At 74.7% G+C, this 54,502-nt stretch carries 55 protein-coding genes (1 of these 55 running past the window's edge); 32 read left to right on the top strand and 23 right to left on the bottom strand.

Translation table 11 applies throughout. The features are described from left to right. Positions 1-127 precede the first annotated feature (127 nt). From P3T27_RS07970 to P3T27_RS07955, 4 genes are all read left to right on the top strand, one after another. A complete protein-coding gene (locus P3T27_RS07970) occupies positions 128-394 on the top strand; it encodes a UBP-type zinc finger domain-containing protein (protein ID WP_280675703.1) in 267 nt (88 codons plus the stop codon). A gap of 148 nt (positions 395-542) precedes the next feature. Further along, positions 543-815: a hypothetical protein gene (locus P3T27_RS07965; RefSeq protein WP_280675701.1), complete on the top strand. Its 273-nt coding sequence runs from the start codon at positions 543-545 to the stop codon at positions 813-815. Between the two features lie 188 nt (positions 816-1,003). Continuing rightward, positions 1,004-2,233 carry a serine hydrolase domain-containing protein gene (locus P3T27_RS07960; RefSeq protein ID WP_280675699.1) on the top strand — a complete coding sequence of 410 codons (1,230 nt, stop codon included), beginning with the start codon at positions 1,004-1,006 and terminating at the stop codon, positions 2,231-2,233. A 70-nt stretch (positions 2,234-2,303) separates the two neighbouring features. Next, entirely contained in the window at positions 2,304-3,281 is a 978-nt protein-coding gene (locus P3T27_RS07955; protein ID WP_280675697.1) for a sigma-70 family RNA polymerase sigma factor, read from the top strand. Here the strand turns inward: P3T27_RS07955 and P3T27_RS07950 are convergent. Further along, positions 3,189-3,515 (bottom strand): STAS domain-containing protein, encoded by a 327-nt coding sequence (locus tag P3T27_RS07950; protein ID WP_280675695.1) that lies wholly within the window; start codon positions 3,513-3,515, stop codon positions 3,189-3,191. The two genes, P3T27_RS07955 and P3T27_RS07950, sit on opposite strands and share 93 nt — an antisense overlap. 225 nt (positions 3,516-3,740) lie before the next feature. On the opposite strand from P3T27_RS07950, the gene P3T27_RS07945 reads away from it, so the two are divergent. Together P3T27_RS07945 and P3T27_RS07940 are read left to right on the top strand one after the other, a co-directional pair. Beyond that, on the top strand, positions 3,741-4,178 hold the full coding sequence (locus P3T27_RS07945; RefSeq protein ID WP_280675693.1) for an SRPBCC domain-containing protein: 438 nt from the start codon (positions 3,741-3,743) through the stop codon (positions 4,176-4,178). Positions 4,179-4,258: 80 nt separating this feature from the next. Then, entirely contained in the window at positions 4,259-4,750 is a 492-nt protein-coding gene (locus P3T27_RS07940; protein WP_280675691.1) for an NUDIX hydrolase, read from the top strand. Between the two features lie 67 nt (positions 4,751-4,817). Here the strand turns inward: P3T27_RS07940 and P3T27_RS07935 are convergent, their stop codons facing one another. From P3T27_RS07935 to P3T27_RS07920, 4 genes are all read right to left on the bottom strand, one after another. Beyond that, positions 4,818-5,579: a Clp protease N-terminal domain-containing protein gene (locus P3T27_RS07935; protein ID WP_280675689.1), complete on the bottom strand. Its 762-nt coding sequence runs from the start codon at positions 5,577-5,579 to the stop codon at positions 4,818-4,820. Positions 5,580-5,694: 115 nt separating this feature from the next. After that, positions 5,695-6,435 (bottom strand): tyrosine-protein phosphatase, encoded by a 741-nt coding sequence (locus P3T27_RS07930; RefSeq protein WP_280675687.1) that lies wholly within the window; start codon positions 6,433-6,435, stop codon positions 5,695-5,697. Positions 6,436-6,562: 127 nt separating this feature from the next. Next, positions 6,563-7,285, bottom strand: a complete 723-nt coding sequence (locus P3T27_RS07925) for a VC0807 family protein (RefSeq protein WP_280675685.1) — start codon at positions 7,283-7,285, stop codon at positions 6,563-6,565. A gap of 75 nt (positions 7,286-7,360) precedes the next feature. Next, entirely contained in the window at positions 7,361-7,552 is a 192-nt protein-coding gene (locus P3T27_RS07920; protein ID WP_280675683.1) for a hypothetical protein, read from the bottom strand. Between the two features lie 118 nt (positions 7,553-7,670). On the opposite strand from P3T27_RS07920, the gene P3T27_RS07915 reads away from it, so the two are divergent. The 3 genes from P3T27_RS07915 to P3T27_RS07905 all read left to right on the top strand — a co-directional run bounded on the left by P3T27_RS07915 (position 7,671) and on the right by P3T27_RS07905 (position 11,558). Continuing rightward, positions 7,671-8,477, top strand: coding sequence for an RNA polymerase sigma factor (locus tag P3T27_RS07915; protein WP_280675812.1), 807 nt, complete (start codon positions 7,671-7,673; stop codon positions 8,475-8,477). After that, positions 8,474-9,565 (top strand): hypothetical protein, encoded by a 1,092-nt coding sequence (locus tag P3T27_RS07910; RefSeq protein ID WP_280675681.1) that lies wholly within the window; start codon positions 8,474-8,476, stop codon positions 9,563-9,565. Before P3T27_RS07915 ends, P3T27_RS07910 begins: the two co-directional genes overlap by 4 nt. 442 nt (positions 9,566-10,007) lie before the next feature. Then, positions 10,008-11,558 (top strand): protein kinase, encoded by a 1,551-nt coding sequence (locus tag P3T27_RS07905; RefSeq protein ID WP_280675679.1) that lies wholly within the window; start codon positions 10,008-10,010, stop codon positions 11,556-11,558. A 301-nt stretch (positions 11,559-11,859) separates the two neighbouring features. Here the strand turns inward: P3T27_RS07905 and P3T27_RS07900 are convergent, their stop codons facing one another. The 8 genes from P3T27_RS07900 to P3T27_RS07865 all read right to left on the bottom strand — a co-directional run bounded on the left by P3T27_RS07900 (position 11,860) and on the right by P3T27_RS07865 (position 18,472). Further along, complete coding sequence (locus tag P3T27_RS07900; RefSeq protein WP_280675677.1) at positions 11,860-12,486, bottom strand: glyoxalase; 627 nt, start codon at positions 12,484-12,486, stop codon at positions 11,860-11,862. 5 nt (positions 12,487-12,491) lie between these two features. Continuing rightward, the gene (locus tag P3T27_RS07895) at positions 12,492-12,920 is read right to left on the bottom strand and encodes an AraC family transcriptional regulator (protein ID WP_280675675.1); all 429 of its coding nucleotides are present in this window, start codon (positions 12,918-12,920) and stop codon (positions 12,492-12,494) included. 87 nt (positions 12,921-13,007) lie between these two features. Next, complete coding sequence (locus tag P3T27_RS07890; RefSeq protein ID WP_280675673.1) at positions 13,008-13,418, bottom strand: VOC family protein; 411 nt, start codon at positions 13,416-13,418, stop codon at positions 13,008-13,010. Between the two features lie 90 nt (positions 13,419-13,508). Next, positions 13,509-14,069, bottom strand: coding sequence for a potassium channel family protein (locus P3T27_RS07885; protein WP_280675671.1), 561 nt, complete (start codon positions 14,067-14,069; stop codon positions 13,509-13,511). A 103-nt stretch (positions 14,070-14,172) separates the two neighbouring features. Then, on the bottom strand, positions 14,173-15,549 hold the full coding sequence (locus P3T27_RS07880) for a hypothetical protein (RefSeq protein ID WP_280675669.1): 1,377 nt from the start codon (positions 15,547-15,549) through the stop codon (positions 14,173-14,175). 158 nt (positions 15,550-15,707) lie between these two features. Then, complete coding sequence (tatA, locus tag P3T27_RS07875) at positions 15,708-16,019, bottom strand: Sec-independent protein translocase subunit TatA (protein WP_280675667.1); 312 nt, start codon at positions 16,017-16,019, stop codon at positions 15,708-15,710. A 229-nt stretch (positions 16,020-16,248) separates the two neighbouring features. Further along, positions 16,249-16,659 carry an isoprenylcysteine carboxylmethyltransferase family protein gene (locus P3T27_RS07870; protein ID WP_280675665.1) on the bottom strand — a complete coding sequence of 137 codons (411 nt, stop codon included), beginning with the start codon at positions 16,657-16,659 and terminating at the stop codon, positions 16,249-16,251. A gap of 262 nt (positions 16,660-16,921) precedes the next feature. Then, positions 16,922-18,472: an MFS transporter gene (locus tag P3T27_RS07865; protein ID WP_280675663.1), complete on the bottom strand. Its 1,551-nt coding sequence runs from the start codon at positions 18,470-18,472 to the stop codon at positions 16,922-16,924. A gap of 109 nt (positions 18,473-18,581) precedes the next feature. Here P3T27_RS07865 and P3T27_RS07860 point away from each other — a divergent pair, with 109 nt between their 5' ends. Further along, positions 18,582-19,172 (top strand): TetR/AcrR family transcriptional regulator, encoded by a 591-nt coding sequence (locus P3T27_RS07860; RefSeq protein WP_280675661.1) that lies wholly within the window; start codon positions 18,582-18,584, stop codon positions 19,170-19,172. Positions 19,173-19,209: 37 nt separating this feature from the next. On the opposite strand, the gene P3T27_RS07855 is transcribed toward P3T27_RS07860, so the two are convergent. Next, on the bottom strand, positions 19,210-19,527 hold the full coding sequence (locus P3T27_RS07855; RefSeq protein ID WP_280675659.1) for a cupin: 318 nt from the start codon (positions 19,525-19,527) through the stop codon (positions 19,210-19,212). 192 nt (positions 19,528-19,719) lie between these two features. Between P3T27_RS07855 and P3T27_RS07850 the strand changes: the two genes are divergently transcribed. Further along, positions 19,720-19,986, top strand: coding sequence for a hypothetical protein (locus tag P3T27_RS07850; RefSeq protein WP_280675657.1), 267 nt, complete (start codon positions 19,720-19,722; stop codon positions 19,984-19,986). A gap of 94 nt (positions 19,987-20,080) precedes the next feature. Here the strand turns inward: P3T27_RS07850 and P3T27_RS07845 are convergent, their stop codons facing one another. Continuing rightward, complete coding sequence (locus tag P3T27_RS07845) at positions 20,081-21,238, bottom strand: acyl-CoA dehydrogenase family protein (RefSeq protein ID WP_280675655.1); 1,158 nt, start codon at positions 21,236-21,238, stop codon at positions 20,081-20,083. A gap of 289 nt (positions 21,239-21,527) precedes the next feature. Between P3T27_RS07845 and P3T27_RS07840 the strand changes: the two genes are divergently transcribed. Continuing rightward, positions 21,528-22,685, top strand: coding sequence for a helix-turn-helix domain-containing protein (locus P3T27_RS07840; RefSeq protein ID WP_280675653.1), 1,158 nt, complete (start codon positions 21,528-21,530; stop codon positions 22,683-22,685). A 77-nt stretch (positions 22,686-22,762) separates the two neighbouring features. Here the strand turns inward: P3T27_RS07840 and P3T27_RS07835 are convergent, their stop codons facing one another. Beyond that, entirely contained in the window at positions 22,763-23,077 is a 315-nt protein-coding gene (locus P3T27_RS07835) for a hypothetical protein (protein ID WP_280675651.1), read from the bottom strand. A 339-nt stretch (positions 23,078-23,416) separates the two neighbouring features. Between P3T27_RS07835 and P3T27_RS07830 the strand changes: the two genes are divergently transcribed. From P3T27_RS07830 to P3T27_RS07795, 8 genes are all read left to right on the top strand, one after another. Beyond that, positions 23,417-25,348, top strand: coding sequence for an ATP-binding protein (locus tag P3T27_RS07830; RefSeq protein WP_280675649.1), 1,932 nt, complete (start codon positions 23,417-23,419; stop codon positions 25,346-25,348). Between the two features lie 148 nt (positions 25,349-25,496). Continuing rightward, on the top strand, positions 25,497-27,854 hold the full coding sequence (locus P3T27_RS07825) for a hypothetical protein (protein ID WP_280675647.1): 2,358 nt from the start codon (positions 25,497-25,499) through the stop codon (positions 27,852-27,854). A gap of 193 nt (positions 27,855-28,047) precedes the next feature. Next, entirely contained in the window at positions 28,048-28,701 is a 654-nt protein-coding gene (locus P3T27_RS07820; protein WP_280675644.1) for a VTT domain-containing protein, read from the top strand. A 209-nt stretch (positions 28,702-28,910) separates the two neighbouring features. Next, positions 28,911-30,626, top strand: a complete 1,716-nt coding sequence (locus tag P3T27_RS07815; RefSeq protein WP_280675642.1) for a threonine/serine exporter family protein — start codon at positions 28,911-28,913, stop codon at positions 30,624-30,626. 78 nt (positions 30,627-30,704) lie between these two features. Continuing rightward, positions 30,705-31,769, top strand: a complete 1,065-nt coding sequence (locus P3T27_RS07810; RefSeq protein ID WP_280675640.1) for a hypothetical protein — start codon at positions 30,705-30,707, stop codon at positions 31,767-31,769. Between the two features lie 239 nt (positions 31,770-32,008). After that, entirely contained in the window at positions 32,009-33,247 is a 1,239-nt protein-coding gene (locus P3T27_RS07805) for a C40 family peptidase (protein ID WP_280675638.1), read from the top strand. 228 nt (positions 33,248-33,475) lie between these two features. Beyond that, complete coding sequence (locus tag P3T27_RS07800) at positions 33,476-33,997, top strand: GNAT family N-acetyltransferase (protein ID WP_280675636.1); 522 nt, start codon at positions 33,476-33,478, stop codon at positions 33,995-33,997. 40 nt (positions 33,998-34,037) lie between these two features. Further along, positions 34,038-35,318, top strand: coding sequence for a GNAT family N-acetyltransferase (locus P3T27_RS07795; protein WP_280675634.1), 1,281 nt, complete (start codon positions 34,038-34,040; stop codon positions 35,316-35,318). Between the two features lie 82 nt (positions 35,319-35,400). On the opposite strand, the gene P3T27_RS07790 is transcribed toward P3T27_RS07795, so the two are convergent. Continuing rightward, positions 35,401-36,201 carry a TetR family transcriptional regulator gene (locus tag P3T27_RS07790; RefSeq protein WP_280675631.1) on the bottom strand — a complete coding sequence of 267 codons (801 nt, stop codon included), beginning with the start codon at positions 36,199-36,201 and terminating at the stop codon, positions 35,401-35,403. Positions 36,202-36,384: 183 nt separating this feature from the next. Between P3T27_RS07790 and P3T27_RS07785 the strand changes: the two genes are divergently transcribed. Then, entirely contained in the window at positions 36,385-36,960 is a 576-nt protein-coding gene (locus tag P3T27_RS07785; protein ID WP_280675629.1) for a GNAT family N-acetyltransferase, read from the top strand. Between the two features lie 34 nt (positions 36,961-36,994). On the opposite strand, the gene P3T27_RS07780 is transcribed toward P3T27_RS07785, so the two are convergent. After that, entirely contained in the window at positions 36,995-37,474 is a 480-nt protein-coding gene (locus P3T27_RS07780) for a macro domain-containing protein (RefSeq protein ID WP_280675627.1), read from the bottom strand. A 9-nt stretch (positions 37,475-37,483) separates the two neighbouring features. Continuing rightward, positions 37,484-38,743, bottom strand: coding sequence for an MFS transporter (locus P3T27_RS07775; RefSeq protein WP_280675625.1), 1,260 nt, complete (start codon positions 38,741-38,743; stop codon positions 37,484-37,486). 128 nt (positions 38,744-38,871) lie between these two features. Here P3T27_RS07775 and P3T27_RS07770 point away from each other — a divergent pair, with 128 nt between their 5' ends. Continuing rightward, the gene (locus tag P3T27_RS07770; RefSeq protein ID WP_280675623.1) at positions 38,872-39,831 is read left to right on the top strand and encodes a LysR family transcriptional regulator; all 960 of its coding nucleotides are present in this window, start codon (positions 38,872-38,874) and stop codon (positions 39,829-39,831) included. Positions 39,832-40,026: 195 nt separating this feature from the next. Here P3T27_RS07770 and P3T27_RS07765 read toward each other — a convergent pair whose 3' ends face one another. Then, positions 40,027-40,635: a YceI family protein gene (locus P3T27_RS07765; protein ID WP_280675621.1), complete on the bottom strand. Its 609-nt coding sequence runs from the start codon at positions 40,633-40,635 to the stop codon at positions 40,027-40,029. Between the two features lie 219 nt (positions 40,636-40,854). On the opposite strand from P3T27_RS07765, the gene P3T27_RS07760 reads away from it, so the two are divergent. From P3T27_RS07760 to P3T27_RS07730, 7 genes are all read left to right on the top strand, one after another. Further along, positions 40,855-44,067 (top strand): DEAD/DEAH box helicase, encoded by a 3,213-nt coding sequence (locus P3T27_RS07760; RefSeq protein WP_280675619.1) that lies wholly within the window; start codon positions 40,855-40,857, stop codon positions 44,065-44,067. Further along, positions 44,064-44,381: a hypothetical protein gene (locus P3T27_RS07755; RefSeq protein WP_280675617.1), complete on the top strand. Its 318-nt coding sequence runs from the start codon at positions 44,064-44,066 to the stop codon at positions 44,379-44,381. Before P3T27_RS07760 ends, P3T27_RS07755 begins: the two co-directional genes overlap by 4 nt. A gap of 71 nt (positions 44,382-44,452) precedes the next feature. Further along, a complete protein-coding gene (locus tag P3T27_RS07750; protein ID WP_280675615.1) occupies positions 44,453-45,346 on the top strand; it encodes an RNA polymerase sigma-70 factor in 894 nt (297 codons plus the stop codon). Between the two features lie 34 nt (positions 45,347-45,380). After that, complete coding sequence (locus P3T27_RS07745; RefSeq protein WP_280675612.1) at positions 45,381-46,493, top strand: MerR family transcriptional regulator; 1,113 nt, start codon at positions 45,381-45,383, stop codon at positions 46,491-46,493. An 88-nt stretch (positions 46,494-46,581) separates the two neighbouring features. Then, positions 46,582-47,046 carry a helix-turn-helix transcriptional regulator gene (locus tag P3T27_RS07740; RefSeq protein ID WP_280675610.1) on the top strand — a complete coding sequence of 155 codons (465 nt, stop codon included), beginning with the start codon at positions 46,582-46,584 and terminating at the stop codon, positions 47,044-47,046. Positions 47,047-47,048: 2 nt separating this feature from the next. Beyond that, positions 47,049-47,594 (top strand): hypothetical protein, encoded by a 546-nt coding sequence (locus P3T27_RS07735; protein WP_280675608.1) that lies wholly within the window; start codon positions 47,049-47,051, stop codon positions 47,592-47,594. Positions 47,595-47,733: 139 nt separating this feature from the next. Then, on the top strand, positions 47,734-48,066 hold the full coding sequence (locus tag P3T27_RS07730; RefSeq protein WP_280675809.1) for a DUF2516 family protein: 333 nt from the start codon (positions 47,734-47,736) through the stop codon (positions 48,064-48,066). Positions 48,067-48,145: 79 nt separating this feature from the next. On the opposite strand, the gene P3T27_RS07725 is transcribed toward P3T27_RS07730, so the two are convergent. Continuing rightward, positions 48,146-49,618: a SpoIIE family protein phosphatase gene (locus tag P3T27_RS07725; protein WP_280675606.1), complete on the bottom strand. Its 1,473-nt coding sequence runs from the start codon at positions 49,616-49,618 to the stop codon at positions 48,146-48,148. Between the two features lie 235 nt (positions 49,619-49,853). On the opposite strand from P3T27_RS07725, the gene P3T27_RS07720 reads away from it, so the two are divergent. After that, positions 49,854-50,417 (top strand): O-acetyl-ADP-ribose deacetylase, encoded by a 564-nt coding sequence (locus P3T27_RS07720; RefSeq protein ID WP_280675604.1) that lies wholly within the window; start codon positions 49,854-49,856, stop codon positions 50,415-50,417. 202 nt (positions 50,418-50,619) lie between these two features. Here the strand turns inward: P3T27_RS07720 and P3T27_RS07715 are convergent, their stop codons facing one another. Beyond that, complete coding sequence (locus tag P3T27_RS07715) at positions 50,620-51,450, bottom strand: class I SAM-dependent methyltransferase (RefSeq protein WP_280675602.1); 831 nt, start codon at positions 51,448-51,450, stop codon at positions 50,620-50,622. A 278-nt stretch (positions 51,451-51,728) separates the two neighbouring features. Here P3T27_RS07715 and mshA point away from each other — a divergent pair, with 278 nt between their 5' ends. Further along, complete coding sequence (gene mshA / locus P3T27_RS07710; protein ID WP_280675807.1) at positions 51,729-53,039, top strand: D-inositol-3-phosphate glycosyltransferase; 1,311 nt, start codon at positions 51,729-51,731, stop codon at positions 53,037-53,039. A gap of 95 nt (positions 53,040-53,134) precedes the next feature. After that, positions 53,135-53,647: a YbjN domain-containing protein gene (locus P3T27_RS07705; RefSeq protein WP_280675600.1), complete on the top strand. Its 513-nt coding sequence runs from the start codon at positions 53,135-53,137 to the stop codon at positions 53,645-53,647. Between the two features lie 85 nt (positions 53,648-53,732). Here the strand turns inward: P3T27_RS07705 and P3T27_RS07700 are convergent, their stop codons facing one another. Beyond that, positions 53,733-54,502: the 3' portion of an MFS transporter gene (locus tag P3T27_RS07700; protein WP_280675598.1), read on the bottom strand. The gene runs 553 nt beyond the window's last position; the window shows 770 of its 1,323 coding nt (coding positions 554-1,323); its start codon lies off the right edge, out of view; it ends in the stop codon at positions 53,733-53,735.

Genomic DNA, 54,502 nt, shown 5'->3' with positions numbered 1-54,502 from the left:
TCCACAAGCCCGCCCGCCGCCCGTGCCGGGCAGCCGGCCGGCCCCGGGGGAGGGTGCCGGGAAGGCCGACCGGGCGCGCGGCGTGTCCTGAGACCGGGCCCGGCCCGGCCGTCACTACCCTGCGTGCATGAGTGCCTGCGAAGACCTCGCCGCGGCCCCCCGGGACATCGACCCCCTCCCGCCGGCCGACGGCTGCGCCGACTGCCTGGCCCAGGGGCGCCGGGACTGGGTGCACCTGCGGATCTGCCTGGACTGCGGCCACATCGGCTGCTGCGACTTCTCGCCGCAGCGGCACGCCACCGCGCACTTCCACAACACCTCGCATCCGGTGATCCGCTCGTACGAGCAGGGCGAGGACTGGCGCTGGTGCTTCGTCCACGAGGTCATGGGCTGAGGTCAGGGGCCGGGGGCCCGGCCTGCGGGCCTGGGCCGGCTGTCCCGGTGGCAGCGGCGGGCAAGCCCGATAAAATCCGGACATAAAGCCCATGTGGCCCCTCCGGTCGACAACCGTCCGGCCGGTGGCCGCCGAAGGGAGGCCGACGATGACCAAGCGAACACCGGGCAGTACCGCCAAGCTCCGCCAGGGCACCCAGGAGCTGCTGGAGCGCCGCGGCATGGCGACCGCGCCCACCCGGCTGGTGCCGGGACTGCGTGCCGACGCCATGTCCACCGCCGGCGCCGGGTACGCCGCGCCCGACGCCTTCCGGCACGGCGGGCGCGACCGGGCGTCCTCGGCGGCGCACGCCACCCCGGCGATGCACGCCGAGCTCAAGGGTCACCGGCACCGCGGCGCGGAGAAGCACTCCGCCCACTGATCGGTTCCGAGTCCGGGGGCGGGCGCCGAGTTCCGGCGCCCGCCCCTGACGCATGCTCAGGGGTGTTCTCCGGGACGGTTCCGGGGCGGCTCGGGGTCGCCCCGGATGGTCCGGACGGCGGCTCTGCCGAAGACTCGTCCCGTCCGAGCCACCGCCCGACGGGCGAGCCGCAGTTGGAGAGCCTTCAGATGAACACCCTTGTGCACAACCGCCGTTGGACCACCCTCGCGGCGGCCGGCGCGCTGCTCGCCGCCGTCACGGCCGGCGCCGCGACGCCCGCCCTGGCCGCGGACGCCCCGTCGACCGCCACCGCCACCGCCGCCGGCGCCCGGCCGGGCCCGCTGGACCGGGACGCGCTCGCGCGGACCCTCGACACCCTGCCCGCCGACATCACCGGCGGGCTGGTCCGGGTCGGCGGCCCGGACGCGCGGTGGCGCGGCACCTCGGGGGCGGATGTCCCGGCGGACGCCCGGTTCCGGATCGGCAGCATCTCCAAGGTGTTCACCGCGACCGTGATGCTCCAGCTCGTCGCCGAGGGCCGGGTCGACCTGAACGGCACCGTGCAGCAGTACCTGCCCGGGCTGCTGCCGGCCGGCTACCCGGCGGTCACCGTCGGCCAGCTGCTCGACCACACCAGCGGCCTGCCCGGCGGTGGCGGCATGACCTCGGGGGACGGCAGCACGGCGTGGTTCGCCGCGCACAAGGCGGACTCCTTCACGCCCGAGCAGGTGGTGGCGGACATGCTCACCCAGCCGATGGGCTTCGCGCCGGGCACCGCGCAGCAGTACAACGGCAACAACACCTTCGTCGCCGGGATGGTGATCGAGAAGATCACCGGCGACACCTTCGCCGACCAGGTGCGGCAGCGGATCACGCGTCCGCTGGGCCTGCACGCCACCTACGTCCCGGCCGCCGACGACCTGTCCATCCGGGGCCCGCACGCCTCCGGCTACGTGGACGTCCGCGCCGCCGACGGCACGACGACCCGGGTGGACGTGACCGAGCAGAGCCCGTACCCGTGGGCCGAGGGCGGCATGATCTCCTCCGCCGCCGACCTGGAGCGCTTCTTCACCGCGCTGTTCCGCGGCCGGCTGCTGCCGCCCGCCCAGCAGGCCGAGCTGTTCGCGGTGCCGGACGTGCCGAACAACCACAACAAGTCCTGCGACCTCGGCCCGACCGCCGGGCACGCCTGCTTCAGCAAGGGCCTGATGCGCGCCGTCCTGCCGAACGGCACGGAGATCTGGGGCAAGACCGGCGCCCGGCCCGGCTACAGCAGCGCCGTGTTCGCCACCCGGGACCTCTCCCGCACCGTCGTCGTCGGCCTCGACCCGACCGGGATCAGCGGCGAGGAGTTCCCCACCCTGTGGAAGCTGGTGACCACCGGGTTCGGCTCCGGCCAGGTGTACGGGAAGCGGTGAGCCGACTGTCAGTGCCCTGCGCTACGTTCGTCCCGTTCGGCAGGGCACGGCAGGACGACGGGGGCGCACCATGACCGACCTGATCACGGAGGAGCCGGTCGAGCTCCAGCTGGAGCGGTACCGGACGGAGCTGACGGGCTACTGCTACCGGATGCTCGGTTCGGTCTTCGAGGCCGAGGACGCGGTGCAGGAGACGATGGTCCGCGCCTGGCGCGGCCACCGGGGCTTCGAGGGCCGGGCCGCGCTGCGCTCCTGGCTGTACCGGATCGCCACCAACGTCTGCCTGGACGCGCTGAACGGCCGCAACGGCCGGGCCCGCCCGATGGACCTGGCCGGCCCGGTGACGGTGGCCACCGCGAACGGCACCCAGCTGCCCGAGGTGACCTGGATCGGCCCCGCGCCGGACGGCCGGGTGCTGCCCGAGACGGGCGATCCGGCCGAGGTGGCCGCCCAGCGCGAGTCGGTGAAGCTGGCCTTCGTCGCCGTGCTGCAGCGCCTCGCGCCCCGGCAGCGGGCGGTGCTGATCCTGCGTGAGGTGCTCGGCTGGAGGGCCGCCGAGGTGGCCGAACTGCTCGGCGTCACGGTGGCCTCGGTGAACAGCGCGCTGCAGCGTGCCCGCGCGGTGCTCGCCGCGGACGGCGAGGCCGCCCGCCCGGCCCCCGCCCTGGACGACGACCACCGCGCCCTGCTGGACCGCTACGTCCGCGCCTTCGAGGCGTACGACATGGACGGGCTCGCCGCGCTGCTGCACGAGGACGTCACGCTCAACATGCCGCCGTTCGCGATGTGGCTGCGGGGTCGGGACGAGATCCGGGACTGGATGCTCGGCCCCGGCCACGGCTGCCGCGGCTCCCGGCTGCTCCCGGTGACGGCCAACGGGGGCCCGGCCTTCGCCCAGTACCGGCCGAGCCCGGCGGGCGGGCACGAGCCGTGGGCGCTGATCGTGCCGGAGGTGTCAGCGGGCCGGATCACCGGGTTCACCAGCTTCCTGGACACCGACGTGCTCTTCCCGCTGTTCGGCCTCCCGCCCCGGTTGGACGCCGAGTAGCCACTCGACGCCGAGGGGGTCCACGGCCCCCGGCAGCAGGGCGGCGAGCCCGCTGAACGCGAGCAGTTCCCGTAGCGGGCCGCTCGCGTTCAGCAGTACCACGCCCACCCCGTACCGCGCGGCGGCGAGCCGCAGCCGGGCGAGGGCGTCGACGACGGCCAGGTCGGGCGCGGCCAGCGCGCCCAGGTCACAGGTCAGGACGGGGGCGGTCGGGGTCTTCCGGGCGGTCTCCATACTGCTTGGACCGGCCTGGCGGCCCGGGCTCATCGGCCCCGGCGGAACTTTCCCCGGCACTCCGCAACCCGGCACTCCCCAGAACCCGGAACTCCGCAGAACTGCTCAGCACTTCTCAGAACTTCTCGAAAACATCTCCGCGGGGAGCGATGAGTTTCGGATGCGGCCCCGGTCTACCCCTGTGCAAGCGCACCACGGACACTCACGAACACGAAGGACCATGCCATGACCGAGAACCTGGGCGAGCTGACCATCACCCGCGAGCTGCCGGCCACCCCGGACGCGGCCTTCCGCGCCTACGTCGAGCCCGAGCAGTTCATCCGCTTCTGGGGCCCGGTCGGCACCCACGTCGAGCTGGACACCGTGACCATCGAGCCCACGGTGGGCGGGCGCTACGACAGCACCATGACCATCGACGAGACCGGTGAGAAGTACCCGATGCGCGCCACGATCACCGAGATCCGCCCGGGCGAGCTGATCGCCCTGGCCGAGGAGGGCGTGGGCATGCGCTCCACGCTGACCTTCAAGGACCTCGGCGACGGCCGCGCCGAGGTGGTCCTGCGTCAGACCGAGGTGCCGGCGATGTACTGCGGTCCGGAGGCCGAGGCGGGCCTCAACTCCAGCTTCGACCGCCTGGTCGAGCACCTCGCCGCCCGGCACTGAGCCCGCCCTGCCACCGGCGGGCCCGGTGGCCCGGTGGCAGAGTAGGCGGTCCAGGACCACCGTGCCCCAGGAGGATCGCAGTGACGGCTGAGCCCTTGAAGTCCCGCGAGGAGTGGTTGGCGTCCTTGCCCAGGATCTACGCGGCGGCCGGCTGCCTGCTGCGGGACGAGTCCGGCCGGGTCCTGATCGTGAAGGCCGGGTACCGCGAGCACTGGCAGTTCCCGGGCGGCACGATCGACCTCGGCGAGGGCCCGGTCGAGTGCGCCGCCCGGGAGTTGTGGGAGGAGACCGGCATCGTCAAGGCGGCCGGGGAGCTGCTGGCCATCTCCTGGACCCACCCCTCGGCCGAACTCGACCACCCCGCCGAGCACTTGATGTTCGACTTCGGCACCGTCCCGGACGGCACCCCCGTGACCGTCCCGGCCGGCGAACTGGACACGCACCGCTGGGCCACCGTCGAGGAGGCGCTGGAGCTCCTCGGCCCGGCCCGCTCGGCCCGGTTGCGGGCGGCGCTGGAGGCGGCCGTCGACGGCCGGGTGCGGATCGTCACCACACGCGTCTCCGGCTTCTGAGCGGTCCAGCCGAAGTGCCGTGCCCCGGGTGGGAGTTCCATCCGGGGCACGGCTGGGGCGCAGTGCCTCACTGCTGCTGCTCGGGCTCCGCGTTCCGGGCGGCGATGATGGCGGCGATGGTCTCCGAGACGAAGGTCTCCGTCTCGGGCTTGTCCACCTTCAGGCCGGCGAGCACGCCCTCGCCGTGCTCCAACTCCAGCAGCGCGAGCAGGATGTGCTCGGTGCCGACGTAGTTGTGCCCGAGCTTGAGCGCCTCGCGGAAGGCCAGCTCCAGCACCTTCTTGCCCTGCCCGTCGTACGGGATCAGCGCGGGCGGCGTCTGCTCGACGGCGGCCGGCAGGACGGCGGTGGTCGCCGTCCGGACGGCCTCGGGGGTGACGCCCTGGGCGGCGAGTGCCTTGACCGCGATGCCCTCGGGCTCGGCGAGCAGGCCGAGCAGGATGTGCTCGGCGGTGATCTCGGCGTTGTTCGCCCGCCGGGCCTCCTCCTGTGAGGCCACCACGACCTTGCGGGCCCGGGGCGTGAACCGGCTGAAGCCCTGGCTGGGGTCGAGGTCGGTGGGGGTGCCCGGGTCCTTGGGGACGAATCGCTTCTGGGCGGCCTGCTTGCTGACCCCCATGCTGCGGCCGATGTCGGTCCAGGACGCGCCGGAGCGGCGGGCCTGGTCGACGAAGTGGCCGATCAGGTGGTCGGCGAGGTCGCCGAGGTGGTCGGCGGCGATGACCGCGTCGGACAACTGGTCGAGCGCGTCGGGGTGGACCTTCTTGATCGCGGCGATCAGGTCGTCGAGGCGCAGCGGGGTGGTGGTGGGAACGACGGGATTCTCCATGCGTCAACCGTAGGTTGTCGATCCCGTGTCGTCAACCATCGGTTGACGATGGGTGTGGATGGTCTTCCCCGGTGGCCAGGAGGGTTCGGATGGGCCGTCAATCGCGGCCGAGGTGCTACGAGTTGGGCAGGAGGCGGGCCCGGACGGCGGCGACCTCGGCGGGGGTGGCCCCGGCGGCGAGCAGGTAGCCGGCCGGGTCGAGGTCGTCCAGCGCGCCCGACAGGGCGGCCTCGGCGGTGGTGCCGGCCTCGGCCAGCACCGCGTCGATCCGGCGGTACGGGTCCGGCAGGCCCAGCATCCCGTACAGCGGGCGGACGTTGGGGCCGCTGAGCAGGTAGTCCTCGACGATCGCGGCCCGTTCGACGCCGGCCAGGGCGAGCAGCAGCAGGGCCGCCAGGCCGGTGCGGTCGCGGCCGGCGCCGCAGTGCACGACCAGGCCGCCGGGGCGGGCGCCGGCGATGGCGGCGATCAGCGCGGCGGCGGCGTGCGGGCAGTGGTCCAGGTAGGGGCGGAGCGCGAGCGGGGTGCCGTCCAGTCGGCCGTAGGCCTCCCACCAGGCGGGGCCGGCGAGTTCGTCCAGCGGGACGCGGATCAGCTCGACGCCCTCGGGGAGCGGGAGGAGCGGCTTGTACTCCTCGGTGTTGCGCAGGTCGACCACGGTGCGGACGCCGTGGTCCAGGAGGCCGTCCCAGCCCTCGGCGGTGAGGCGGTCCAGGTTGTCCGCCCGGGCTATCGCCCCGCGCGCGGTCGGCCGGCCGGAGACGGTGGGCAGCCCGCCCAGGTCGCGGACGTTCAGGCAGCCGTCCCAGACGAGGGTGCGTTCCTCGGTGGTGCTCAGCGCGTGCGTCCTGCTCATGGGATCCCCGTTTCCTCGACCGGGGGTCCCGTTACCCCCTCGTTATGAAGGACTCCCGGGAGATCCGGATGGTTCCTCGCCGTTCGGATCGCCGGCATCCTTGGTTCAGCTCGTCGCGGGGCCCGGGTCAGGCGGCGGTGGGGGCCTCGGCCTCGGCGCGGACCAACTTCGCCATCGGCTCGACCGCGATCTGACCGAGCATCGAGCCGGCCACGATCGCGCCGACCAGGAACACGGTGGACAGCCAGGCCATGGTCGCCACCGGGAGGGTGAAGGCGCCGACCACCCGGGCGACGCACTCCGCCAGCAGCGCGGTGCCCCAGATGCCCGCGAACACCCGCTCGTGGCGGCGGAAGGCCCGGGAGCCGGCCGCCCGGCCCTCGACCAGCCGCTGCCAGGCGGCGGCGCGGTCGCGCTTGCCCTTGGTGATGAAGGGCATCACCATCGGGGTCATCACCGAGCGGCCGATCAGCCCCGAGACCAGGACCGCCAGCGCCACGGTGCCGGTCAGCCCGCCGTCCTTGGCGATCATCAGCCGGGCGTCGCCGGTGACGAAGGTGAGCGCCAGGCCGGCCAGGTTCACGACCAGCATCAGCGCGGCCCACAGGTTGAGCCTGCGCTCGCGCAGCAGGCCGAGGACGGTCCGGCCGGCCGGGATCGCGCTGCTCCACGCCAGCGCGGCGAACTCGCTCAGGCCGCAGGCCGAGTGCAGCAGGTAGTAGCCGACCAGCGGGGCGGCCACGTCGAGGGCGAGCGGGCGGAGTCCGGAGACCGCCGGGTTCGGGGCCTTGCCGGCCTTGGCGGGGGCGGCGGGGGCGGTGGGGGCAGCGGCGCTGACGGTCTGGCTCACGGTGGGTTCCTCCCCGACTGGTGGCCGCGGGCAGGTGCCCGCGTCGTGCCTCCAGTCTTTCCGTCCGACCCTCCGTCAGAGCAGTGCCGTCCGTTGCGGGATCCGCGTGACAGTTGTCATGGTGCGAGCCGTGACACCCGCGGCGTTGACGTCCTCCAGCGCGGCGGGGAAGAGGGAGGTCTCCGCACCGGCCCGGTCCGGCTCGGCCCCGTCCCGTTCGGCCCGACCCTTCGCCCGCACCCCGAGGCGTTCGCCCGGATGGCGCATGATGTGGCGGGTGCAGAGTGCAGAGCGCCCCGGAGCGGGCACCGGCAGCCCAGTCGGCCGGTCCGGACCAGTACGGCCCGCCGGGCCGCCGGCGGGCCGGGCCCCCGTCCCCGTCGATCTGACCGAGGCCGTCCGGGCCGCCCAGGCAGGGGACGAGGAGGCGTTCCGGCTGCTGTTCCGGACCGTCCAGCCGGGCCTGCTGCGCTACCTGCGGGTGCTGGTCGGCGGCCGGCCCGAGGACGCCCAGGACGCCGAGGACATCGCCTCCGAGACCTGGCTGCAGATCGCCCGCGACCTGCACGGCTTCTCCGGCGACGGGGACGGCTTCCGCGGCTGGGCCGCCACCGTCGCGCGGCACCGCGCCCTCGACCACCTGCGGGCCCGGCGCCGCCGCCCGGTCGCCGACCTGCCCTTCGAGTACCTGGCCGGGCTGGCCGCCGGGGACGACACCGCGGGCGCCGCGCTGACCACGGTCGGCACCGCCGACGCGCTGGCGCTGATCTCCCGGCTGCCGCGCGACCAGGCCGAGGCCGTCCTGCTGCGGGTGGTCATGGACCTGGACGCCGAGAGCGCCGCCCGGGTGCTCGGCAAGCGGGCCGGCAGCGTCCGGATGGCCGCCCACCGGGGGCTGCGGAGACTGGCCAAGGTGCTGGAACAGCCCTTCTCCGCCGGGGTCGGGATCCCGGCCGCGCGCGAGGCCGCACCGGCGGCGGGGTGGCCCGTGCGGCGGTCGGCGCAGAAGCCCGCCGGGGGAGCTGCCGAAGAGCCCGCTGAGGAAGTCGCCGGGAAAGCGGAAGTCGCCGGGAAAGCGGAAGCCGCCGGGAAAGCGGAAGCCGCTGGGAAAGCCGCGGGGAAGCCCGCGAAAAAAAGTTCTCCGCAAGGTGTGACAGAACGCCGGGCCGCGACGCTGAAGGACATGAGATGAGCACCAACCGATCCCGTCGGATCGACCGTGACGCTGCCGAGCATCTGCTCGGCGGTGCCGTGGGCGGCCCGCCGGCCGGGCAGGACGCCTCGCTCACCGGACCGGACGACGGTCCCGGGCAGCTCGCCCGGGTCCTCGCCGCGGCCGCCGCCCCGGCGACGGCCCGCGAACTGGCCGGGGAGGAGGCCGCCCTGGCCGCGTTCCGGGAGGCCCGTCTCACGTCCGACCCCCTAGTGACCGCACCCGTCCGGAGACGATCGATGGCGACCGCCGCGCTGGCCAGGGCCTTCAGCACGAAGGCCACTGCCGCCGTGCTCGGCGCCACCGCGCTGTGCGGGGTCGCGGTCGCCGCCGGCACCGGCAACCTGCCGTCCCCGCTGGGCGGCGGCTCCTCCACACCGGAGCACACGCTCGCCGCCGCGGGCGGGTCCTCCGGCAGCGCGCCCGGTACCCCGTCCGCCGATTCGTCCGCCGGTTCCTCCTCCGCCTCGCCCGGCACCTCCTCCGGTGCCCCGTCCGCCCGTCCGTCCGGTGGTTCCTCCGGCGGCGGCCCGCAGGTGGTCGGGCCGTCCACCGCCCCGACGACGCCCGGCAGCCCCTCCGCCGACGCGGACGCGGACGGGCACGGCACCCGGTCGGTCCCGCCCGCTCTGATCGCACTCTGCCGCGCGTTCGCCGACCGGACGGGCAAGGGCGAGCGCCTGCTGGGCACCGAGCCGCAGTTCGGTCCGCTGGTCTCGGCGGCCGGCGGGGCGGAGAAGATGGCGGACTTCTGCGCGGAGGCGCTCGGCGCGGCGGGCGACGACCACCAGGACGCCACCGCGCCGTCCCCCGGGCCCGGCAGGACCGTCCCCGGCGCGACCAAGGGGAACGGCGGCGACGGGAAGGGCAACGGGAAGGACAACGCCGACGGCGGGAACGGCAAGGGCAACGGCCAGGACAGGGCCGACGGCGGCGCCGGAGCCAAGCCCGGCCGGTCCGGCGCGACGATCCCGGCGCTGCCGGCCGTGCCGACCCCGCCCGACGTCCGCCCGAGCAGGCCCGACCGGTCCGGCAGCAGCCAGTCGGATCAGCCGGATCAGAGGTAACCCCCAGAACTCCGGGTGAGCGGCGAGCGACTCCCCCCGGGCTCGCCGCCCACCCGGATCGCACCATCCGCACCATCCGCAGTACCCGCAGTACTCGCACCACGGCAGTGCCGCCGCCGCGCGGCACCGCTGGTCAGCACCACCCGAAGACCCCGGGTGGCCGGTCGGCTCCCCCGTGCCCGCCGACCGCCCGGCCGGCCCCGGCCGGACCGGCACGCGCTCTCCCCGGACGCGCCGCCGGCCCGGCCGGCCCGGAACGTGCGGCCCGCCCTCCCGCAGTCAGGGCGGGCCGCACTCCCCCCGTGCCGGCGGCCGGGGGACCGCTGCCCGGTCCCCCGACCGCCTCCCCGCCCCCGGCGGAGCGGTCGGGCGGGGCGGCTATCGTGCACAGGTGCACGAGGCGGCCCGGAACCCCGGGCGCGGCACGTGAGGGGAGTTCCAGGTGATCGGACGGGCGCTGAACGGGCGTTACGAACTCGTCGAGATACTCGGCGTCGGCGGCATGGCCACCGTCTGGCGCGGCGTGGACCACGTGCTGGGCCGTCAGGTGGCCGTCAAGGTCCTCAACGGAGGGCTCGCCGACGACCCCCGCTTCGCCGAGCGGTTCAGCCGCGAGGCGCAGCACGCGGCCATGCTGGTGCACCCGAGGATCGTCATGGTCTTCGACTCGGGCGTCGACCAGGGCACGCCGTTCATCGTCATGGAGCTCGTCCACGGCCGCTCGCTCGCCGCCGTGCTGGCGCAGCAGCCGAACCTGCCGGTGGAACGCGCCGTCGGCATCGCGGCGGCGGTCTGCGAGGCGCTGGCGGTCGCGCACGCGGCCGGGCTGGTCCACCGGGACATCAAGCCCGGCAACATCATGATCACCGACGACGGCGGGGTGAAGGTCGTCGACTTCGGCATCGCCCGGGCCGGGTCGTCCAGCAACCTGACCCAGACGGCGAGCGTGCTGGGCACGGCCGCGTACCTGTCGCCCGAGCAGGCCACCGCCTCGGCCCTGGACGGTCGCACCGACCTCTACGCCGTCGGCTGCGTGCTCACCGAAATGCTCACCGGCGAGACCCCGTTCACCGCCGAGACCCCGGTGGCGATCGCCTTCAAGCACGTCAGCGAGCAGCCCCTGCCGCCGTCCGTGCGCCGGCCCGGCCTGCCGCCCGCCCTGGACGCGGCCGTCCTGCGCCTGCTCGCCAAGAACCCCGCCGACCGGCCGGTGGACGCCGCCGCGGCGCGCGTGGAACTCCTCTCCACCATCCCCGGGTTGGCCATCGGCGACCCGACGGCGGAACTCCTCGCCACCGCTGCCCCGACCCAGCTGCTCCCGCCCGTACGGCCGGTGAGCCCCAACCAGCAGCACACCACGCTGCTCCCGCCGCAGGCCCCGCCCGCCACCTCGCTGATGGCCGCCGTCCCGGCGGCCCCGCCCGCACGGGCCGGCCGGAGCCGGAGCCGTGGCCGCAAGCCCCTCGTCCTCGGCGCGCTGGGCGTGGCCGGACTCGCCGGCGTCGCCGCCCTGGCCGTCACCGCCTTCGACGAGCCCGCCGCCCCCGCCGCCACCAAGGCGTCCGCGGCCACCGCCACCAAGGCGCCCGCGGCCCCCACGCCCACCCCCACGCCGACCCCGACGCCCACCACCGCGGCCCCCACCACCCCGGCCTCCCTCCCCGGCGCCCCCAGCCCGACCGTCCCCCGCAACCAGGCCCCGGCCCTGCAGCTCAACGCCTTCCGCCAGGCCGTCGCCCAGACCCAGATCGGCGGCAAGGAGCGCGACCACCAGGTGGAGCTGCTGCGCATCCTCGACGACGCCTCCGCCCGCCTCAACGAGGGCTCTCCCGACGACGCGGCCCAGGAGCTCAAGGACGCCCAGAAGGTGATCCGCGACCTGGCCAAGAAGCACGCCATCGACGGCCCCACCTACGCCAACTGGAACGCCCGCCTCAGCGCCCTGTTCATCACCCTGCACGCCACGGCCGCCACCGACAACCAGGACTGGTGACCCGGGGGCCGTCGTCGAACCCCGGCCTGCGTGGCGGCGCAGGCGCGCGGTCCGCCGGGGCGCGGCGCCCGGGCGCCGGCGGGCTCAGCCGAGCCAGCGGCCGTCGCGCATGAGGTCGCGGCCCTGGATCTCGTGGGCGCCGCCCGAGGCGCCCGCCGTCGCGACCCAGAGGTCGACCTCGCCCGCCGGCTTCGCGCGGGTGTCCCGCAGCCTCTCCTCGAACCCGCGCGGCGCCGTGTCCGTCAGGCTTCCTCCGGTCGTCTCGGGGATGGCTCTTCCTGCGGCGGGCGGGCTTCGTCGGTCAGGACGTGTGGGCCGGCTGCGGGAGCTCCCAGGCGAACCCGTCCGGGTCGGCGAAGGGCCCGGCGGCGCTGCCGATCGCGATCCGGTGCGATCCGGTGCCGTCGGGGGAGACGCCCGCGTCCTTGGCGAGGGCCCGGCGCTTGTACAGCGCCAGCTGGACGGGTCCCGACCCGGTGGCGAACTCCACGTACACGGGGCCGAAGCTCTTCGCCACGGCGAGGCCGCGTTCGACGTAGAACCGCTTGCTCGCGCCCACGTCCGCGACTCCCAGCAGGAGCACGATCCGGTCGATCTCCCGGGTGGCCGGGCCGGTGTCCTTCTTCGCGGAGGTCGCGATCTTCCAGATCGTCCCGTCCGGGGCCTGGACGACGCCGCCGTAGCCCCACAGCGACTTCGCGGCGGGCTTGAGGGCCGTGGCGCCGGCGGCGAGGGCGGCGTCGACGAAGCCGTCGACGGTGGCGGGCCGGGCGACCGTGAGCGAGAGCGTGAACCCGCGGAAGCCGGTCGTCGCCGCCTGGGAGGCCCGCAGGCGCAGCTGCGTGTCGAGGCCGAAGGCGGTGGTGTAGAAGTGCTGGGCGGCCGTGGGGTCGGCCACGTCGAGGGTGATGGAGTCGATGGAGGTCATGTCCGTCACGCTAGTTGCGGCTCGGTGGCCGGGGCTTCTCGAATCCTGACCGGTCCCACCGCCCGTCGGACCCGGCGTCGGTACTCGGCGGGCGGCATGCCGACCAGCTCGGTGAAGCGGGCGTCGAAGGCGGCCGGCGACGGGCAGCCGACGGCGAGGCGGGCCTCGGCGACACCGAGGGCGCCGCAGCGCAGGAACGCGGCCGCGCGCTCGATGCGGCGCGCGGTCAGGTATCCGTACGGCGAGTCGCCGTACGCCAGCCGGAACTCGCGACCGAGCTGCCCGGCCGCCATGCCCACGCCGCGCGCGAGCGCCACGACGTCCAGCGGTCGCGCGTACTCGCGGTCGATCCGGTCCCGGACGCGGCGCAGTCGCGCGAGGTCGCTCAGGCGCTGCGCCTCGGCGCGTGCGCGGGCCCACGAGGGGTGACACACGGGGAGGACTCCTTTCGTCGACTCACGTCGGCCTCCGGCGGCCTTCGTCGGCCTCCGTCGATCGCGGACCCGGTGGTCGGGGCCGGTTCAGCGCACCTCCTGGATGCGGATCAGGTTGCCCGCGGGATCGCGGAAGGCGCAGTCGCGGATGCCGTACGGCTGCTCGGTCGGCTCCTGGACGACCTCGGCGCCGCTGCCCTGCACCTTCCCGAAGGTGCCGTCGAGGTCCCGGCTGGCCAGCAGGATCCAGCCGTAGGTGCCCTTGGCCATCATCTCGGCGATGGTGCGGCGCTCGTTCTCGGTGATGCCGGGGTCGGCGGCCGGCGGCGCCAGCAGGATGGAGGTGCCGGGCTGGCCGGCGGGGCCGACGGTGATCCAGCGCATCCGGCCCTGTCCGACGTCGCCGCGGACCTCGAAGCCGAGCACGTCGCGGTAGAAGGCCAGGGACGCGTCCGGGTCGTCGTGCGGGAGGACGCTGGTGTGAATGGTGATGTCCATGGCGCCGATGCTAGGTCCGGCGCTGCGGCCGTGCTTCTCGATTCCTGACGGCCACCGGCTCATCCACAGCCTGTGGACAACCTGTGCACGCTAGGGCCCCCGGTGGGCCCGGACGTCGAGGCCCGCCCGGATCGTCCGCGACAGCGTCCCCGCCGCCGCCGCGAGGAAGACGAAGTTGTACCCGATCTGCAGGATCACCACCAGGCGCGGCCCCTGGCCGGACGGGATGATGTCGCCGTAGCCGACGGTGGCCAGGGTGACGATGGTGAAGTAGAGCGCGTCCAGCCGGGTCCGCAGCCCCTCGAACTCGCCGGTCCGCTCGGCGAGGACGTAGTAGGTCGTGGCGAAGACGGTCATCGAGAGCCCGATCAGGAAGACCAGCCAGATCACCGGACGTCGCTCGGTGCCGCGCACGGCGCCGAGCATCTTCGCCAGCAGCAGGGTGCTCAGCCCGGTCAGCGCGGCGGCGAACGCGAGCCAGCCGAGCAGCGGGTGCGTCCGGCCGAGGAAGCGCAGCGGCAGGGTGAAGTACGCGGCCATCAGGAGCGTGAAGGAGCCCAGCAGCAATCCGGTGGCCCGCAGGTCGACGAAACCGCCCGGCGGCGGTGGCGGCGGTGGTGACGGTGGCGGTGGTGACTGGGTTTCGGACATCCCGTCCAGCCTCCGGCCCCGTCCGGCGGGCCGCTGTCCGGGCTGGGCCGATCGGGGCCGGCCGGCCGACCCGTGCCGGAGGGCCGGCGCCGCTGATCGCCCCTCAGGTGGCGGCCGGGGCTCCTCCTTCCGGTCGGCCCGGTTCGTCCAGCAGCTCCAGCACCGCCAGGACGCCGACCAGCGCGAGCGCCAGGCAGAGCGTCACCAGCACCGTCGGGTAGCTCCACAGCACGAACGCCAGCGCCGCGCCCGCCACCGCCGCCCAGCCCAGCCAGGCCTTCCAGCGGTGGACGAACCGGCCGACCGGCCCGAGTCGCAGCCCGGCCCGTTCGGCGGTGTTCCGGGCGGAGCCGAGCGCCGCGTGCCAGCCGCCGCGCACGGTACGGGCCCAGCGCCCGCCGCCGCTGATCCAGGCGCCGAGGGCGACGACGAGTCCGAGCGCGACGACCACCCGGACGGCGGAGCGCAGGTAGCGCACGAGCGTGTCGTACACCGCCTGGGCGGCCGCCTGGTCCACCCCGGCGGGGAGCCTGTCCAGGTAGACGGCCCGGAACACGCTCAGCCCGAGGCCCAGCAGCAGCGCCCCGGCGGCCATGCCCAGCGCCGCCGTGACCGCCGCCCGCCGCCGCCGACCCGCCAGCAGCACCCCGCCGACGGCGCAGGCCAGCGCGAGCACCGGCACCCAGAAGCCGGCCAGGTCCAGCAGCCGGAGGCCGGTGCGGACCGTGGGGATGGCGTCGGACTGCACCAGCGTGTACGAGGTGTGGATCTCCGGGATCTTCGAAGCCACCGAGAGCCCGTTGTCGACCAGCGCGGTCTTCACCCGGGCGATCACCGGGGCGAGGTCGAGCACCACGGTGTCGTTCCTGATCTCGACGGCGCCGCCGCCCTGCCCGGTCAGCATCCGGTCGATCGCGGCGTGCGCCTCCCGGTTGACGTCCGTCCAGATGGTGACGAAGGCGTCGCTGTCCACCACTCGCTGGACCTGGGTGTGGACGAAGCCGGTGAGCCCGCTGGTGAGGGCCTGGCCGATGCCGTTCAGCAGTGCGCCGAGCTTGGGCCGGTCGTCGGGGGCGACGTTGTCGAGCAACGAGTCGACCGGGATCTGCTGCATGATCGCGTCGGTGACCCGGTTGGTGACGGCCGCCTTGACCGCCGGGTCCCTGGCCAGCGGCGCCATGGTCGCGACGTACCGGTCGGTGTCGCCGACCTGCGATTTCGCCCAGACCGCGACGGCGCCGAGCGGGGTCAGCACGCAGGCCAGCAGGATCAGCAGGACGGCGAGCAGGGAGCGCGCCCGGTGGCGGCCCTGACTGCCCTGACTGGCCCCCAACTGCCGGTCCAGCCGGGCCTCGTGGGCCTCGACGGCGCTCAGCCGGGCCCGCAGGTCGGCCAGTTCGTCGGGCGACCCGCCAGGCGGTCCGGCGGGCCGGCCGGCGGGCGGCTCGTCGGGGGACGCGCCCAGCTCGTCGGTGGGCATGCCGCGACTCCGTTCCTCCAGTGGTGAAAACCAGGAGATAACGGATCAGATCGGACGGCCAGTCGAACGCGCTCCGGGGTCTACCCCTCACCGGGGACGGCGGAAGCCCCCGGTACCGTCGTCGGACGGTGCCGGGGGCTTCCGGAGGAACGCGGGACTCAGGCGGTCGTCTCGGGCCGCTTCGTCTCGGTGGCCTTGGTCACGTTGGTCGGCGTGACGGCGGCCGGCTGCTGCGCGGCGGTGCTCTGTGCGGTGCCGGCGCCCGGGGCCGCGGTGCTCTGGGCGGTGGTGTTCTGCGCGGCGTCCGCCGGAGCGTCGTCCTCGCGCAGCGCCTTCGTCTCCGCCTTCAGGATGCGCATCGACTTGCCGAGGCCGCGGGCCATCTCCGGCAGCTTCTTCGATCCGAACAGCAGGACTACGACCGCCAGCACCACCAGGAGGTGCCAGGGCTCAAGACCGTTCCGCAGCATCCCTGGCCACCGGTCCCTTCTTGTCTAGAGTCACGGGTGGGCTAGCGCCCATGCTGGCCAGTATGCCTGGCTGCGACGGTGAACGGATACACCGGCCGGGAAACGCTGGCCAAAAACCAGGTGCCGTTCGAGCGGAACGCGAGCAACTGCGGCGGCGGCGGGCCCGGTCGGGTCGGTTCGCGGCCCCGGTGACCAGCCCGCGCGCCCCGCGGGCCCGGCGGGGCGGGGATCAGTGCACGAAGGGCACCAGCCGCTTCGAAACCTGCCGGTACTCGGCGTACGCGGGCCCGAAGGCGGCCGGCAGCAGTCGCTCCTCGGCGCTGATCCGCCAGCCGTGCGCGGCCGGCAGCAGCGCCGCCACCAGCAGGGTGGCCGGCCGGCTGCCCAGCCCGAGCGCGTAGCCCGTCCGGACCAGCGGGCGGCCGGCGTAGTCGAGGTGACGGACCTGCCGGTACGGGCCGCTGCGGACGACGTACTGGGTGTCCACGGTGCGCAGGGTGCGGGTGTGGTGGCGACCCGGGGTGCGCATGCCCCAGGCCCGCAGCGCCAGCCCGGCGGCGATCGGCGCGATGCCGAACCAGCGCGCCCAGGGGGGAAGTTCGCCGATCCCGGCGCGGCCGAACAGCACCACGACCAGCACCGAGGCGAGGTGACGGAGGAAGTCGCCGAACGGGCCGGGGACGAGTGGCTGAACCGGCTCGCGGCCGCGGCCGAGGGCCTCGAAGGCTCCGTCTCCCCGGAGGTCATGGCCGCCCTGCTCCGCTGAGAGCGGGGGACCACCGGATGCTGCGACCGCCGCGAGGCCTACCGGCACCGGTGGGCCCTGGGCCGTGGACGGCGGAGAGCCCCCGCCCGGGGTGGGCGGGGGCTCTCGATGACTCGCGTGGATCGGGCCGGGTGGGTCAGGCGGTGGCGGCCTCGGGCTGCGGGGCCGGGGCGGCGGCGGGGAGGTGGCGCATCAGGCGGTAGGCCAGCAGGGCGGCGCCGAGGGCGAAGACCAGGCCGACCACGGCGGCGACGTGCAGGCCGTCGGTGAAGGCGGCCCGGGCGGTCTCCAGCAGGTCGGCGCCGACCCGGCCGGGCAGGTGGGCGGCGGCGGTGGCCGCGCCCCCGAGGGTGTCCTGGGCGGCGCGGGCGGTCTCGCCGTCGACGCCCGCCGGGAGGGCGCCGTCCAGCTGGTGGCGGTAGACCGCGGCGCCGGCCGCGCCGAGCAGGGCGATGCCGAGCGAGCTGCCGAGTTCGACGGCGGTCTCGGAGGTGGCGGAGGCGGCGCCGGCCCGCTCGACGGGGGCGGCGGAGACGACCATCTCGGCGGTCATGGTCATGGTGCCGACGGTGCCGGCGGCGAGCACGCCCGCCGCGATGAGGATGAGTGCGAGCGGGGAGTGCGCGCCGACCTGGGTCATCAGAGCGAAGCCCGCCGCGCCGACCAGGAAGCCGCCGCCCATCAGGGCCGCCGGGCGGACCTTGCCGGCCAGCGCCGAGCTGATGCCGACGGCCGCGCCGACGCCGACGCTGGGCACCAGCGACCAGAGCGAGGCGGTGAGCGGGCTCATGCCCTTGACCAGCTGCAGGTACTGCGAGGTGAAGAGGGCGAAGCCCATCATGGCGAACATCGCGATGGTGTTGACACTGATCGCGCCGCTGAAGGTGCGGATCCGGAACAGGCCGAGGTCGAGCAGCGGGTCGGCGGCGGTGCGCTGGCGCCGGACGAACGCGGCGGCGAGCAGCAGGCCGGCCGGGACGGCGAGTGCGGGCAGCGGGCTCCAGCCGTCCACGGCGAGGGTCTTGACGCCGTAGACCAGCGGCAGGATCGCGGCCATCGACAGCGCGGCGCCGGGCAGGTCGAAGCGGCCGGTGCGGGCGGCGGCGCGGTACTCGGGGAGCAGGACCGGGGCGGTGAGCAGCACCAGGGCCATCACCGGGACGGCGATCAGGAACACGGAGCCCCACCAGAAGTGGCCGAGCAGCAGACCGCCGGCGACCGGGCCGAGGGTGGCGCCGGCGGTGAGGATGCCGCCCCAGGCGCCGAGGGCGATCTGCCGCTGCTTGGGGTCGTGGAACATGCTGCGGATCAGCGCGAGCGTCGAGGGCATCACGGTGGCCCCGGCGGCGCCGAGCAGGGCGCGGGCGGCGATCAGCTGGCCGGCGCTGTCGGCCCAGGCGGCGAGCAGCGAGGCACCGATGAAGCCGGCGGCGCCGATCATCAGCAGTCGGCGGCGGCCGAACCGGTCGCCCAGCGAGCCCATGGTGATGAGCAGCCCGGCGAGCAGGAACGAGTACATGTCCATGATCCACAGCTGCTGGGTGCCGCTGGGCGCCAGCGTGGTGGAGATGTACGGGACGGCGAAGAAGAGCACGCCCATGTCCATGGCGAGGACGAGGGTCGGGAGCAGGAGGACGGCCAGGCCGATCCATTCGCGACGGCCTGCGCGGCCGGTGGTTGCGGTCATGGGGAAGACCGTACGGGCGTGTCAGACGTTTGTCTAGTACGTACGTGTAAATCGATCGCGCGAGACATTCGTGCAAGACATCTGTGCAGTCCTTCCGTAGGATCGGGTCATGGGAAACCGCGAAGACCTGATGGCCGGCGCCAAGCGCTGCCTCTACGAGAAGGGCTACGGGCGCACCACCGCCCGTGACATCGCCACCGCCTCGGGCGTCAGCCTGGCCGCGATCGGCTACCACTTCGGTTCGAAGGACGCGCTGCTCAACGCGGCGATGATCGAGGCGATCGGGGAGATGGGCGAGGCCCTGGGCGCGGTGGTGCACGCCGCGAACCAGGTGTCGGACGACCGGGAGGAGCGCTTCGCCGCGGTCTGGGACGGACTCAAGACCGTCTTCGTCGAGCACCGCGGGCTCTGGGCGGCCCAGTTCGAGGCGCTCGCCCAGGTCGCACACGAGCCCGAGCTGGCGCACGCGTTCGCGCAGGCGCAGAAGGACGGCCGGCTCGGCCTCGCCGCGCTGTTCCAGGGGCTGCCCGAGGTGCCGGACACCGAGGAGGAGATCGCCCGCGGGGCCTTCTACCAGACCCTGCTGGCCGGGTACGCCGCCCAGTGGCTGGCGGCCCCCGAACTGGCGCCGAACGGGCGGGACTTCCTGCGCGGGCTGCGGCTGGTCAGCGCAAGCGTGCTCAGCCCCGCGACGCGGTGACCGCGCCCGGCGGTGCGACGCGGCGCCGCCGTTGCCGCTAGGTGGTGACCACGGTCAGCAGCACCACCGAGTCGACGTGGGCGAGCAGTCCGTGCCGCTCCTGGGGCACCGGTTCCAGCCGTCCGACCGGCAGTTCCTGGTGCCGGCCGGCGATGGTCAGCGAGACCCGGCCGCGCAGCACCTGGACGCTCCCGGCGCTCGGCGGGGTGTGCTCGTCCAGTGAGGTGCCGGCGGTCAGCGCGATCACGGTCTGCCGCAGGACGCCGTCGTGGAGCACCAGGTGGGCGCTGCGCCCGTGCGGGCTCTCGGCCGCGCGGGTGGCGTGCTCCACGGCGAGCTGTTCGAGATCGGGCATCGCGCGTCCTCCTGACCCGGTGCGCCCGGGCCGGCCCCGTGCGTCCGGGCCGACGCCGTGTGCCCAGGTTCGCGGACGCGGTCGGCTCCCGCACCCGGAGCCCCGCTCCCCGCGCACCCGCGGCATCGGTGGCCGTCCGCACCCGGAGCCGTTCGACGTGCAGCCCCCGGCGCGTGCACGCATCGTGGAGGCATGGCGATCAACGAGAGAATCTCCGGCGGGTTCCAGGTCAACCGCTCGCTGCTGGTCGGCGGCGCGGTGCTCACCGGCATCGGCGCCGTGCTCGGCGCGGCCGGGGCGGCGATGGTGTGCGCGGCGCTGGCCACGGCCGGCCGCAGCTGGGTGCGGAGCCTGGAGACCGCGCCGGCCGCGTTCGCCCAGCGGGCGCTGCGCGAGGCGAAGGTGGCGTCCGCCGCCGGCTGGGAGGCCTGGCGCGCGGAGCACGGTTCGCCCAACTGAGCGCACCCGGCCGGGGTGCGGCGGGCCGCCATGGGGGTGCGGCCCGCCGCCGCTGTGTCCCCGCCCGCAGACCGAGCGACTACCGGCCCGGCGCCTACAGGCCCATCGACTTGGCGATGATGCTGCGCATGACCTCACTGGTGCCGCCGTAGATCCGGAACACCCGGTTGTCGGTGTAGAGCCGGGCGATCGGGTACTCCAGGATGTAGCCGTAACCGCCGTGCAGCTGAAGGCACTTGTCGATGACGGTGGAGGCCGACTCGGTGCAGAACAGCTTGGTGGCGGCCGCGTCGGCGACGGTCAGCTCGCCCTCCTGGTACAGCTCCAGCGCGCGGTCCACCATCGACTGCTGCGCCACCACCTGGGCCTCGCAGTCGGCCAGCGTGAACTTGGTGTTCTGGAACTCGGCCACCGCCTTGCCGAACACCTTGCGGTCCTTGACGTACTGCACCGCGAACCGCACCGCCGCGGCGGCCGCCGCGTACGCGCCGACCGCGATCGCCAGCCGCTCCTGCACCAGGTTGTGGGTCAGGTAGGTGAAGGCCCGGCCCTCCTCGCCGAGCAGGTTCTCCACCGGCACCTTGACGTCGCTGAACGCCAGCTCGGCGGTGTCCGAGGTGCGCAGGCCGATCTTCTGCAGCTTGCGGCCGACGGAGTAGCCCGGGGACGTGGTGTCCACGCAGAGGATGGACAGGCCGGCCCGGCGGTTGTCCGGGTCGTACGGGGAGGTGCGGCAGACCACCAGGACGAGGTCGGCCAGCACGCCGCCGGTGATGAAGGTCTTGGCGCCGTTCAGGACGTAGTGGGTGCCGTCCTCGGAGCGGCGCGCGGTGGTGGTGATGCCCGCGAGGTCGGAGCCGGCGCCCGGCTCGGTCATCGCGATGGCGGTCATGATGTCGCCGGAGATGAAGCCGGGCAGCCAGCGCCGCTTCTGCTCCTCGGTCGCGTACTCCAGCAGGTACGGCAGGACCAGCCCGGTGTGCACGCCCGAGGATCCGAAGCTCACGCCCGCCCGGGCGGTCTCCTCGGCGATCACCGCCTGGTACTTGAAGCCGCTCTCGCCCGCGCCGCCGTACTCCTCCGGCACCTCGATGCCGTAGATGCCGAGCGCGCCGAGCTGCCGGTAGAAGTCGCGCGGCGGGTGGCCCTCGGCCTCCCAGCTCTCGTAGACCGGGACGACCTCGTTGGCGACGAAGTCCCGGATGGTCTCCCGGAAGGCCTCGTGGTCCTCGGTGAAGACGGTGCGGCGCACGGCGGCGCTCCCTTCGGTGGTGACCGGCTGCGGGCGCCGGCCGGGACTGAACGTGCCAGGTGATGGCCTCACAAGTTAATCCTCGGTAGCTTCCGCTGTCCAGGGTCGGCGACCCCGGAGAAAGCCGGTGGTCGTCGGTGGAAGACCCCCTCAAGTGAATCCTTGCTAGCCTTCGGTCGGCGGTTTGGAGCGTGAGCAGTCCGGAGCGTGAGCAGTCCGGAGCGTGAGCAGTCCGGAGCACGGGCGGTCCGGAGCACGGGCGGTCCGGAGCACGGGAGGGAGGCTCGCCATGGTGGTCCGACGGCCCCCCGGTCGGCGCGCCCAGATCCTGGCCGTGGCGGCCGACCGGTTCCACCGCAGCGGCTACCACCAGGTCTCGATGGCCGAGGTCGCCGCCGGGGTCGGCATCACCGCGCCCGCCCTCTACCGGCACTTCCGCGGCAAGCCCGAACTGCTCGACCGCGCCGTCCGGCTGGGGCTGGACGCGCTGGCCGACGGGCTGCGCGCGGCTCGTACCACCGGTGACCTCGGCGCCGCGCTGGCCGCCGTCGCGGTCGGGCACCGCCCGCTCGGCACCCTGGTGCAGCGCGACGCCCGGCTGCTGCCGCCGGCCCGGCGGGCGGCGCTGCGCCGCGAGCTGCGCGCGGACGTCGCACTGATGACCGCCGTGCTGTCCGCCGAACGACCCGAACTCCCGCAGACGGACGCCGAGTTGCTCTGCTGGTCGGCGCTCTCGGTCTGCGCCGGGCTCTCCTACCAGTCGGTCGCGCCGCAGCCCCGTCGCGCCGAGGCGGTGCTGCGCGAACTGGTCGTGGCGGTCCTCGCGGCCCGCCCGGGCGGCGCCGCGACCGGTCCCGCCCCCGCCCCCGCCCCCGCGCCGCCGGAGCCCCGACCCCGGGCGCGCCGCGAGGAACTGCTCGCGGCGGCCGTCCGGCTCTTCCACCAGCGCGGCTTCGACAACGTCAGCACCGACCAGCTCGGCGCCGCCGTCGGCATCGCCGGCCCCAGCGTCTACCGGCACTTCGACAGCAAGGCCCAACTGCTCGCCGCCTCGCTGGTGCGCAGCCGCGAACGGCTCTGGCACGAGGTGGACGGCGCGATCGCGGCCGCCACCGGGCCCGAGGCGGCGCTGGCGGCCGGGTTGGGCGCGTACGTCGGCTTCGCCCTGCGCCACGGCGACTACCTGGGCGCGATGCTCAGCGAGACGGAGCGGCTGGCCCCGCCGGACCGCCGGGTCGCGGTGGACTTCCGGCGCGACTTCCTGCGCACCTGGGTCGCCCTGCTGCGGCAGGTCCGCCCCGGGTACGACGCGGTCGAGGCCCGGATCCGGGTCCACGCCCTGTTCGCGCTGGTCAACGACGGGGTGCGGAACCGTCCGCACAGCGCCCGGCCGGACCTCGGGGACTGCCTGCTGCGCCTGGGCCGGGCCGTCCTGGGACTGTCCTGACGAACGGCGGCCGGGTGCCCGCCCCGAGGTGACGGGGCGGGCACCCGGCCCGTGGCTGCGCCCGTGGGGCGGAAGGCCTAGTGGAGCGGGAGGTGGACCCGGGCGTCGAGGTTGCCGTTGCCCTGCAGGGCGCCGATGTTGCCGGCGTTGCCGGTGGCGGCGAGGCCGTTGTTCTGGTTGCTCGCGCCCGAACCGGTGGCCGTCTGCTGGGTGATGACCACGTTGCCGACGACGTTGCCGACGACGTTGGCGGAGCCGTTGTTGTTCACCACGCTGCTGTTGGAGTGGTCGAGGGCGCCGGCGCCGTTGTCGGCGTGGGCGCCGGCGGCGCCGAAGCCGACGAGGAGGAAGGCCCCGAGGGCGGTGGCGGCGGCTGCGCGAATACGGGACACGGTGGTCTCCCTGAGCTGGTGCGAAATTGGCGCGATCCGGAGTGGCCGCTCCGTTGCGCCGTTGCCTGACGTCGCACGTTCAGCATTCACCAGCGGTGTGGACGAACTCCACCAAACGGGTGGCAATTCCCCCGATGGTGTCATGGTGACGTTGTATCCGGAGACTGCCGACGGTCCCGGCGGGGGCTTCCGTGGCGTCCAATGCTGCTGGTGGGGACTGGAGTTGGGGTGCAATGCGGTAATCCCCGGCAACCCTTCGATGTCAACGCAGAGTTGACCGAGTTTCTTCATGGAGAAAGAAATGGTCGCCGGATAGTCGCACTGGCACACTGGGGACCCATGTCTGAAGGTGCCCCGCCCGAGCCCACTCCCGCCGAGGATCTGCGTACGACCGAGGTCGATCTCGGCGGACTGGTGAACGTCCTCGCCACCCACCTCTACTCCACCCCGCTGGTCGCCCTGCGCGAACTCGTCCAGAACGCCCACGACTCGCACACCCGCCGACTCCTGGAGGACCCGGACGGCGACCACCACCCGCTGATCAGGGTGCGCGGCGACGCCGCCCGGCGGACCGTCGCCATCGAGGACACCGGAGCCGGCCTCACCGAGCCGGAGATCCACGCCTACCTCGCCACCGTCGGCACCGGCTACACCCGGATGCTGCGCGACCTCACCGGCAACCAGGAGCTGATCGGCGCCTTCGGCCTCGGGTTCCTCTCCGCCTTCTCGGTGGCCGACGAGGTCGTCGTCACCACCACCTCGCACCGCGAACCGCAGCTGGGCCACCGCTACCGCAGCCGGGGCGGCGAGCAGTACCAGGTCGACCCGGTGCCCGCCCGGCCCCGCCCGGGCACGGTCGTCGAGCTGACGCTCAAGGCCGAACACGCCCACCTCGCCGACGAGGACGCGCTGCGCGAGGTGCTCGGCCGGTACTGCGTGCTGCTGCCGATCCCGGTCTACGTCGGCGACGACGAGCAGCCCGTCAACAGCGTCGAGGTGCCCTGGCGCGGCACCGGCCGGCCGGCCACGGCCCCCGCCCCCGACGAGCACGCCGCCCGGATGCGCTTCGCCACCGCCTTCGGCCGCCGCTTCGAGCCGCTCACCGCCTTCCCCGTCGACCCGGTCGAGGGCGGCACCGACGCGATCGGCCTGCTCTGGGTCCAGGACGGCGGGACCTACGGCAGCAGCGACAACCGCGACCTCGCCGTCTACCTGCGCGGCATGCTGCTCGCCGAGGACGCCCGCGACCTGCTGCCCAGCTGGGCCGGGTTCATCGGCGGCGTGGTCGAGTCCAACCGGCTCACCCCCACCGCCAGCCGCGAGGACCTCCAGCGCGACGAGCACTACCGCGCACTCCAGCGCACCCTCACCGACGCCATCGTCGACGGCCTGTACGAGACCGCCCGGCTGCGGCCCGCCGCCTGGCGCCGGATCCTCACCCGGCACGGCCAGGACCTGCTCGGCGCCGCGCTCTGCGACGAGCGGCTGTTCACCCTGCTCGCCGACGACGTCCCGGTCCCCACCTCCCAGGGCGACCTCACCGCCGGCGCGCTGCGGGCCATGGGCGGGGGAGCGGTGCACGTCGCGCTCGGCAGCGGCGGCGGCTTCGAGGAGATGCTGTACCGGGCGATGCGGGTGCCGATCGCCCGCGGCGACCGCTACGCGGTGCTGCCCTTCCTGCGCCGCTACGCCCAGCTGCGCGGCTGCCGGCTGGTCGAACTGGGCAGCGAGCACGGCGACCGCGAGCTGTTCCGCGACCCGGAGCGCCCGCTGCCGGCCGGGGAGGCGGCCTGGCTGGCCGGCGCCCTCGCCGACGAGGGCGAGCAGCTCGTCCCGGCCCGGTTCGACCCGCCCGGCCTGCCCCTGGTGCTGGTGCCGGACCGCGAGGCCGAGCTGAAGGCCCGGATCGAGGACGACCAGGCCGACGCCCGGATCCCGTCCGCGGCGCTGCGGCTGGCCCGGGCGTTCACCGCCCGCACCGACGGCGAGGTCAGGGCCCGCCTCTACCTCAACCTGTCCTGCCCGGCCGTGCTGGACCTGCTCGCCGCCTACCGCACCGGGCACACCGGCAGCGCCACGGCGGCCGGGCTGCTCCGCTCGCTCAAGGTGATCATGGCCGCCGCCTCGGCCGGCTCGGCGGACTCCTCCGGCGGCGACCTCACCGCGGCGCTGTCCGGCATCGGCACCGCGGTCTCCGCCCTGACCGCCGCCGTCCCGGTCGGCCTGCCGGACGTCCCGGACACCCTCGGCGCCCTCTCGGAGGAGACGTGAGCGGAGGAGACGTGAGCGGACGAGGCGTGAGCGGGGCGCGTCCGACACGTCGCGCGCCCGGCGGGACCTGCCCGGCGCGCCCCGGCCCCGACGGATTGTCAGTGGCCGACGGCAGACTTCTCAACAGCACCACGCAGGGGGACACGACATGAGCACCGACATCTGGGCCTGGGTGCACGACGCCCACCGCCAGCTGGCCGAGGCCGGCCACCGCCGGCTGGCCGACGCCATCTACGAGCTGCCCGGCCACGCCAACGAGGGCCGCAACGACCAGCTGGACGCGGTCTACCCGGAGGCGCTGGCCGCCTCCCGGGCGCTCGGCCTGCCCTGGGTCGAGGTCTACCTGCGGCACTGGCGGATGCAGAACCTGCTGAACAAGCGCCACCAGGGCGAGCAGGCCCTGCCCGAGGCGGTCGACCTGCTGGAGTTCGCCCACCGGGAGGAGACGGCGGGCTGCCCGCAGTCCGTCTGCGTGGTGCAGGACTTCGCGATCTGCCACGCCCGGGTCGACGGCCCCGGCTACGTCCCGGAGCGGCTGGCGGTGCTCGGCGAGACGCTGGAGCGGATCGAGCCCGCCCGGGCCTGCTTCGACTGCCTCTCCCGCGAGTACTCCGACGCACTGGAGGACGACGGCCGCCACGCCGAGGCGCTCAGCCACCTGGACACCGCCGCCGCCCGGATCCAGGCGGCCGGCGAGCGGCTCTCGCTGCACTTCCACCACGCCCGGGCCGGCACGCTGAGCCGGCTCGGCCGGCACGAGGAGGTGCTCACGCTGGTCGACACCGCCGAGCAGGCCGAGCGCTCCCGCGGCCGCGAGATCGACGAGAGCGACCGGCTCTGGGGCGGTCTGCTGCGGGCCCGCGCGCTGGCCTCGCTCGGCCGCACCGAGGAGGCGCTGGCGCTGCTGCCCGCCCGGGAGGCCGCCGAGCGCCACGCCGACCTGCGGGACGGCTGGACGCGCACGGTCGAGCTGCTGGTCGCGGCCGGTGCCTGGGAGAACGACGCCGAGCTGGGCGCCGTCCTGGCCGGCTGGGTCGGCTACCTGGACGGCACCGGCTCGCACCGCCCCTGCGTGGACCTGCTGCTGGCGGCGGGTCGGCTCGCCGTCGCCCGCGGCGCCCGGACGGTGGCGCTGACCCTCGCCGAGACCGGGGAGCGCAAGCTCGCCCGGCTGCGCCGCACCGAGGGCGTGGCCGAGGAGGTCGCCGCGCTGCGGGCGGCCGCCGAGGCGCTGCCGGTGCCCGAGCTGCCCGTTCCGCCGGGCGAACTGGCGGCACACCTGGCCGAGGCCGGGGTGCCCTACGAGACCGGCGCCGACCTGCTCTCCGTCGCCCTGGACCGGTACCAGGGTGAGCAGGCCGCCGCCACCGAACTGGCCGTCAACCTGGCCGCGGTGCTCGGCGGCCTCGGCCACGCCCGGGCCGCCGCCGACCTGCTCTGGCAGTGGCTCGACGCCGCCCCGGGCGACGAGGTGCTGACCGGCATGCTCGGCTCCGCCCTGATCGACGCGGGGGACGCCGAGGGCGTCCGCCGCCTCGCCGACCGGCTGGCCGGCACCAGCCCGGCCGACGGGCACTGGATACGCGCCCGCTGGGCCGCCGCCGAGGCCCGCTGGGCCGAGGTGCTGGAGCAGTGCGAGGCGATCCTGGCCCTGGACCGGAGCCGGATCAACACCCGCCGGCTGGCCGCCGGCGCCGCCACCGAGCTGGGCGACCACGCCACCGCGCAGCGGCTGTACCAGGAGCTCCTGGAGCACGCGCTGCCCGCCGGGGCCGCCCCGGAGGAGGAGCGCCACCGCACCGTCCAGGAGCCCGACCTCTGGCACCTGATCACCGCGGCCACCGCCAACCGGGACTGGGCGGCGGTCCGCTCCGCCGGCGCGCTGCTCGGCATCGAGTTCGACGAGCCCGAGGGGCCGGTGGACGAGGAGTGGCAGCTGGTCACCGTCCGCGCCACCCGCACCAACGGCGCCACGGCCGACCTGCCCGCCGTCCGCACCGGTCCGGCCACCGCCCGGATCCTGCCGGTGCTCGGCGACGACCTCACGCTCAACCACGGCGACGTGGTGGTCTTCGCCCCGGCGCTGCTGGAGCCGCCGCCGGCCGAGGACGCCCCCGAGGAGGAGCGGCGGGGCTGGCGCCCGGTGTTCGAGCTGCTCACCCTGCTCGACCCGGCGGGGTACGCCACGTACTGGATCGACGGCGGCTGGCCCGGCGACGAGCCGTGGGCGGCGCTGCGCGAAGACCTGCAGCAGGCCGGCTACGCGGTCTGGGCGTACAGCGGGGAGCAGTACCGCATCACCGACCCGGCGGACGAGGACGCCGCGCTGCCCGGCGTCTACGCCGCCGTCGGGGTGCCGCCGACCGCCTCGGCCGCCGAGGCCGACGCGCTGCTGCACCGGCTCACCGGCGACTGGACGCACCCGCTGGCCTGGCTGGACCTGGCCAAGGCGGCGGGTGCGGACGTCGCCCGGCACGAGGAGACCATCGAGCGCTACGGCCTCTGACGGCCCCGCACCCCTGCACCCCTGCACCCCTGCACCCCTGCACCCCCGCACCCCCGCACCCGCACGCCCCGGCCCGCACGGCCGCGTGCGGGCGCGGGTGCGTGCAGGCCCGTCATGACCTACCGGTTTATCGATTCTTGGTGAATGCTTTACTGTTTCATTGCCAAGACTCGACCCTCAGGAGTGTCCGCACGTGACCAGCCTCGCCCTCGGCCCGTCCTGGCTCGATCCGACCAACCTGATCTCCACCTTCGGCCTGATCGGCATCCTGGCCATCGTCTTCGCCGAGTCCGGCCTGCTGATCGGCTTCTTCCTGCCCGGCGACTCGCTCCTGTTCACCACCGGTCTGCTGGTGGCCGGCGGCACCTACCTGCACCAGCCGCTCTGGCTGGTCTGCGCGCTGATCGTGGCCGCCGCGGTGGCGGGGGACCAGGTCGGCTACCTGTTCGGCCGCAAGGTCGGGCCGGGCCTGTTCCGCCGCCCCGACTCCCGGATCTTCAAGCAGGAGAACGTGGAGAAGGCCGCCGCCTTCTTCGACCGGCACGGGCCCAAGGCGATCGTGCTGGCCCGGTTCGTGCCGATCGTGCGCACCTTCACCCCGATCGTCGCCGGGGTGAGCAGGATGAACTACCGCACCTTCGTGGTCTTCAACCTCGTCGGCGGTGTGCTGTGGGGCGCCGGTGTCACCGTGCTCGGCTACTTCCTGGGGCAGATCCCGTTCGTCCGGGACAACATCGAGGCCATCCTGGTCGGCATCGTGCTGGTCTCGGTGGTCCCGGTGGCGGTCGAACTGCTGCGGGCCCGCCGTTCCGGTGCGGCGTCCACCGACCGCCACCGCGCCGGGTAGGCGCCCGCCGCCCCCGTCACGGTACGCCGCGTATATGTGCGTCGGACTGTTCGATCAGGCAAGGTGTATCCCGAGATCGAACGGTGGCCGGCGGCCACCAGGGGCGGCAAGGAGTGGAAGTGCCTAAGCGGGGCCGACCGGGCGGAGGCAAGCGGGCGAGGGGAGGCCGGGCGGTCCGTCAGACACGGCGGACGCCGCCGGTACGGCCGGTGCACCCCGCCGAGGCGCCGCCCACCGAGGGCCTGCTGGGCCACCCGGCCCCCACCGTCGAGCCCGCCACCGTCATCCCGCTCGTCCCGCCGGTCCCGGAGACCAGGGGCCTGCTGGCCCCGGAACCGGAACCGGAAGCCGAACCGCGCCGCGAGCCGGCGCCCGAGGCGGCGCGCCCCGCCCGCCGCCGCTCGGTCGCCGAGGACACCCTCACCCCCGAGGAGTGGCGCGCCGCCGGCTACGCCCCGCCCACCGGCACCCCGATCCCGGAGCTGACCGCCGGCGCCCCCGGCGAGGCCCCCTGGCCGGACCGGATGCGCACGCTGCTGCGCACCCCGATGTCCGAGCGCCCCGCCTTCGAGCGGACCGCCCGCGAGCTGCACCCCTCTGCGGCGGCCACCCGCAACGTCCCCCGCATCCTCGACCTGACACTGCGCATCGGCGAGCTGCTGCTGGCCAGCGGCGAGGCGGCCGAGGACGTCGAGGCGGCCATGCTCGGCATCGCGCACGCCTACCGGCTGGACCACTGCGAGCCGCAGGTGACCTTCACCCTGATCGGCATCTCGCACCAGCCCTCGCTGGTCGAGCCGCCGATCACCGCCGACCGGGTGGTGCGCCGCCGCACCTCCGACTACACCCGGCTGAACGCGGTCTACGAGCTGGTCGCGGACATCACCGCCGAGAAGGTCACGGTCAACGACGCCTACCGCCGGCTCGCCGTGATCCGCCGCAACCGGCACCCCTACCCGTCCTGGATGCTCGCGCTGACCACCGGTCTGCTGGCCGGCGCGGCCACCTTCCTGGTCGGCGGGCGGATCGACGACAAGGCCTGGCTGGTCTTCGCCAGCGCCTTCGTCGCGGCCGTCCTCGGCGACCGGCTGGCCTCCATGCTGGCCCGGCGCCGGCTGCCGGAGTTCTACCAGTTCGTGGCGGCCGCGATGCCGGCCGCCGCCTCCGGGATCGTCCTCTCCTTCAACGACTGGGGCCTGCGCGGCTCGGTGGTGATCACCGGTGGCCTGTTCGCGCTGCTGCCCGGGCGGGCCCTGGTCGCCGCCGTCCAGGACGGCCTGACCGGCTTCTACATCACCGCCGCGGCCCGTCTGCTGGAGGTGATCTACCTGGTCGCGGGCATCGTGATCGGCGTGATGCTGATCCTCTACCTGGGGGTCGGCTTCGAGGCGAAGCTGCGGCCGGACGAGAGCCTGGCGGGCGTCAGCTACCCGCCGGTCCAGTTGGCCGCCGCGATGCTGCTGACCCTGGCCTTCGCCACCCTGCTGCAGACCGACCGCCGCTCCCTCGCGCTGGTCACCCTGAACAGCGGCATCGGCTGGGCCAGCTACGGCGTGCTGGCCTACAACGCGGGCTTCTCCCCGATCGTGGCGACCGGGGTGGCGGCCGGCCTGGTCGGCCTCTTCGGCCAGCTGATGGCGCGCTACCGCAACGGCTCCGCGCTGCCGTACGTGACCGCCGCGATCGGCCCGCTGATGCCCGGTTCGGCGCTCTACCTCGGGATGCTCTCCTTCGCGCAGGGGCACTCCAGCGCCGGCCTGGTGTCCGTCTCCCGGGCGGCCGCGATCGCGATGGCGCTGGCGATCGGGGTGAACCTCGGCGGCGAGATCGCCCGGCTGTTCATGAAGCTGCCGGTCGGTGGCGAGCGCCCGTCGCTGTACCCGGTCGTGCCGCGCCGGGCGGCCAAGCGCACCCGCGGGTTCTGACCGCGCGTTGGACCGGTGTTGGGCTCCGGGCCATGTCGCGGCAGACCGGAGGAAGGACCAGGAACGAAGGTAAGACGCATGACCACACTGCTGGACGGCTACCGCGAGCACATCGTCGCCGCGCACAAGCAACCGCTGTTCCTGCTGCTGGTCGGCTTCATCACCTCCTTCGTGTTCATCCGGTTCAGCGTCCGGATGATCCGTGCCCAGGTGCGCTGGTGGCCCGGCAACGTCACCCCCGGCGGCCTGCACATCCATCACATGGTGTTCGGCCTGGGCTTCCTGCTGGTCGGTGGCGTCGGGGTGTTCGCCACGTACGGCGGTCACCCGTGGATCGACTGGTTCGGGCTGGTCTTCGGCATCGGCTGCGGCCTGGTGCTGGACGAGTTCGCGCTGATCCTGCACCTGGACGACGTGTACTGGAGCGAGCAGGGCCGCAAGTCGGTGGACGCGGTGATCTTCGGCATCCTGTTCACCGCCCTGCTGCTGGTCGGGTACGTGCCGCTCGGCGTGGTGCCCGGCCAGGAGACCAGGTGGGGCCTGATCACGGTGATCTCGGTGAACGCCCTGGCCTCGGTGATCAGCCTGATCAAGGGCAAGCTGTGGACCGGCCTGCTCGGCATCATGGTCCCCGGCCTCTCCTGGATCGGGGCGGTCCGGCTGGCCCGCCCGAGCAGCCCGTGGGCCCGCTGGCGGTACGCCAAGCGTCCCCGCCGCCGGGCGCGTGCGCTCCGGCGCGAGCGCCGACTGCACCGGCGTGCGGACCGGGCCCGCACCTGGCTCTTCGACCTGATCGCCGGCGCCCCCGACAAGGTGTCCGCGAACCACCCCGCCGCCCACCGGGTGGCCGAGCGGATGGCCGCCCGGGCCACCGCCCACCTCGACGCGCACGCCGCCCGGGCGCTGGCCCGGCGTCAGGCGCGGCTGGCCGACCGCCGCTCGGCGGCCGCCGCCGGGGCGGCGGAGGGCGGGGCGTACGGCGCGGGCGGCAGCGGCCCGGGCCGGTCCCACGGGGCGCGGCAGCGTCGCCGCACGGTCCGGGCGGGGCGCAGCCGGACGTACGCGGTCCGTCCGACCGGGGTGGAGCGCCGGTCCGAGCGACACCTCCAGCTGCGGACGCGCACCCGCCGGATCCACCGGTAGTTCGCATACCCCGTGCGCCTGACCGACGGTGACTCATGATCGGATCATCTGATGGTCACCCGGCTGGCAGGGCGCGTTCGAGGTGCGAAAAGCGTCGGAGTTGAGAACATGATCGACGAGTGACCTTTCTGTCACTTGATGGGATGATTCGTCGGACCTCCTCCGCCTGGCCGCCCCGGTCCGAGCACCGCGCACCGTCCGACCGCCGTCCCCTCCGGACCCGTGAGAAGGGATGTCTCGTGGCGCGCAGGCTCCTGCCGACCCTCCTGTTGTCCCTCACCGCCCTGCTCGGGCTGCTCCCCGCCGCCCAGGCCGCCCCGGCGGACCCCGAACCCACCGCCGGCCCCGCCCGACCGGACGACCCGTACCCGACCACCGAGGAGATCGACCGGGCCCGCTCCGAGGTCGACCGCACCGCCGCCTCCGTCACCGCCATCGAAGCCGGACTCACCGCCGCCCGGGCCGAACTCGACCGGGCCGGCCGCAGCGCCGAACAGGCCGTCGAGGCCTACAACGGCGCGCAGCTCGCCCTCGCCCGGGCCCGCACCGAGGAGGCCGCCGCCGGCCGGCGCGCCACCGCCGCCGAGGCCGAGCGCTCCGAGGCGGCCGCGGACGCCGCCCAACTCGCCGCCGAAACGTACCGCCAGGGCGCGGGCGCCGAACTCTCCGCGCTCAACGCGCTGCTCGGCGCCCGCGGCCCGCGCGAGGCCGGCGACCGCGCCGCCGTGGTCGGCGTCGCCAGCGAACGCACCCGGCAGATCCTCGACGCCGCCACCTCCACCGCGGCCGCCGCGAACCGGGCCTCCGCCGCCGCCCGCACCGCCACCGAGGCCGCCGAGAAGGCCGCCACCGAGGTCGGCGCCGCCAAGGCCAGCGCCGAGGCCCGGCTCGCCGCCCAGCAGGACGCGGTCCTCGCCGCCGACCGGCGCCGCGAGCAGCTGCTCACCGACCTGGCCGCCGCCCGGCACACCACCGTCGACCTGGAACGCCGCCACCGCGAGGCCCTGGAGGAGATCACCACCCGGGAGGCCGAGGCCGCCGCCCGCGCCGCCGCCGAGCAGGCCGCTGCCAAGGCCACCCAGGCCGCACCCCCCGCCGACCGCCCGTGGTCCGCCGAGGGCGCGGCCGCCGCCATCGACTTCGCCCGCTCCAAGATCGGCCTGCCCTACATCTGGGGCGGCGAGGGTCCGGCCGGCTACGACTGCTCCGGGCTCACCATGATGGCCTGGCGCGAAGGCGGCAGACAGCTCAACCACTTCGCCGCCGACCAGTACGCCCAGAGCACCCCGATCAGCTACCGCCAGCTGCGCCCCGGCGACCTCGTCTTCTGGACGCACACCGGCCGCGCCGCCGACATCTACCACGTCGGCCTCTACATCGGCGACGATCAGATGATCGAGGCCCCCCGCGCCGGCAGGCCGGTCAAACAGGCCAGCCTCTGGATCATGGGCACCCCCGACTTCTACGCCCGCCCGTAGGGCCCGTCCGCACCCCCGGCCTGCGCGCCGACCCCTTCCCGGCCGTCGGCCGGGAGGTGCCCCCGCCCTCGCCGCCCTCGCCGCACCGCGTTCCTCCTCCGCCGTGCGGTGCACGTACCCTGACGCCGCCGCCACCCCCGCCTGCGCTCCGGACGTGTCGGTGATGGGCGCTAGGATCCGCCGGACCGGCCCCGGCGTGGCCGGTTCGAGCACTCGGGAGGAGACGCGATGAGGCTGCGTGATGTCGAGGCGGGGGACGTCGACGCGTACGTCCGGATGCGGTGCGACGCGGTGATGATGGCCGGGCTGGGCGGGCCGCTGCCCCGGGATCGGGTGGAGGCGCGGCTGCGCAAGGACGTCGTGGAGGTGGCGGAGGACCGCGCGTGGATCAAGATGATCGTCCCGGACGGGGCCGGGCCGGAGGTGGTGGCCGGCGGGGTCACGCTCTGGTCGTACGAGGAGGACGGCGCCGCCGTGACCGAGATCGGCTGGATGGTGCTGCCCGAGTTCCAGGGGCGCGGCCTCGCCAAGGCGGCCGTCCGGGAGCTGCTGGACGCCGCCGCCGCGGACGGCCGGTGGGGCCCGGTGCACGCCCACCCGGCGGTCACCAACGGCCCGTCCAACGGGATCTGCCGGGCACTGGGCTTCCGGCTGCTCGGTGAGCGGGACGTCTCCTTCGCGGACCGCGTCCTGCGCTGCAACCACTGGGTGGTGGCGCCGGGGGAGCACGTCGGGTCGGGCACGGAATAAATCGGGTGCCGTCGGACAACGACGGCCGTACGGTGGCCCGATGGGCAACACAACCGATGACGGGGCCGTCGACATCGTGAACGGCCTCCAGATCCGCGCGATCACCGAGGGCGAGGTGGCCGCGTGGGATCGGGCCCTCTCCTTGGGCTTCCTGCGCTCGCACGCGGACAGCGCGGCCGACTTCCGCCGGCGGCAGTGGCAGCCGGGCCGCATGCTGGCCGGCTTCGACGGCGACCGTTGCATCGCCACCTTCCGCAGCTTCGACGTGGAACTGACCGTCCCGGGCGGGGCCGTCGTCCAGGCCGACGCCGTCACCGGTGTGACGGTCAGCTCCACCCACCGTCGCCGGGGCCTGCTCGGCACGATGATGCGCCGCGACCTCGCGGCCGCCGCCGAGCGCGGATCGGCGGTCGCCATCCTGATCGCCGCCGAGTACAACATCTACGGCCGCTACGGCTACGGGCCGGCCACCCGCGGCCACGGCTGGAACATCGACCTGCTCCGCACCCGCGGCCTGCGCGACGACCTGCCCACCGTGCCCGGCGGGCGGATCGACTTCGTGACCATGGCGGAGCTGCGCGAGCTGGGCGCCGACCTGCACGAGCGCTGGCGGCGCACCCAGCCGGGCGCGATCGCCCGCGACGAGCTGTGGTGGAAGCGGAGCACCGGTGAGCTCCAGGTGCCGGGCTTCGAGTTCAAGGAGCCGTTCGCGGCCGTCCACCGCGACGCCGACGGCGTGGTCACCGGCCTGGTGGTCTACCGGATCGACGACAAGTGGGACGGCAGCTACCCGAACTGCGTCCTGACCGTGGCCGACTTCCTCGCCCTCGACCGGGCGACGGCCGCCGAGCTGTGGCGCTTCGTCCTCGCCGTCGACTGGGTGCGCAAGGTCGTCGCGGAGAACATCGGGGCGGACGACCCGCTGCCGCTGCTGCTCCAGGACCCGCGCGCCGCCACCCCGTACGTGGACAACGCCGACTTCACCTGGTTGCGGGTGCTGGACGTGGCGGCCGCGTTCGACGCCCGGACGTACGGCGCGCCCGGCCGGGTGGTGCTGGAGGTGGAGGACCGGCTCGGCTACGCCTCCGGCCGCTGGGCGATCGAGGTCGCCGCGGACGGCACCGGCCGCTGCACCCGGACCACGGACGACGCCGATCTCGCCCTGGACTCCTCCGAGTTGGGTTCGCTCTACCTGGGCGGCGAGACGGCGCCCCGGCTGCTCGCGGCCGGCCTGCTCACCGAACTGCGCCCGGGCGCGGCGGCCGCCGCCGACCTGCTGCTGCGCACGCCGTTGCAGCCCTGGAACCCGGACCTGTTCTGAGCGGGCTGCCGCACCCCGCCGAAGGCCGGTCCGCACTGCCGCGGGCCGGCCTTCGGCCGGTCCAAGCCGGGCCTGGCGCAGGCTACTTGACGGCGGTTTTCCCAATAGTGGGCAGGATGAAGTCCTGAATAAGGCCCTTGGCGTCGCGGACGATCGGTCGGAATACCCGATAGCGCGAGAGGTTGATCACCCGGGCCGCCATGGGAGTGGACCGGCGGACGAATTCCCGCGTCCGCTCGGTGTCCTCGGTCCGGTCGAAGACCCAGTAGAGGACCACGACCATGAGGTGCAGCCAGAGCACGTCGGGCAGCAGCTCGACCAGCTCGGCGTCCAGCTTCGGTGCCAGCTCGGAGCCCTGCAGCACGTCGCGGAACAGCTCCACGGCGGTCGCCCGCGCCGGGTGCGACTCGTTGGAGAACGGGCTCAGTGAGCTGGTCGGGTCGGCGGCCGTCCGGAAGAACTGCGCGGCGAACTCGTGGTACGGCGCGGCCGTGTCGAGCCAGGATTCCAGCGTGATCTGCAGCCGCTCGGAAAAATCCCGAGTATTGGCCATGCGATTCCTGGCATCCGCCGCATGGTCATGCGTCATTCGATCATAGAATCCTTGAATCAAGAATTCCTTCGCCGAAAAATAATAGTAAGCATTTCCGACCGAAACGCCTGCCTCGGTGGCGATCGCGCGCATGGTGGTCTTCTCGTAGCCGCGCTCCTGGAACAGGCGCATGGCCGTCTCCAGGATCAGGGCCCGGGTCTGCTCGCTCTTGTCGGTCTTCGGTTGTGCCCGGCCGCCGGGCAGGGGCCCGCTTTCGGTGCCGGGTGCGGCCGTGGGCTCGGCCGCACCGCTCGTGCCGTCCGTTCGGTTCGTCGCTGCCAGGTCGTCCACGGGGACGAGCCTAACCGGAGACGAGGCTCCAGCCCGTGTCGGTGGATGTGGCACCGGGCGTCCCCTCCACGCCCGGTGCCGCACCCACCGCCCCCATGATTTCGAACACGTTCAAAGGCGTGGCAGAACTGTAGAGGCTTCGATTGAACATGTTCAACTCCAATGATGTGGGAGGCTCGTCACATGATCAGTTCCGTGCGGACCACCATCCGGCGCGGCGGCGCGCAGGACGCCGCGGCCGTCGCCGACCTGCACGCCCGCAGTTGGCGCACCACCTACCGCGGGATCGTCCCCGAGGAGGCGCTCGGCGACGGGCTGCCGGTCCAGCGGCGCGAGCTGTGGGAGCTGCGCCTGACCGTCGACTACGGCGATCCGGCCGCCGAGCCCGAACTGCTGATCGCCGAACAGGCCGGGGAGATGGTCGGGTTCGTCTACCTCGTCCCGCAGCCGGACGGCCGGGTGCTGGTCGACAACCTGCACGTCCGCCCCGGCCGGACCGGCGGCGGCATCGGCCGCGCGTTGTTCGCCACGGCCCGCGCCCACGTCGCCGAACGTCACCCCGGGGCCGAGTTGTACCTGGAGGTGCTGCGCGGCAACACCCGCGCGGTCGCCTTCTACGAGCGCGAGGGCGGCGTGCGGACGGGTGCGCAGGAGGGTGTGTTCCCGGGCGGGTACGTGCTGCCCGAGTACGTGTACAGCTGGCCCGCCGAGCGCCGTGCGACGGACCCGGTGGGCGGAGCGGGCCGGGCGTCCGCCTAGGGCCTGCTGTCAGACCCCCGGTCCGCGACCGGCCCTAGTCGTGGTCGTAGACCGTCACCGACACCCCCCGCGCCACCAGCCGTGCGGCCACCAGCGGTTCGACCCGCTCCCAGCGGCCGCCGGCCAGCCCACAGCCGATCCGCGGCATGTGGACGGAGGCGCCGAGCTCCGGTGCCCGGTCACCCAGCGCGGCCAGCGCGGTGTCGATCGCCTCGTACCGGACCGGCGCCCCGGTGGAGCGCCCCGTCCGAATGCCGCGCTGGCCGACCAGGTTGGCCACCCAGACGTACGGTTCGACCTGCACCACCTGCAGGGCGCCGAGACCGAAGTCGTTCCCCGCCCGCTCCCGGTGCCAGCGCCGGAACGCGGCCTCGGGCTCGGGCCAGCGTCTGGACAGCGCGAGCACGAAGCCCTTGCCCCAGCCGCCGAGGTCGTTGCAGACATGCGCGATCACCTTCACGCCCTTGCCCCGGGGCGCGGTGGCATCGCCTCGGACATAGGTGATTTCCGCCATGCCCGAACGCTAGACCGAGGTACTGACAGCCCGCTCGGCATTTTCCGCCGGGGCCCGCCGGGCGGGCGCGAGCGAACGGCGTCCGGCCAGGGCGATCAGTAGGGCGAGCACCGCCGCAGCGGCCGGCAGCAGGTAGCCGGTACCGGGGGCGGTGTGCTCGGCGACCGCGCCGGCGAGCGCCGCACCGCCCGAGATGCCGACCACGATGCCGGACACCGCGACCGCCATCCCCTCGTTGAACTGCCGCTGCGGCAACAGCTCCTGGACCAGTGTCATCCCGGTCACCATGGTCGGCGCGGTGGCCGTGCCGGCCGCGAACAGCACCACCCCGAGCAGGCCGAGCCCGGCCCCGCCCAGTCCGGCGGCGAGCGGCAGCAGCAGCACGCCGGCCATCGCCGCCGTCCCGCACAGGAAGCGCAGGCCGGGCGACCGACGCGGCGTCAGCAGCCCGAACAGCAGCCCCGCCGCGCAGGATCCGGCCGCGACCAGTGCCAGCAGCCCGCCAGCGGCGGCCTTGTGCCCGAGCGTGTCGGCGTACGCCACGGTGGTGATCTCGGTCGAGCCGAAGACCATGCCGGTGGCGAGGAAGGTGAGCAGCAGCACGCGCAGTCCGGGTACCCGCAGCGGCGAGCCGTGGCGGTCGCGCGCCGAGCGGGCGGGCAGCGGCGGTTCGGTGCGCCGTTGGGCCGCGAACAGCAGGGCGCCGGTGGTGCCGAGCGTCCCGGCGGCGAGCAGCCCGGCCTCCGGGGTGACCGCTGTGCAGAGCGCCATCGCGAGGACGGGCCCGGCCATGAAACAGAGCTCGTCCAGTGCTTGTTCGAGGGAGTTGGCCAGGTGCCGGGCGGCCGGGTCGGCCCGGTACAGGTACGCCCAGCGGGCCCGGGCCATGCCGCCGAGGTTGGGCGCGGCCGCGCAGGCGGCCCAGCAGGCGTAGAGCGTCCAGTCGGGGGCGCCGAGCCGGACGCAGAGCAGCAGGGCGGCGAGCGGGGCGGCGTTGTAGAGCGCGGCCGGTACGGCCACCCGCGCCTGCCCGTACCGGTCCACCAGCCGCCCGAGCAGCGGCATCCCGATCGCGCCGGTGACCAGCCCGGTCGCCGAGACGGTGCCGGCCAGCGCGTACGAACCGCGCCGCTCGGCGAGCAGCACGACCAGCGAGACGCCGTTCATCGACAGCGCGAGCCGGCCGAGCAGCCCGGCGAGGGTGAAGGCGGCGGCGCCGGGGGCCGCGAACAGCCGCCGGTAGGAGGCGAAGAGGGCGCGCGAGGGCATCGGGCTCCTGGGGAGGGTGAAGGGGAAGGCCCCCAGCCTCGCCGCGTTGCCCGGTGGCCGTCCAACACCTGTTCCGCCGCATTCACAACAGGATGTTGTCGGAACGGCGTGTTGTTAATCTGCCGCCCATGCCCCGCGACCTGCACCCCCGCCTGCTCCGCGGCTTCGTCGCGACCGCCGAGACCCTGCACTTCGGCCGGGCCGCCGGGCGGCTGCACGTCGCCCAGCAGGCGCTCAGCCGGGACATCCGGACCCTGGAGGGGCTGCTCGGCGACGCACTGTTCACCCGTACCACTCGCAGCGTCGAACTCACCCCGGCCGGGCTGCGGTTGCTGCCCCGGGCACGCCGGCTCCTCGCCCTGCACGACGAGATCCTGGCGGGCGCCACCCGGCCGCTGCTGCTGGACCTGAACAGCGACGTCACCGGCCCGGACCTCACCGCCGACCGGGTGCTCGAACGGGCCCGCGCCGCCTGGCCGGAGGGGGAACTGCTGGCCCGCTTCCACGGTGGCCTCACCGCGGCGGCCGCCGAACTGCTGGCGCACCGGCTGGACGTGTCCTTCGGCCGGCACGCGGGCCTGCCCGCCCAGCTGCGCGACCAACTCGCCCAGCGTCCGGTCCGGTTGGAGCGGATCTCGGTGATGATGGCGGACACCCACCCGCTGGCCGGCCGCCCCGCGCTGCGTCTCGCCGAGCTGGCCGGGCACCCCGTCGACGTCTGCGCCGGCAACCCGGCCACCACCGAGTGGACCGACCTCGGCGTCCGCCTGCTGCGCGAGCACGGCCTGACACCGGCCGCGCCGTACGTCCCGCCGGTGGGCGTGGACGAGACGGCCCGCTACCTCGCCCGGCACGGCGACCCGATGCTGACCACAGTCGGCGGGCCGAGGATCCCGGGGGTGGTGAACCTGCCGCTGGTGGAGCCGGTGCCGCTGAGCCTGGTCAGCCTGGTGCACCGGCCCGGTGAGCGCCACCCGGGGCTGGCCGCGCTGGTCGCCGCGGCCACCGGGCTCGGTGCGGCCGAGGGCTGGTTGCACCGGCCGTCGGGGAGCTGGCTGCCGGTGGCGGACGCGGCGCTGCTCGGCTGATCGGCGCGGTCGGCCGGCGAGGGTGCTGAGGGCCCCGGTGCGCGGAGCACGGGTGCCCAGGGTCTGGAAACGCGGCCCCCGGGGCGTGCGGGCGGACATGGCACCGCCCCTGCCGTCGGGGGTCGGCAGGGGCGGTGGGCGCGCGGACCGGGCCGTACGGCGGGTCCCGCTGGGGTGGCAGCCGTGGACGGCCGGTCAGGCCGCCTTGACGGCGGAGATGTCGAAGCTGAGCTTGACCTTCTCGCCGATCAGCACGCCGCCGGTCTCCAGGGCCGCGTTGTAGGTCAGGCCGAAGGCGGTGCGGTCGAGGACGGCGCTGCCCTCGAAGCCGACCCGCTCGGCGCCGTAGGCGTCGGTGGCGCTGCCGGTGTACTCCAGGTCCAGGACGACCGGGCGGGTGGTGTCCTTGATGGTCAGCTCGCCGTGCATCCGGTACGTGTCGCCGTGCCGGCGCTCGGCCGAGGTGCTGCGGAAGCGGATCTCCGGGTAGGCCTCGGCGGCGAAGAAGTCGCCGGTGCGCAGGTGCTCGTCGCGCTGGGCCTGGTTGGTGTCGATGCTGGCGACCTTGATCACCAGGTCGGCGGAGGAGTTGCCCGGGGTGGTGCCGTCCAGGTGCAGCTTGCCGTCGTACTCGGTGAAGCGGCCCTTCACGTTCGTCACCATGGCGTGACGGACCGAGAAGGCGACCTCGCTGTGCGTGGTGTCGATGGCCCAGTCGCCGGTCAGGTGGGCGAGGTCCGGGCCCGCCGGGGTCGCGACGGCGGTGGCGGGGGTGGCGGTCTTGGTGCGGTTGAAAAGGCCCATGGCTCCTCCTCGGGTTCGAAGCCATTTGTTTAGGCTTCAACTTGTTGGCTCCAGCGTAAGGCTCTTTCGTTCAAGTTTCAACCACAATCGCTGGGCGTGTTCCGCGGTGTTTTCGGGGGCGTGTTCCGGGGGCGTGTTCCGGACCGTTCGACGGACCCGCCCTGTCGGAGCGCCCGGTTAGGCTGCGAAGGACGGCTCCGCCGACCGGAAGGCCCCCACATGTTCGTCCTGCACGCGCTCTGGCGGGCGGACGGACGGCTGGCCCTCTGGGCCGAGGACGCCCGCGCCCACCCCGGCGCCACCGGATCGCGCCCCGACCGGTCGGCCCCGCGCGCCCACCCCTACGCCTGCCCGGCCGGCGAACTGGCCGCCGTGCTCGGCGGCATCGGGCCCGGCCTCGGCTGGCTCGCCGGCCAGGCCCCCGAGCGCTGGGCCACCCTGCTGCTGCCCACCGTCGGCGCGCTGCCCGCGCCCTCACCCGATCTGCCGGTCACCCCGGCGCGGGGCGCGGCCGTCCTGGCGCCCTGGCGGGTGCCGGCGCTGCTCTTCGACGCCGGGGCGGCCGCCCAGCTGCTCGGCGAGGTCTTCGACCCGTACTGGGCCGTCACCAGCACCGACCTGCCCGGCGCCGGGCGCGCCGAGGTCGTCCAGGGGCCCTCGCTGCGCTGGCTCACCGGCGTGCACGACCTCGCCTGGCGGACGGTCGGCCGGGGCCGGGTGCTGCCACTGCCGGTCCTGACGGACGGCCGCCCGCAGGCCCGCTGGCGGCCCGACCTCACCCCGGCCGCCCGTCGGGAGGCCGCCGAGCTGGCGGCCGGCTGCCCGCCCGTCCTGCTGGGGGAGTGGCCGGCCGGCGGCGGCACCGGCGAGGCCCTGCTGGACGCCGCGCTGGGCGCACTGGTGGATGCCGAGGCCCGGGCCGCGCTGGTCGGCGCGCCCCCACTGGTCCCGGGCGGCGAGACCCGTGCCGCCGAGACCCGTGCCGCCGAGACCCGTGCCGCCGAGACCCGTGGCGCCGGAACCGTCGGCGCCGGAACCCGTCGTGCCGCCGAGCGCTGGCTGCACGCCCTGACCACCCCGGACGGCGGCCTCACCGACGTCCCCTCTGACGGCTTCGCCGAACTGCGCCGCCGGATCGCCGCCTGGTACGCCGCCGCCGAACCCACCGCACCCGCGCTCCGGCTCTGCTTCCGCCTGCTGGAGCCGCTCGGGCCCGCCCCGGACGACCCCGAGGGCAGGCCCTCCGACGACGCCTGGCAGCTGGAGTCCCTGCTCCAGGCCGTCGACGAGCCCTCCCTGCTGGTCCGCGCCGCCGACCTGCACGAAGGCGGCGCCGCCCGCGCCGCGCTGGCCCGCAAGGCGCCGGACCCGGCCGATGTCCTGGTCTCCGAACTCGCCCGCGCCGCCCACCGCTGGCCGGCCCTGGACGGCCTGCGGCACCGCTCCCGCCCGGCCGCCCTCCCGCTCGACCGGGCCGGGGCGCTGGACTTCCTGCGCACCGCCGCGCCGGCCCTCGCCGAGGGCGGCTTCGGTGTGCTGCTGCCCGCCTGGTGGCGCCGCCGGCCCCGGCTCGGCCTCACCCTGCGGGCCACCACCCCGCCCGCGCCCGGCACGCTCGCCGTCACCGCCCAGGTGGACCGGGACGCCGTGGTCGCCTTCCGCTGGCAGGCCGCGCTCGGCCCGGACGGCGCGCCGCTCACCGAACAGGAGCTGGCCGAACTCGCCGCCGCCAAGCAGGGGCTGGTCCGGGTCCGCGGCACCTGGCTGGAGGCCGACCCGGCGCAGATCGCCGCCGCGCTCGCCTTCCTCGCCGACCGACGCGACGGCGTGCTGGCCACCGCCGACCTGCTGCGGCTGGCCCTCGACCCGGAGGCGACCGTCGCCGGGCTGCCCGTCACCGGCGTCCGCGCGGACGGCCCGCTCGGCGACCTGCTCGCCGGGCGCGCCGCCCCGGCCCCCGCCCCCGCGCTGCCACCGGACTTCCGGGCCACCCTGCGCCCGTACCAGGAACGGGGCCTGGCCTGGCTGCGGTCGATGAGCGGGCTCGGCCTCGGGGCCGTGCTGGCCGACGACATGGGCCTCGGCAAGACCGTCCAGACCCTCGCCCTGCTGGCCGTCGAGCAGGCCGAGGGAGCGGTCGGCCCCACCCTGCTGGTCTGCCCGATGTCCCTGGTCGGCAACTGGCAGCGGGAGACCGAGCGCTTCGCCCCCGCCCTGCGGTGGCACGTCCACCACGGCTCCGGCCGGCTCGGCGCCGACCGACTCGCCGACGCCGTACGGGAGGTGGACCTCGTCATCACCACCTACGGGCTGGTCCAGCGGGACCTCGCCGCGCTGCGCGCGATCCGCTGGCGCCGGGTGGTCGCCGACGAGGCGCAGCACGTCAAGAACGCCGGCACCGCCCAGTCCCGGGCCGTCCGCGCCCTGCCCGTCACCCGCCACCGGATCGCCCTGACCGGCACCCCGGTGGAGAACCGGCTCGCCGAACTGCACGCCGTCCTCGACTTCGCCAACCCCGGCCTGCTCGGCCCGGCCGAACGCTTCAAGGAGCGCTACGCGATCCCGGTCGAACTGCACCGCAGCCCCGAACGCACCGCCGAACTCCAGCGCCGCACCGCCCCGTTCGTGCTGCGCCGGCTCAAGTCCGACCCGGCGGTGGCCGCCGAGCTGCCGGCCAAGCAGGAGATGACGGTCTGGTGCAGCCTCACCGCCGAGCAGGCCGGCCTCTACCAGGCCGTGGTGGCCGACCTGCTGCAGCGGGTCGAGGGCATCCGGGGCGTGGAGCGGCGCGGCACGGTGCTGGCCGCGATCGGCAAACTCAAGCAGGTGTGCAACCACCCGGCCCAACTGCTGCACGACGGATCGGCGTTGGGCGAGCGTTCGGGCAAGGTCGCCCGGCTGGCGGAGCTGCTGGAGGAGGCGCTGGCCGAGGGCGACCGGACGCTGGTCTTCACCCAGTACGCCGAGTTCGGCGAGATGCTCCGCCCGTACCTGGCCCGCCGGCTCGGCGAGGAGGTGCTCTACCTGCACGGCGGCGTCCCCCGGGGCCGCCGCGAGGAGATGGTGGAGCGCTTCCAATCCCCGGACGGGCCACGGGTGTTCCTGCTCTCGCTGCGGGCCGGTGGCACCGGTCTCAACCTGACCGCCGCCAACCAGGTGATCCACCTGGACCGTTGGTGGAACCCGGCGGTCGAGGAGCAGGCCACCGACCGCGCGTTCCGGATCGGCCAGCGCCGGGACGTCCAGGTCCGCCGCCTGGTCTGCGTCGGCACTGTCGAGGAGCGGATCGACGAACTCCTCGCCGCCAAGCGCGCGTTGGCCGAGGCGGTGGTGGGGGAGGGGGAGCGCTGGCTCACCGATCTGCCGGTCGAGGCCCTGCGCGAACTGGTCGCGCTCACCCGCGAGGACGCCGTCGCGGAGGAGGACGCATGACGGACGGAGGACGCATGACGGACGGACGGCGCATGACGGACGGACGACCCGTGCCCGACGACGGCCGCACACCCGACGGCGACCACGCCCCCGCCGTGACCACTCCCGCCGTGAACGCCCCTGCGGTGAACACCCCCGTCGTGAACGTCGCCGCCTACTGGGGTGGCGACTTCACCCTGCGCCCGGCCCCGCCCGAGCCGGCGGACGACCCCGACGAGCCCTCGCCGCACCGCCTCGGCCGCTCCGGCGTCACCGTGCGCGGCCGCGACCTGGCCGCCCTGCTCGCCCCCGCCTACGAGGCCTTCCGCAGCTGACGCGATGGGTGCAGCTGATGCGGCTGACGCGCCCCCAGCCGCGCCGATGCCCGTGCGGTAGCGTCGGAACGGTGACCGACATCCTCAGCGCCCCCGGCCTCGACGACTTCGAGCGGCACCGCCGGATGATCTTCGGCATCGCCTACCGGATGCTCGGCAGCATCGCCGACGCCGAGGACCTGGTCCAGGACACCTGGCTGCGCTGGAGCCAGGTCACCGGTCCGGTCGCCAACCCGGGCGGCTACCTGGCCCGGACGGTCACCAACCTCGCGCTCAACCGGCTCGACTCGGCCGCCGTCCGCCGTGAGGCCTATGTCGGCCCGTGGCTGCCCGAACCGCTGGTCGTCGAGCCGGACGCGACCGGCGACGTCGAGCGCGCCGAGACCGTCTCGCTCGCCCTGCTGGTGGTGCTGGAGAGCCTGTCCCCGCTGGAGCGGGCCGTCTTCGTGCTCAAGGAGGCCTTCGGCTTCTCCTACCGGGAGATCGCCGAGGCGCTGGAGCGCACCGAGGCCGCCTGCCGGCAGGTCGGCAGCCGGGCCAAGGCGCACGTCCAGGCCCGCCGGCCGCGCTACGACGCCCCGCCGGAGCTGCGCCGCCGCGCCACCGACGAGTTCCTCGCGGCCTGCGTCGGCGGCGACCTCAACCGGATGCTGGAGCTGCTCGCCCCCGACGTCACCGCCTGGACCGACGGCGGCGGCGTGGTCCGCGCCGCCCTGCGCCCGGTCACCGGCGCCGGCAACGTCGCCCGCTTCCTGCTCGGGGTGCTCGACCAGCTGGGCGAGGGCGTCGCAGCCCGGCCGGTCCTGGTCAACGGCCAGCCCGGGGTGCTGCTCACCCTGGACGGCGCGGTCGACGCCGTCTCGGTGTTCGACTTCGTGGAGGAGCCCGACGGCCGGCTCCGGATCGCGGAGCTGCGCACCGTCCGCAACCCGACGAAGCTCACCCACCTCACCGGCCGGGCTTGACCCTCGACCTGGTCGAGCCCGCAGAGTCACCGGCATGGAGAGCGAGCTGCACAGCATCGGCGAACTGGCCCGCGCCAGCGGCCTGGGCGTCGGCACCCTGCGCTACTACGACGGCGCCGAGGTGCTCACCCCCGCCTGGGTCGACCCGCAGACCGGCTACCGCTGGTACCGGCCCGGGCAACTCGCCGACGCCCGCCTGCTGGCCCGGCTGCGCCGGGTCGGCCTGCCACTGGCCGACATCCGCGCCGTGCTCGGCGCGGTGCCCGGCTCCGGCCAGGCCCGGCGGGTGCTCGACTCGCACCTGCGCCGGCTGGAGGACGGCCTCGCCGACGCCCGCCGCGAGCTCTCCCTGATCCGCGTGATGATCGACCAGAGGGAGCAACCGATGACCACCACCCCCGCCGAACTCCGCTGCACCGTCCCGGCCGAGGAGCTGGCCGCCGCCTTGGACGCGGTCCGCTTCGCGGTCGGCGTCGACCCCGAAGTCCCCTCGCTCGCCGGGGTGCTGTTCGAGCCGGACGGCCCGGTGCTGCGCCTGGTCGCCACCGACCGCTACCGGATGGCGCTCGCCGAGGTGCCCGCCGCCGAGGTTCCTGCCACTGCGGTGCCCGACCGACCGGTCGGCGGCACGATCGTCCCGACCGCCCTGGTGGACGCCCTGCGCGCGCTGCTCGGCGCGGGCACGCCCGAGGTCGCGCTGACCCTCGGCGGCGGCCTGGTCCGGGCCGAGACCGGCGGCCACCGGATCGAGGGCGCCGCCCTGGACTTCGACTACCCCGACTACCGGGCGCTGACCCGGCTCGACCCCGGGCACCGGATCGACCTGTCCGCCGCCGAACTGCGCGGCGCCGTCGAGAACGGCGTCATCCGCACCCTGCCCTCCGGCCCGAACGGCGCCGACTGCCCGGTCACCGTCCTCACCCTGGCGGCGGACGGCCGCCTCGCGGTCGCCGGCCCCGAGCCCACGCCCGGCGACCTGAGGGTGGCGGTCAACCGCGACTACCTCCTGGACGCCCTGCGGGCCGGCCGCCCCGAGCAGCTGGTGCTCGAACTCGGCGGCCCGATCGCCCCCTTGGCGATCCGCACCCCGGGCCGGGCCGGCACCTACTCCCTCCTGATGCCGGTCCGCGCACCCGAACTCACCTGATCCCCCGGTCGGGGCTCGGGCCGCCGCGCCGTTTGCTGCTGCTAGCGTCCTGCTTGCATGTGCAAGCGGGATGTTGCAGGCTGCTGGCATGGCCTCACTGAACGTCGGCTCGCTGGGCGAGTACATCCGCGAGCAGCGCCGCAACGCGCAGTACTCCCTGCGCCAGCTGGCGGAGGCCGCAGGCGTGTCCAACCCGTACCTCAGCCAGATCGAGCGCGGGTTGCGCAAGCCGAGCGCGGAGATCCTGCAGCAGATCGCGAAGGCGCTGCGGATCTCGGCGGAGACGCTGTACGTCCAGGCCGGGATCCTGGAGGAGCGGCGCGGTGAGGGCCTGGAGCTGCGGGCCTCGATCCTGGCCGATCCGCTGATCAACGAGCAGCAGAAGCAGGCGCTGCTCGCGGTCTACGACGCCTTCCTCAAGGAGAACGCCGCCCTGCGGGGTCCGGTGGCCGAGGGCGCGCCCGCGGCCGGTGCCGGTACCGGCGTTCCACCAGCCTCCGGCCCGACGACCGACGGCTCAGCCACCCAGAACACCCACCGGGAGGACCGGTAACCATGCCGATCACCGACGAGATCAAGAAGACCCTCAGCGACCCGACCCCGCTGTACGCCATCGCCGGCGCCGGGGATCTCGCGTACGAGAAGCTGCGCGAGGTGCCGGGCCGGGTGGAGGCGCTCGCCGCGGACCGCAAGGGCGCGCAGGAGAAGGCCACCGCCCGGTTCCAGGAGGCGCAGACGAAGCTGGTCGAGGCGCAGGCCAAGGTCGCCGAGACCGTCACGACGCTCCCCACCGACCTCAGGGTGCTGCAGGAGCGGGCCCAGGGTTTCGCCCTCCAGCAGGTCGGCCGCGCGGTCGAGCTGGCGGTGAAGGCCAAGGAGACGTACGACGAGCTGGCCGAGCGCGGCAAGGTCGTGGTGGACCGGGCCCGTCCGGGCGTGCCCGGCGAGACCGCGCCGCCGGCCGAGGTGCCGGAGTCGCTCGAGGCCGAGCTGGTCGAGGCCGAGCTGATCGAGGACGACGCCGACACCGGCGACGCGGGCACCCAGGGCGCCCCGAAGAAGGCCGCCCGCGCCCGGAAGGGCCCCGACCGCGCGGAGTGAGTGAAGGCGCGCCGGACGGGCACATCCGGTGACCGCGGAACGTTGACACGGAGCGGACGGCCCGCCGTGCCAGGATGGGCGGCGGCCGGTGCGCCGGAGCCGAGAGACAGAGGAGAGCACGATGGGCGGAGTGGCCCAGATTCTGGACTTGGCCTACCTGAACCCGATCTGGTGGCTGTCCGTGGCCATCCTGGGTTTCAAGCTGTTCGCCCTGCTCGACGCGGTCACCCGCCGTGAGGACGCCTACCGGGCGGCGGACAAGAAGACCAAGCCGTTCTGGCTGACGATCCTGGCGATCGCCTTCGGCTGGGACCTGCTGTTCGGGGTGAACTTCTTCACCGGCATCGGGACGCTCGCCGGGCTCGTCGCGTCGATCGTCTACATGGTGGACGTGCGTCCGGCGATCCGGGCGCTCACCGGCGGTGGCGGCCGCGGCGGTCGCAGCAACGCCGGCCCGTACGGGCCCTGGTAGGCCGAACGATCCGACAACACCACGGCCCGGGCGGGGAGTTCACCCGCCCGGGCCGTGTCGTGTCCGGCACCCGGCCGGCTCAGCCGAGGATCAGCTGCACCGGGTTGCGCTCCAGCAGCAGCACCGCGACGTCGTCCGTCAGCGCGCCGCCGTTCAGCTCCTCGACCTCGGCGATGGCGCTGTCGACGAGCCGGCCCCGGGTGAGCCCGGCGGACTGGTGGTCGCCGATGAGGTCGGCCAGCCCGTCCTGGCCGAGGCGGCGGGAACCGGCCCCGACCCGGCCCTCGATCAGTCCGTCGGTGTAGAGCAACAGCCGCCAGCCGGGCTGGAGTTCGAGCTGGTGGGCGGGCCAGGCGGCCTGCCCGTCGTAGCACGGCAGCAGGCCGAGCGCCGGCCCGGCGAGGTCGGCGGGCAGGGTGACCGGCGGGTGGTCGCGGCCGAGCAGCAGCGGCGCCGGGTGCCCGGCCAGGTAGAGGCGGGCCTGCTCGCCGGCGCCGAGCGAGCCGAGGTCGCCGCTGGCGCCGCCGGGTTCGATGACGAGCATGCAGAGCGTCGCGAAGATCTCGTCGCTGCGCCGCTCGTGTTCCAGCACGTGCTGGAGGGTGGTCAGCAGGGTCTCGCCGGTGAGTCCGGCGAAGACGAGGGTGCGCCACGCTATCCGGAGGGCGACGCCGAGCGCGGCCTCGTCCGGGCCGTGGCCGCAGACGTCGCCGATCACGACGTGGACGGTGCCGTCGTCGGTGCGGACGGCGTCGTAGAAGTCGCCGCCGAGCAGGGCGCGGCGGCGGCCCGGGCGGTAGCGCCGGGTGAAGGAGAGGCCGGCGCCGTCGAGCAGTGGGGTGGGCAGCAGGTGGCGCTGGAGGCGGGCGTTCTCCTGGCCGCGCAGTTCGGCCTCGACCAGGCGGCGCTGGGACTCGTCGGCGCGCTTGCGCTCGACGGCGTAGCGCAGGGCGCGGGCCAGCAGCGGGCCGTCCGTCTCGTGCTTGATCAGGAAGTCCTGGGCGCCGGCCGCGACGGCGGCCGCGCCGAGTTCGGCCCCGGCGGCGTCGGTGAGCACCACGACGGCGGTGTGCGGGGCCCGGCGGAGCAGCTCGTGCAGGCCCTCCAGGCCGTCGGAGTCGTCGGACGGGTGCGGCAGGTCGGCGGGCGCGGCGAGGTCGAGCAGCACGCAGCTGAACTCGCTGCCGCGGGAGCGCCCGCGCCGGGGGCCGTGCGAGGGCACGGCGAGCAGTTCGCCGGCCTGTTCCAGGCCGCGGGCCCAGTGGATCTCGATCGAGGTGCCGCTGTCGGCGACCGCGGCCTTGATCAGCTGGGCGTCGGAGGCGTCGTCCTCGATCACCAGCAGTTTGAGCGGCGCGGTGCCGCCGGCGGCGGGTGCGTCGGCCGCGGCCGGGAGGTTTCCGGTCCGGGGCCGGGGGTGAGGTATCGGGGGAGCGGTCGTCGCCGAGCCGGTCGCGTGCGGGCGGTTGCGGGCATGGCCAACGGGGGCACCGTGATGGGTGCCCGACAGGCTCGCGGCACCAGGTGCCCGCCCGTCTCCCGTTGCGGGCATCGGTGGTTCCTCCCTTTCCCCGAGTGCGTAACGGTCAGCGTCCGTCCGCAGTGCCCGCCTGGCACCGTGCGCCGGGGAACTTCTCGCGACCATAACGTGATCTCCGGGGATTTCTCTGGCCGACCGGCGCCGTTGTGGCTTTTGCCACGCCGGTGGCGGTGCGGTGATCGGACTCGGACGACGACTGACATCCCGTCCCGGCGGCTGCCGGGCGGGGAGAGGAACGGGACGGGCGATGGTGACACGGATCACCCTGGTCGAGGGTGACATCACGGAACAGCAGGTGGACGCCGTGGTGAATGCCGCGAACTCCTCTCTGCTGGGCGGCGGCGGGGTGGACGGTGCGATCCATCGCAAGGGCGGGCCGCGGATCCTGGAGGAGTGCCGACGGCTGCGCGCCTCGCACTGGGGCGGGGGGCTGCCCACCGGGCGCTCGGTGGCGACGACGGCCGGACGGCTGCCGGCCCGGTGGGTGGTGCACACCGTCGGGCCGGTGTACCTGGCGGAGGAGTACGAGGAGCGGGCGGAGCTGCTGGCCTCCTGCTATCGCGAGTCGCTGCGCACGGCGGCGGAGCTGGGCGCGCGCACGGTGGCGTTCCCGGCGGTGTCGGCCGGGGTGTACGGCTGGCCGCCGGCGGACGCGGCCCGGATCGCGCTCGGCACCGTCGCGGAGGTGCTGGACGGCGGCGACGCGCAGGCGGGCGCGGAGCTGGCGGAGGTGCGGTTCGTGCTGTTCGGGGCGGAGATGTGCGGCGTGTTCGAACGGGCCTTGCGGGAGCTGCTCGGGCAGGGCGGGTGACGGCGGAGAAGGGCGAGCTGGGCAGGGCTGGGGCCGAGCGGCGGCGGTGGCGCCGTTCGGTGGCGTCCATCGTGGCGTGACGGGACGTCAACACGCCAGGGGTATTCGATAACTCGTTCGAGTGAATGCGCCGGGTTGCTCGCCCGCGCCGGCTCGCTCACCGCGCTGGCTCGCTCACCCGCGCCGGACCCCGCGACCCGGGCTACGGCGCGAGCGCCGCCCAGGGCACCGTGACCTCGCCCTGCCGCCACCGCCCGCGCGCGTCCACCAGCGGCCAGTCACCCGCCAGCGCCGTGCAGGCCGCCACCCAGCGCTGCCGCGCCCCGAACGCCCCGTACGGCGCGGCCGCCGCCCAGGCCCGGTCGAAGTCGGCGAGGAAGGCGTGTACCGGCCGGCCCGGCACGTTGTGGTGGATCAGCGCCTTCGGCAGCCGTTCGGCCAGGTCGGAGGGCTGGCCGAGGCCGCCCAGCCGGGCCGCGAAGGTCACCGTCCGGGGCCCCTCCGGGCCGAGCGCGACCCAGACGTGCCGTCGCCCGATCTCGTCGCAGGTCCCCTCGACCAGCAGCCCGTCCGGGGCCAGCCGGGCGCAGAGCCGCTGCCACACCCCGGCCACCGCCGACTCGTCGTACTGCCGCAGCACGTTGGCGGCCCGGATCAGCTGGGCCGGCGTGCCGCCGTCCAGCGGCACCTCGAAGCCGCCGCGCCGGAAGGTGAGCAGCGGCGGATCGGCGTACGGCAGCGCGGCCGCGACCCGCTCCGGCTCGATCTCGATCCCGACCACCCGGACGTCCGGGCGCACCGCGCGCAGCCGCCCGGCCAGCTCGACGGCCGTCCACGGCGCGGCGCCGTACCCGAGGTCGACCGCCACCGGCGGGCGCCCGCCGGTGCGCAGCGCGCGGCCGAGGGTGTGGGCGATCCAGCGGTCCATCCGCCGCAGCCGGTTGGTGTTGGTGGTGCCCCGGGTGACCGTCCCCACCGGCCGTCCGGTCCGCCCACGGGAGGACGCGGTCGCGGAGTCGAAGGAGGCAGCCATGCCTGGAAGGGTAGTCGGGCCGCTGCCGGCACCGCTGTGACCTGGGACGTCACCCCGCCCGGCATCTCGTCCGCCGGACCGGGAATGCCGGGCGCCGCCCAGGCGGTTGGCACTCTGGCGGTGATGTGTGCCCGGGACGGGGCAGCGCACACCGGACAACGGGCGGCCCGTGCGCGGGCCGCCGAGACGGGCCGCACAGAGGAGGCTTCAGCCAGGTGATCCAGCACCCCGTCCGTTCGGTACGCCGTGCCCAGCCCGCCCCGCCCGCGCGAGGCCGGCTGCAGTCGCTCGTGCCGGGCCGCCGCCGCCCGCGCCGGATAGCGATGCTGAGCGTCCACACCTCGCCGCTGCACCAGCCCGGCACCGGGGACGCCGGCGGGATGAACGTCTACATCGTCGAGCTGGCCAAGCGCCTGGCCGCGCTCAACATCGAGGTCGAGGTGTTCACCCGGGCGATCTGCTCGGACGACGCCCCCACCGTCGAGCTGGCCCCGGGCGTGCTGGTGCGGCACGTCACCGCCGGGCCGTACGAGGGCCTGGTGAAGGAGGACCTGCCGGCCCAGCTGTGCGCCTTCACCCACGGGGTGCTGCGGACCGAGGCGGGCCACCGCCCCGGCCACTACGACCTGGTGCACTCGCACTACTGGCTCTCCGGGCAGGTCGGCTGGCTGGCCGCGCAGCGCTGGGGGGTGCCGCTGGTGCACACCATGCACACCATGGCGAAGGTGAAGAACGCCGCGCTGGCCGAGGGCGACACGCCCGAGCCCGCAGCCCGGGTGATCGGCGAGACCCAGGTGGTCGAGGCGGCCGACCGGCTGATCGCCAACACCACCGAGGAGGCCGCCGAGCTGGCGCTGCACTACGCCGCCCGGCCGGACCAGCTGGCCGTCGTCCACCCCGGCGTCAACCTGGACGTCTTCCGCCCCGGCGGGTCGTCGGCGCGGGCCGCCGCCCGAGCCCGGCTGGGCCTGCCGCAGGACGCGGCGGTGCTGCTGTTCGCGGGCCGGATCCAGCCGCTGAAGGCCCCGGACGTGCTGCTGCGGGCGGTCGCCGAACTGCTGGCGCGCCGCCCGGAGTTGCGCGAGCACCTGGTGGTGCCGGTGGTCGGCGGCCCCTCCGGCACCGGGCTGGTCCGGCCGGAGAGCCTGCACAAGCTCGCCGCCCAGCTGGGCATCGGCGACGTGGTGCGGTTCCACCCGCCGGTCGGCCAGGCCGAGCTCGCGCAGTGGTACCGCGCGGCGACGGCCCTGGTGATGCCCTCGTACAGCGAGTCCTTCGGGCTGGTCGCGCTGGAGGCGCAGGCCTGCGGCACCCCGGTGGTGGCGGCCGCGGTCGGTGGTCTGCCGGTCGCGGTGCGGGACGGCGAGACCGGCACGCTGGTGCCCGGCCACGAGCCGGCGGCGTGGGCGCACGCGCTGGAGCCGTACGTCACCGACCCGGGCCTGGTCGCCCGGCGCGGCGAGGCGGCGGCCCGGCACGCGGGCGGGTTCGGCTGGGACACCGCCGCCGCGACCACCGCCGAGGTGTACGCGGGCAGCCTGGCCCGCCCGGCCGGCCGACTGGCCACCGCCCGGCGGCGACTGGCCTGACCGCCGCCCCGGACGATCCCCAGGGCCGGGCGCCGATGCCGGGGGCGCGTCACCGCTGGTGCGCGCCCCCGGTACCGCCGAGTAACGTCACCCCCATGGCAATCCGCACCAAGGACGAGGCCCTGACCCTCCTGCGCACCGCCCTGGACGACGCCGGAGCGGCCTGGGAGCCGGCCACCACCGACCCGTACACGCTGGTGGCGACGCTTCCGGGCACCCGCAAGCTGAGCACCACCTGCGCGCTGCGGGTCGGCGACCACACCCTGTCGGTGAACGCCTTCGTGATCCGCCGCCCGGACGAGAACCACGAGGCCGTCTACCGCTGGCTGCTGGAGCGCAACACCCGGCTGTACGGCGTCGCGTACGCGATCGACCCGCTCGGCGACGTCTACCTGGCCGGCCGCCTGCCGCTGGAGGCGCTCACCCCGGACGCCGTGGACCGGCTGCTCGGGACGGTCCTGGAGAACGCCGACGAGCCGTTCAACACCCTGCTGGAGCTGGGTTTCGCCTCGGCGATCCGGCGCGAGTGGGAGTGGCGCACCAAGCGCGGGGAGTCCACCCGCAACCTGGCCGCCTTCGCCCACCTGGCCGCCCCCGCGGCCGACTGAACCGCGGCCGACCGAACCGCGGCCGACCGAACCGCGGCCGACCGACCGGGGCCGTCCGGCCGCGGTCGGCGGGCCGTCCCCGGCGTCAGGCGCCCGCCGGGGCCTTCCCCTCCACGGCGGGCACGGCCACCTCGGCGGCGGGCACCGCCACCTCCACGGCCTCCACGGCTTCGAACGGACCGCCGTCCGCCGCGGCCCCGGTGCGCCGCCCCAGCACCGCGTATCCGGCGGCGGCGACCGTGCCGCACACCCCGCACGCGCCCCACAGCACCCCGCCACCGGCGTGGTCCAGCACCACACCGCCCACGGCCGGGCCGAGGAACAAGGCGAGCGACCAGGAGAGCGAGTAGACGCCCTGGTAGCGGCCGCGCGCATGGGTCGGCGACAGCTCGGCGACCAGGCCCATCAGGGTCGGCGTGTAGAGGATCTCCCCGACCGTCCAGACCGCCACGGTGAGGGCGTAGAGCCACGCGGACGACCCGGCCAGGGCCGTCATCCCGAATCCCCAGCCGATGAGCAGCGCGGCGGCTGCCAGCATGGCCGTCCGGCTGCGGCCCTCGACCCACCGGGTGAGCGGGATCTGCAGCAGCACGATCAGCAGCCCGTTCAGGCCGATGACCAGGCCGTACTGGGAGGACGTGATTCCCTGCTCGCCCATGTCCACGGGGAGCGTGGTGGAGGCCTGCTGCATCACCAGGGCGAGCAGCAGGGTGAGCCCGACCACCGACATGAAGCGGCGGTCGCGGATCACCGTGACGAGGCCGACCGCCGGGGCGTCGGCCTGCGCGGCCGGGGCGTCGGGCTTGGTCTCCGGGATCTTGACGAAGATCACCACCGCGCAGAGCAGGGTGGAGA

Source organism: Kitasatospora sp. MAA19, assembly GCF_029894125.1.
Taxonomy (GTDB): domain Bacteria; phylum Actinomycetota; class Actinomycetes; order Streptomycetales; family Streptomycetaceae; genus Kitasatospora.
Note: the sequence above shows the minus strand (reverse complement) of the source record. Positions and strands in the feature narration are given on the sequence as shown.

What these genes read in the sequence shown, in the direction of transcription:
- P3T27_RS07735 (WP_280675608.1), top strand. Translation starts at nt 47,049, where the DNA reads ATGCCGATCACCGACGAGATCAAGAAGACCCTCAGCGACCCGACCCCG.
- P3T27_RS07860 (WP_280675661.1), top strand. Translation starts at nt 18,582, where the DNA reads ATGGGAAACCGCGAAGACCTGATGGCCGGCGCCAAGCGCTGCCTCTAC.
- P3T27_RS07945 (WP_280675693.1), top strand. Translation starts at nt 3,741, where the DNA reads ATGACCGAGAACCTGGGCGAGCTGACCATCACCCGCGAGCTGCCGGCC.
- P3T27_RS07950 (WP_280675695.1), bottom strand. Translation starts at nt 3,515, where the DNA reads ATGGAGACCGCCCGGAAGACCCCGACCGCCCCCGTCCTGACCTGTGAC.
- P3T27_RS07880 (WP_280675669.1), bottom strand. Translation starts at nt 15,549, where the DNA reads ATGCCCACCGACGAGCTGGGCGCGTCCCCCGACGAGCCGCCCGCCGGC.
- P3T27_RS07855 (WP_280675659.1), bottom strand. Translation starts at nt 19,527, where the DNA reads ATGCCCGATCTCGAACAGCTCGCCGTGGAGCACGCCACCCGCGCGGCC.
- P3T27_RS07705 (WP_280675600.1), top strand. Translation starts at nt 53,135, where the DNA reads ATGGCAATCCGCACCAAGGACGAGGCCCTGACCCTCCTGCGCACCGCC.
- P3T27_RS07725 (WP_280675606.1), bottom strand. Translation starts at nt 49,618, where the DNA reads ATGCCCGCAACGGGAGACGGGCGGGCACCTGGTGCCGCGAGCCTGTCG.
- P3T27_RS07825 (WP_280675647.1), top strand. Translation starts at nt 25,497, where the DNA reads ATGAGCACCGACATCTGGGCCTGGGTGCACGACGCCCACCGCCAGCTG.
- P3T27_RS07885 (WP_280675671.1), bottom strand. Translation starts at nt 14,069, where the DNA reads ATGTCCGAAACCCAGTCACCACCGCCACCGTCACCACCGCCGCCACCG.
- P3T27_RS07865 (WP_280675663.1), bottom strand. Translation starts at nt 18,472, where the DNA reads ATGACCGCAACCACCGGCCGCGCAGGCCGTCGCGAATGGATCGGCCTG.
- P3T27_RS07910 (WP_280675681.1), top strand. Translation starts at nt 8,474, where the DNA reads ATGAGCACCAACCGATCCCGTCGGATCGACCGTGACGCTGCCGAGCAT.
- P3T27_RS07745 (WP_280675612.1), top strand. Translation starts at nt 45,381, where the DNA reads ATGGAGAGCGAGCTGCACAGCATCGGCGAACTGGCCCGCGCCAGCGGC.
- P3T27_RS07785 (WP_280675629.1), top strand. Translation starts at nt 36,385, where the DNA reads ATGATCAGTTCCGTGCGGACCACCATCCGGCGCGGCGGCGCGCAGGAC.
- P3T27_RS07970 (WP_280675703.1), top strand. Translation starts at nt 128, where the DNA reads ATGAGTGCCTGCGAAGACCTCGCCGCGGCCCCCCGGGACATCGACCCC.
- P3T27_RS07850 (WP_280675657.1), top strand. Translation starts at nt 19,720, where the DNA reads ATGGCGATCAACGAGAGAATCTCCGGCGGGTTCCAGGTCAACCGCTCG.
- P3T27_RS07840 (WP_280675653.1), top strand. Translation starts at nt 21,528, where the DNA reads ATGGTGGTCCGACGGCCCCCCGGTCGGCGCGCCCAGATCCTGGCCGTG.
- P3T27_RS07890 (WP_280675673.1), bottom strand. Translation starts at nt 13,418, where the DNA reads ATGGACATCACCATTCACACCAGCGTCCTCCCGCACGACGACCCGGAC.
- P3T27_RS07810 (WP_280675640.1), top strand. Translation starts at nt 30,705, where the DNA reads ATGACCACACTGCTGGACGGCTACCGCGAGCACATCGTCGCCGCGCAC.
- P3T27_RS07800 (WP_280675636.1), top strand. Translation starts at nt 33,476, where the DNA reads ATGAGGCTGCGTGATGTCGAGGCGGGGGACGTCGACGCGTACGTCCGG.
- P3T27_RS07720 (WP_280675604.1), top strand. Translation starts at nt 49,854, where the DNA reads ATGGTGACACGGATCACCCTGGTCGAGGGTGACATCACGGAACAGCAG.
- tatA (WP_280675667.1), bottom strand. Translation starts at nt 16,019, where the DNA reads ATGCTGCGGAACGGTCTTGAGCCCTGGCACCTCCTGGTGGTGCTGGCG.
- P3T27_RS07755 (WP_280675617.1), top strand. Translation starts at nt 44,064, where the DNA reads ATGACGGACGGAGGACGCATGACGGACGGACGGCGCATGACGGACGGA.
- P3T27_RS07955 (WP_280675697.1), top strand. Translation starts at nt 2,304, where the DNA reads ATGACCGACCTGATCACGGAGGAGCCGGTCGAGCTCCAGCTGGAGCGG.
- P3T27_RS07920 (WP_280675683.1), bottom strand. Translation starts at nt 7,552, where the DNA reads ATGCGCCATCCGGGCGAACGCCTCGGGGTGCGGGCGAAGGGTCGGGCC.
- P3T27_RS07780 (WP_280675627.1), bottom strand. Translation starts at nt 37,474, where the DNA reads ATGGCGGAAATCACCTATGTCCGAGGCGATGCCACCGCGCCCCGGGGC.
- P3T27_RS07765 (WP_280675621.1), bottom strand. Translation starts at nt 40,635, where the DNA reads ATGGGCCTTTTCAACCGCACCAAGACCGCCACCCCCGCCACCGCCGTC.
- P3T27_RS07935 (WP_280675689.1), bottom strand. Translation starts at nt 5,579, where the DNA reads ATGGAGAATCCCGTCGTTCCCACCACCACCCCGCTGCGCCTCGACGAC.
- P3T27_RS07960 (WP_280675699.1), top strand. Translation starts at nt 1,004, where the DNA reads ATGAACACCCTTGTGCACAACCGCCGTTGGACCACCCTCGCGGCGGCC.
- P3T27_RS07965 (WP_280675701.1), top strand. Translation starts at nt 543, where the DNA reads ATGACCAAGCGAACACCGGGCAGTACCGCCAAGCTCCGCCAGGGCACC.
- P3T27_RS07930 (WP_280675687.1), bottom strand. Translation starts at nt 6,435, where the DNA reads ATGAGCAGGACGCACGCGCTGAGCACCACCGAGGAACGCACCCTCGTC.
- P3T27_RS07770 (WP_280675623.1), top strand. Translation starts at nt 38,872, where the DNA reads ATGCCCCGCGACCTGCACCCCCGCCTGCTCCGCGGCTTCGTCGCGACC.
- P3T27_RS07740 (WP_280675610.1), top strand. Translation starts at nt 46,582, where the DNA reads ATGGCCTCACTGAACGTCGGCTCGCTGGGCGAGTACATCCGCGAGCAG.
- P3T27_RS07715 (WP_280675602.1), bottom strand. Translation starts at nt 51,450, where the DNA reads ATGGCTGCCTCCTTCGACTCCGCGACCGCGTCCTCCCGTGGGCGGACC.
- P3T27_RS07830 (WP_280675649.1), top strand. Translation starts at nt 23,417, where the DNA reads ATGTCTGAAGGTGCCCCGCCCGAGCCCACTCCCGCCGAGGATCTGCGT.
- P3T27_RS07775 (WP_280675625.1), bottom strand. Translation starts at nt 38,743, where the DNA reads ATGCCCTCGCGCGCCCTCTTCGCCTCCTACCGGCGGCTGTTCGCGGCC.
- P3T27_RS07795 (WP_280675634.1), top strand. Translation starts at nt 34,038, where the DNA reads ATGGGCAACACAACCGATGACGGGGCCGTCGACATCGTGAACGGCCTC.
- P3T27_RS07760 (WP_280675619.1), top strand. Translation starts at nt 40,855, where the DNA reads ATGTTCGTCCTGCACGCGCTCTGGCGGGCGGACGGACGGCTGGCCCTC.
- P3T27_RS07900 (WP_280675677.1), bottom strand. Translation starts at nt 12,486, where the DNA reads ATGACCTCCATCGACTCCATCACCCTCGACGTGGCCGACCCCACGGCC.